57 protein-coding genes, 1 tRNA gene, 4 pseudogenes and 1 riboswitch (1 of these 63 running past the window's edge) are annotated in these 57,671 nt (G+C 35.3%); of the genes and pseudogenes, 40 read left to right on the top strand and 22 right to left on the bottom strand.

Annotation, left to right across the window (positions count from 1 at the left end):
• On the bottom strand, nt 1-31 hold the 5' portion of the coding sequence (locus tag KQI21_RS11690) for a DUF2975 domain-containing protein (RefSeq protein WP_216484380.1). 449 nt of this gene lie to the left of the window's left edge; only the first 31 of its 480 coding nucleotides appear in the window; its start codon is at nt 29-31; the stop codon falls past the left edge of the window.
• Between the two features lie 464 nt (nt 32-495).
• On the opposite strand from KQI21_RS11690, the gene KQI21_RS11685 reads away from it, so the two are divergent.
• The gene (locus KQI21_RS11685; protein WP_216484379.1) at nt 496-753 is read left to right on the top strand and encodes a hypothetical protein; all 258 of its coding nucleotides are present in this window, start codon (nt 496-498) and stop codon (nt 751-753) included.
• 283 nt (nt 754-1,036) lie between these two features.
• Here the strand turns inward: KQI21_RS11685 and KQI21_RS16875 are convergent, their stop codons facing one another.
• The 4 genes and pseudogenes from KQI21_RS16875 to KQI21_RS11670 all read right to left on the bottom strand — a co-directional run bounded on the left by KQI21_RS16875 (nt 1,037) and on the right by KQI21_RS11670 (nt 5,183).
• Nucleotides 1,037-1,123: a putative holin-like toxin gene (locus KQI21_RS16875; RefSeq protein ID WP_373687667.1), complete on the bottom strand. Its 87-nt coding sequence runs from the start codon at nt 1,121-1,123 to the stop codon at nt 1,037-1,039.
• A gap of 1,598 nt (nt 1,124-2,721) precedes the next feature.
• Nucleotides 2,722-2,794 (bottom strand) — tRNA-Val (locus KQI21_RS11680).
• Between the two features lie 479 nt (nt 2,795-3,273).
• Entirely contained in the window at nt 3,274-4,254 is a 981-nt protein-coding gene (locus tag KQI21_RS11675; protein ID WP_216484378.1) for a coiled-coil domain-containing protein, read from the bottom strand.
• Between the two features lie 118 nt (nt 4,255-4,372).
• Nucleotides 4,373-5,183: pseudogene (locus tag KQI21_RS11670) on the bottom strand (L-lactate dehydrogenase).
• Between the two features lie 368 nt (nt 5,184-5,551).
• On the opposite strand from KQI21_RS11670, the gene KQI21_RS11665 reads away from it, so the two are divergent.
• Nucleotides 5,552-6,115 carry a sterol desaturase family protein gene (locus KQI21_RS11665; protein WP_373687666.1) on the top strand — a complete coding sequence of 188 codons (564 nt, stop codon included), beginning with the start codon at nt 5,552-5,554 and terminating at the stop codon, nt 6,113-6,115.
• A 284-nt stretch (nt 6,116-6,399) separates the two neighbouring features.
• Nucleotides 6,400-6,678 carry a response regulator transcription factor gene (locus KQI21_RS16870; RefSeq protein ID WP_216484431.1) on the top strand — a complete coding sequence of 93 codons (279 nt, stop codon included), beginning with the start codon at nt 6,400-6,402 and terminating at the stop codon, nt 6,676-6,678.
• A gap of 96 nt (nt 6,679-6,774) precedes the next feature.
• Here the strand turns inward: KQI21_RS16870 and KQI21_RS11655 are convergent, their stop codons facing one another.
• Nucleotides 6,775-7,650, bottom strand: a complete 876-nt coding sequence (locus tag KQI21_RS11655; protein WP_216484376.1) for a DMT family transporter — start codon at nt 7,648-7,650, stop codon at nt 6,775-6,777.
• A gap of 356 nt (nt 7,651-8,006) precedes the next feature.
• On the opposite strand from KQI21_RS11655, the gene KQI21_RS16865 reads away from it, so the two are divergent.
• The 4 genes and pseudogenes from KQI21_RS16865 to KQI21_RS16200 form a co-directional block, all read left to right on the top strand.
• Nucleotides 8,007-8,198, top strand: coding sequence for an aldehyde dehydrogenase family protein (locus KQI21_RS16865; RefSeq protein ID WP_373687665.1), 192 nt, complete (start codon nt 8,007-8,009; stop codon nt 8,196-8,198).
• Nucleotides 8,199-8,764: 566 nt separating this feature from the next.
• Complete coding sequence (locus tag KQI21_RS11645) at nt 8,765-8,929, top strand: hypothetical protein (RefSeq protein ID WP_216484374.1); 165 nt, start codon at nt 8,765-8,767, stop codon at nt 8,927-8,929.
• Between the two features lie 144 nt (nt 8,930-9,073).
• Nucleotides 9,074-9,367, top strand: coding sequence for a threonine/serine exporter family protein (locus KQI21_RS16440; protein WP_216484373.1), 294 nt, complete (start codon nt 9,074-9,076; stop codon nt 9,365-9,367).
• Nucleotides 9,333-9,862: pseudogene (locus KQI21_RS16200) on the top strand (IS3 family transposase); the annotation flags it as partial. The gene KQI21_RS16440 and the pseudogene KQI21_RS16200, both read left to right, overlap by 35 nt.
• A 243-nt stretch (nt 9,863-10,105) precedes the next feature.
• On the opposite strand, the pseudogene KQI21_RS11625 reads toward KQI21_RS16200, so the two are convergent.
• Nucleotides 10,106-10,943 (bottom strand): annotated as a pseudogene (locus KQI21_RS11625) (EamA family transporter); the annotation flags it as partial.
• Between the two features lie 512 nt (nt 10,944-11,455).
• On the opposite strand from KQI21_RS11625, the gene KQI21_RS16860 reads away from it, so the two are divergent.
• The 9 genes from KQI21_RS16860 (at nt 11,456) to KQI21_RS11580 (ending at nt 22,339) form a co-directional block, all read left to right on the top strand.
• Complete coding sequence (locus KQI21_RS16860; RefSeq protein ID WP_216484430.1) at nt 11,456-11,602, top strand: SpoIIAA family protein; 147 nt, start codon at nt 11,456-11,458, stop codon at nt 11,600-11,602.
• 689 nt (nt 11,603-12,291) lie between these two features.
• Nucleotides 12,292-13,206, top strand: a complete 915-nt coding sequence (locus KQI21_RS11615) for a peptidase U32 family protein (RefSeq protein ID WP_216484370.1) — start codon at nt 12,292-12,294, stop codon at nt 13,204-13,206.
• A 45-nt stretch (nt 13,207-13,251) separates the two neighbouring features.
• The gene (locus KQI21_RS11610; protein ID WP_216484369.1) at nt 13,252-14,484 is read left to right on the top strand and encodes a peptidase U32 family protein; all 1,233 of its coding nucleotides are present in this window, start codon (nt 13,252-13,254) and stop codon (nt 14,482-14,484) included.
• 96 nt (nt 14,485-14,580) lie between these two features.
• Nucleotides 14,581-16,272, top strand: coding sequence for a DUF2207 domain-containing protein (locus KQI21_RS11605; RefSeq protein ID WP_216484368.1), 1,692 nt, complete (start codon nt 14,581-14,583; stop codon nt 16,270-16,272).
• Nucleotides 16,273-17,010: 738 nt separating this feature from the next.
• Entirely contained in the window at nt 17,011-17,328 is a 318-nt protein-coding gene (locus tag KQI21_RS11600) for a hypothetical protein (RefSeq protein ID WP_216484367.1), read from the top strand.
• Nucleotides 17,329-17,829: 501 nt separating this feature from the next.
• Nucleotides 17,830-19,905, top strand: a complete 2,076-nt coding sequence (locus tag KQI21_RS11595) for a BglG family transcription antiterminator (RefSeq protein ID WP_216484366.1) — start codon at nt 17,830-17,832, stop codon at nt 19,903-19,905.
• Nucleotides 19,905-20,174 (top strand): PTS sugar transporter subunit IIB, encoded by a 270-nt coding sequence (locus KQI21_RS11590; protein ID WP_216484365.1) that lies wholly within the window; start codon nt 19,905-19,907, stop codon nt 20,172-20,174. The genes KQI21_RS11595 and KQI21_RS11590 overlap by 1 nt, the downstream gene beginning before the upstream one ends.
• Nucleotides 20,175-20,364: 190 nt before the next feature.
• On the top strand, nt 20,365-21,642 hold the full coding sequence (ulaA, locus tag KQI21_RS11585) for a PTS ascorbate transporter subunit IIC (protein WP_216484364.1): 1,278 nt from the start codon (nt 20,365-20,367) through the stop codon (nt 21,640-21,642).
• Nucleotides 21,643-21,646: 4 nt separating this feature from the next.
• A complete protein-coding gene (locus KQI21_RS11580) occupies nt 21,647-22,339 on the top strand; it encodes a tryptophan synthase subunit alpha (RefSeq protein ID WP_216484363.1) in 693 nt (230 codons plus the stop codon).
• A gap of 144 nt (nt 22,340-22,483) precedes the next feature.
• Here KQI21_RS11580 and KQI21_RS11575 read toward each other — a convergent pair whose 3' ends face one another.
• The 5 genes from KQI21_RS11575 to KQI21_RS11555 form a co-directional block, all read right to left on the bottom strand.
• Nucleotides 22,484-23,389 carry a PfkB family carbohydrate kinase gene (locus KQI21_RS11575; RefSeq protein WP_216484362.1) on the bottom strand — a complete coding sequence of 302 codons (906 nt, stop codon included), beginning with the start codon at nt 23,387-23,389 and terminating at the stop codon, nt 22,484-22,486.
• The gene (locus tag KQI21_RS11570; protein WP_216484361.1) at nt 23,386-24,753 is read right to left on the bottom strand and encodes a purine-cytosine permease family protein; all 1,368 of its coding nucleotides are present in this window, start codon (nt 24,751-24,753) and stop codon (nt 23,386-23,388) included. Before KQI21_RS11570 ends, KQI21_RS11575 begins: the two co-directional genes overlap by 4 nt.
• 18 nt (nt 24,754-24,771) lie before the next feature.
• Nucleotides 24,772-25,761: an ADP-ribosylglycohydrolase family protein gene (locus KQI21_RS11565; RefSeq protein WP_216484360.1), complete on the bottom strand. Its 990-nt coding sequence runs from the start codon at nt 25,759-25,761 to the stop codon at nt 24,772-24,774.
• 38 nt (nt 25,762-25,799) lie between these two features.
• On the bottom strand, nt 25,800-26,504 hold the full coding sequence (locus KQI21_RS11560) for a GntR family transcriptional regulator (RefSeq protein WP_216484359.1): 705 nt from the start codon (nt 26,502-26,504) through the stop codon (nt 25,800-25,802).
• 409 nt (nt 26,505-26,913) lie between these two features.
• On the bottom strand, nt 26,914-27,312 hold the full coding sequence (locus KQI21_RS11555) for a helix-turn-helix domain-containing protein (protein WP_216484358.1): 399 nt from the start codon (nt 27,310-27,312) through the stop codon (nt 26,914-26,916).
• 984 nt (nt 27,313-28,296) lie between these two features.
• On the opposite strand from KQI21_RS11555, the pseudogene KQI21_RS11550 reads away from it, so the two are divergent.
• Nucleotides 28,297-28,601: pseudogene (locus tag KQI21_RS11550) on the top strand (P1 family peptidase); the annotation flags it as partial.
• A 573-nt stretch (nt 28,602-29,174) separates the two neighbouring features.
• Here KQI21_RS11550 and KQI21_RS11545 read toward each other — a convergent pair.
• Nucleotides 29,175-29,696, bottom strand: coding sequence for a DinB family protein (locus KQI21_RS11545; protein ID WP_216484357.1), 522 nt, complete (start codon nt 29,694-29,696; stop codon nt 29,175-29,177).
• 789 nt (nt 29,697-30,485) lie between these two features.
• On the opposite strand from KQI21_RS11545, the gene KQI21_RS11540 reads away from it, so the two are divergent.
• The 11 genes from KQI21_RS11540 (at nt 30,486) to KQI21_RS11490 (ending at nt 41,565) form a co-directional block, all read left to right on the top strand.
• Entirely contained in the window at nt 30,486-31,037 is a 552-nt protein-coding gene (locus tag KQI21_RS11540) for a glutathione peroxidase (RefSeq protein ID WP_216484356.1), read from the top strand.
• 723 nt (nt 31,038-31,760) lie between these two features.
• The gene (locus tag KQI21_RS11535) at nt 31,761-31,913 is read left to right on the top strand and encodes a hypothetical protein (RefSeq protein ID WP_216484355.1); all 153 of its coding nucleotides are present in this window, start codon (nt 31,761-31,763) and stop codon (nt 31,911-31,913) included.
• Between the two features lie 144 nt (nt 31,914-32,057).
• Nucleotides 32,058-32,828, top strand: coding sequence for an SDR family oxidoreductase (locus KQI21_RS11530; protein ID WP_216484354.1), 771 nt, complete (start codon nt 32,058-32,060; stop codon nt 32,826-32,828).
• Nucleotides 32,829-32,900: 72 nt separating this feature from the next.
• Nucleotides 32,901-33,461 carry a TetR/AcrR family transcriptional regulator gene (locus KQI21_RS11525; RefSeq protein WP_216484353.1) on the top strand — a complete coding sequence of 187 codons (561 nt, stop codon included), beginning with the start codon at nt 32,901-32,903 and terminating at the stop codon, nt 33,459-33,461.
• 688 nt (nt 33,462-34,149) lie between these two features.
• Complete coding sequence (locus KQI21_RS11520) at nt 34,150-34,968, top strand: sulfite exporter TauE/SafE family protein (RefSeq protein ID WP_216484352.1); 819 nt, start codon at nt 34,150-34,152, stop codon at nt 34,966-34,968.
• Nucleotides 34,969-34,982: 14 nt separating this feature from the next.
• Entirely contained in the window at nt 34,983-36,386 is a 1,404-nt protein-coding gene (locus KQI21_RS11515; protein ID WP_216484351.1) for a bifunctional metallophosphatase/5'-nucleotidase, read from the top strand.
• Between the two features lie 67 nt (nt 36,387-36,453).
• Nucleotides 36,454-36,756 carry a YunC family protein gene (locus tag KQI21_RS11510; protein WP_216484350.1) on the top strand — a complete coding sequence of 101 codons (303 nt, stop codon included), beginning with the start codon at nt 36,454-36,456 and terminating at the stop codon, nt 36,754-36,756.
• 228 nt (nt 36,757-36,984) lie between these two features.
• Nucleotides 36,985-37,755, top strand: a complete 771-nt coding sequence (gene yunB / locus KQI21_RS11505) for a sporulation protein YunB (RefSeq protein ID WP_216484349.1) — start codon at nt 36,985-36,987, stop codon at nt 37,753-37,755.
• Nucleotides 37,756-37,807: 52 nt separating this feature from the next.
• Nucleotides 37,808-37,986, top strand: a riboswitch (Lysine riboswitch).
• Nucleotides 37,987-38,143: 157 nt separating this feature from the next.
• Complete coding sequence (locus tag KQI21_RS11500) at nt 38,144-39,700, top strand: Na+/H+ antiporter NhaC family protein (RefSeq protein ID WP_216484348.1); 1,557 nt, start codon at nt 38,144-38,146, stop codon at nt 39,698-39,700.
• Between the two features lie 217 nt (nt 39,701-39,917).
• A complete protein-coding gene (locus KQI21_RS11495) occupies nt 39,918-41,453 on the top strand; it encodes a sodium-dependent transporter (protein WP_216484347.1) in 1,536 nt (511 codons plus the stop codon).
• 1 nt (nt 41,454) lies between these two features.
• The gene (locus tag KQI21_RS11490) at nt 41,455-41,565 is read left to right on the top strand and encodes a methionine/alanine import family NSS transporter small subunit (RefSeq protein WP_216484346.1); all 111 of its coding nucleotides are present in this window, start codon (nt 41,455-41,457) and stop codon (nt 41,563-41,565) included.
• Nucleotides 41,566-41,717: 152 nt separating this feature from the next.
• Here KQI21_RS11490 and KQI21_RS11485 read toward each other — a convergent pair whose 3' ends face one another.
• Entirely contained in the window at nt 41,718-42,683 is a 966-nt protein-coding gene (locus KQI21_RS11485) for a M23 family metallopeptidase (RefSeq protein ID WP_373687664.1), read from the bottom strand.
• Between the two features lie 307 nt (nt 42,684-42,990).
• The gene (locus tag KQI21_RS11480) at nt 42,991-43,551 is read right to left on the bottom strand and encodes a YhcN/YlaJ family sporulation lipoprotein (RefSeq protein ID WP_216484345.1); all 561 of its coding nucleotides are present in this window, start codon (nt 43,549-43,551) and stop codon (nt 42,991-42,993) included.
• A gap of 136 nt (nt 43,552-43,687) precedes the next feature.
• On the opposite strand from KQI21_RS11480, the gene KQI21_RS11475 reads away from it, so the two are divergent.
• The gene (locus KQI21_RS11475) at nt 43,688-43,972 is read left to right on the top strand and encodes a YutD family protein (RefSeq protein WP_216484344.1); all 285 of its coding nucleotides are present in this window, start codon (nt 43,688-43,690) and stop codon (nt 43,970-43,972) included.
• Nucleotides 43,973-43,982: 10 nt separating this feature from the next.
• Here KQI21_RS11475 and KQI21_RS11470 read toward each other — a convergent pair whose 3' ends face one another.
• The gene (locus tag KQI21_RS11470) at nt 43,983-44,240 is read right to left on the bottom strand and encodes a hypothetical protein (RefSeq protein WP_216484343.1); all 258 of its coding nucleotides are present in this window, start codon (nt 44,238-44,240) and stop codon (nt 43,983-43,985) included.
• Between the two features lie 89 nt (nt 44,241-44,329).
• Between KQI21_RS11470 and KQI21_RS11465 the strand changes: the two genes are divergently transcribed.
• Nucleotides 44,330-44,569, top strand: coding sequence for a hypothetical protein (locus KQI21_RS11465; protein WP_216484342.1), 240 nt, complete (start codon nt 44,330-44,332; stop codon nt 44,567-44,569).
• A gap of 375 nt (nt 44,570-44,944) precedes the next feature.
• Here the strand turns inward: KQI21_RS11465 and KQI21_RS11460 are convergent, their stop codons facing one another.
• Together KQI21_RS11460 and KQI21_RS16855 are read right to left on the bottom strand one after the other, a co-directional pair.
• Nucleotides 44,945-45,109, bottom strand: a complete 165-nt coding sequence (locus KQI21_RS11460) for an SAV0927 family protein (RefSeq protein WP_216484434.1) — start codon at nt 45,107-45,109, stop codon at nt 44,945-44,947.
• Complete coding sequence (locus KQI21_RS16855; RefSeq protein WP_216484341.1) at nt 45,036-45,215, bottom strand: SAV0927 family protein; 180 nt, start codon at nt 45,213-45,215, stop codon at nt 45,036-45,038. The genes KQI21_RS11460 and KQI21_RS16855 overlap by 74 nt, the downstream gene beginning before the upstream one ends.
• A gap of 110 nt (nt 45,216-45,325) precedes the next feature.
• On the opposite strand from KQI21_RS16855, the gene KQI21_RS11450 reads away from it, so the two are divergent.
• Together KQI21_RS11450 and nucF are read left to right on the top strand one after the other, a co-directional pair.
• Entirely contained in the window at nt 45,326-45,778 is a 453-nt protein-coding gene (locus KQI21_RS11450; RefSeq protein WP_216484340.1) for a DUF86 domain-containing protein, read from the top strand.
• A gap of 40 nt (nt 45,779-45,818) precedes the next feature.
• On the top strand, nt 45,819-46,595 hold the full coding sequence (gene nucF, locus KQI21_RS11445; protein WP_216484339.1) for a 5' nucleotidase NucF: 777 nt from the start codon (nt 45,819-45,821) through the stop codon (nt 46,593-46,595).
• Between the two features lie 66 nt (nt 46,596-46,661).
• Here nucF and KQI21_RS11440 read toward each other — a convergent pair whose 3' ends face one another.
• Nucleotides 46,662-47,174, bottom strand: coding sequence for a phosphatidylglycerophosphatase A family protein (locus tag KQI21_RS11440; RefSeq protein WP_216484338.1), 513 nt, complete (start codon nt 47,172-47,174; stop codon nt 46,662-46,664).
• Between the two features lie 155 nt (nt 47,175-47,329).
• Here KQI21_RS11440 and KQI21_RS11435 point away from each other — a divergent pair, with 155 nt between their 5' ends.
• Nucleotides 47,330-48,301: a YutH/CotS family kinase-like spore coat protein gene (locus tag KQI21_RS11435; protein ID WP_216484337.1), complete on the top strand. Its 972-nt coding sequence runs from the start codon at nt 47,330-47,332 to the stop codon at nt 48,299-48,301.
• 61 nt (nt 48,302-48,362) lie between these two features.
• Nucleotides 48,363-49,328 (top strand): 2-hydroxyacid dehydrogenase, encoded by a 966-nt coding sequence (locus tag KQI21_RS11430; protein ID WP_216484336.1) that lies wholly within the window; start codon nt 48,363-48,365, stop codon nt 49,326-49,328.
• 327 nt (nt 49,329-49,655) lie between these two features.
• Here the strand turns inward: KQI21_RS11430 and KQI21_RS11425 are convergent, their stop codons facing one another.
• Nucleotides 49,656-49,880 carry a NifU family protein gene (locus KQI21_RS11425; protein ID WP_050350380.1) on the bottom strand — a complete coding sequence of 75 codons (225 nt, stop codon included), beginning with the start codon at nt 49,878-49,880 and terminating at the stop codon, nt 49,656-49,658.
• 450 nt (nt 49,881-50,330) lie between these two features.
• Between KQI21_RS11425 and KQI21_RS11420 the strand changes: the two genes are divergently transcribed.
• The 3 genes from KQI21_RS11420 (at nt 50,331) to KQI21_RS11410 (ending at nt 51,968) form a co-directional block, all read left to right on the top strand.
• Complete coding sequence (locus KQI21_RS11420) at nt 50,331-50,663, top strand: YuzD family protein (protein ID WP_216484335.1); 333 nt, start codon at nt 50,331-50,333, stop codon at nt 50,661-50,663.
• 11 nt (nt 50,664-50,674) lie between these two features.
• Entirely contained in the window at nt 50,675-51,532 is an 858-nt protein-coding gene (gene dapF / locus KQI21_RS11415; RefSeq protein WP_216484334.1) for a diaminopimelate epimerase, read from the top strand.
• Nucleotides 51,533-51,611: 79 nt separating this feature from the next.
• On the top strand, nt 51,612-51,968 hold the full coding sequence (locus KQI21_RS11410; RefSeq protein ID WP_216484333.1) for a HesB/IscA family protein: 357 nt from the start codon (nt 51,612-51,614) through the stop codon (nt 51,966-51,968).
• Nucleotides 51,969-52,498: 530 nt separating this feature from the next.
• Here KQI21_RS11410 and KQI21_RS11405 read toward each other — a convergent pair.
• Nucleotides 52,499-53,485: an NAD(P)/FAD-dependent oxidoreductase gene (locus tag KQI21_RS11405; protein WP_309245547.1), complete on the bottom strand. Its 987-nt coding sequence runs from the start codon at nt 53,483-53,485 to the stop codon at nt 52,499-52,501.
• A 326-nt stretch (nt 53,486-53,811) separates the two neighbouring features.
• On the opposite strand from KQI21_RS11405, the gene KQI21_RS11400 reads away from it, so the two are divergent.
• The 3 genes from KQI21_RS11400 to spsC all read left to right on the top strand — a co-directional run bounded on the left by KQI21_RS11400 (nt 53,812) and on the right by spsC (nt 56,957).
• Entirely contained in the window at nt 53,812-55,029 is a 1,218-nt protein-coding gene (locus KQI21_RS11400; protein WP_216484331.1) for an NAD(P)/FAD-dependent oxidoreductase, read from the top strand.
• 864 nt (nt 55,030-55,893) lie between these two features.
• Nucleotides 55,894-56,205: a YuiB family protein gene (locus KQI21_RS11395; RefSeq protein ID WP_216484330.1), complete on the top strand. Its 312-nt coding sequence runs from the start codon at nt 55,894-55,896 to the stop codon at nt 56,203-56,205.
• Between the two features lie 59 nt (nt 56,206-56,264).
• On the top strand, nt 56,265-56,957 hold the full coding sequence (gene spsC / locus KQI21_RS11390; RefSeq protein ID WP_216484329.1) for a stationary phase survival protein SpsC: 693 nt from the start codon (nt 56,265-56,267) through the stop codon (nt 56,955-56,957).
• 221 nt (nt 56,958-57,178) lie between these two features.
• On the opposite strand, the gene KQI21_RS11385 is transcribed toward spsC, so the two are convergent.
• Nucleotides 57,179-57,442, bottom strand: a complete 264-nt coding sequence (locus tag KQI21_RS11385) for a YqfO family protein (RefSeq protein WP_253291440.1) — start codon at nt 57,440-57,442, stop codon at nt 57,179-57,181.
• Between the last annotated feature and the right edge of the window lie 229 nt (nt 57,443-57,671).

Below are 57,671 nucleotides of genomic sequence, written 5' to 3'. Positions count from 1 at the left end.
TTAACCAATTTGATAATTCCTTTTGTTTCATAAAAAATCACTCCTCTTAGCTAGGGTAAATTTATTATAATTTGTTAATTTGCGTAAGTCAATTAATTTTTATCGTTTTACGATAAAAATTAATTGATAAGCATGGTGTTGGTCATAGGTAATATTGTTTGTGATTTATTTTTCTCATAAATAATTCAATAATTTACGCTCTTAGTATAATGCAACTAAGGAAAGATAATTTAATTTATTACTAACTGAGATGGGAGGAGTCAATTAAAAGCGGGGGATGTCGTAGCTTTATCGATAAAACAGAATCGCAGGCTAAACAGATACATATACAAATTAAAAACTTCCAGAAAAGCATAGAAGGTATGATAGTTTTAGAAGAAGCTTTTTAAGGAAAACAGCTAATTCCAATCGAACCTTTTATCAAAAGGTTCATACCAAAGTTAAAAAACAAAAATGCTCATCCTGTAAGGAATGAACCAAGCGGATTCGTAGCTATTGAAAGCAGTCTATTCAGGGCCAGCCTTATCCAATACACCTGTAAAAATTATACGAAGAAAGAAAAAGGAGGTATTACGCATTGCCTTAGCTATGAATAAGCTTAAGGCTGATGCAAGGAGGAGAGAAAAGTTTCAAACGATTGTTGCGGATGTTGAAAATAAAAAGATTTATGACATATTGTCAGATCGAAAAGGGGATACGATTAATAATTATTTGCATCTTGTGATACTGGAAGTGTGGAAATCCCTTTTCTAGTTTAGCCAAGATAGACTTTTATAAACAACAATGATGCAATTAGTTGATCATTGATATACAATACATATAAAAGCCTATTCTTCGGATAGGACTTTTCTCATTTTTAATTTACTTATAAAAGAAGTATTTTAAATTATTTGGTAAATAAGGTATACTATTTAAGTAGATTCATATAATAATAAAAACCGTCTGGTGCTGGCACACCAAACGGTTAGTGCAATAGCCCTCATTGGGGCAGCTACAAAATAAGAGCAATAAAAATAACCACTGTATGCTAGCTAGGCTATGGGTGGTTATTTTTTTCTGACAAAATAGTTGCAATGAGCGCTCCAAAAGAAATCATTAAGACCAATCCTTCGAAAACTGTCACAGCCTCACCCCCTTTCGCTAAAGGGATGAGCTACCACCCATGAAAGCCTTATGCACTTGCGATTATTATAACATAATTAACATATTATTATGTCTTTTCGGAGTTTTATTCTTAATAAAGCTCATTGTATTTAGAAATTTATGTCCCCTTTTTATAGGTGACATAAATTTCTAAAAAAATACACCGCATGAAGTTCTATTTTTACACTGGAATAAGAACGAACATGCTAAGGTGATGTAATCATGTTAGGGCTGTTTAATCGATCTTTGGAGGGTAAACAAAAGATCATTTTTTTATATTGAATAACGATATTAAGATAACAGAGTACTATATACGTGTATTAAAAATTGACAAAAATAGTATTTTAGCTACTGTTTTTAACGAAAACAAGTACGAACATTTAATATGAAAAACATTTTTTCGGCAGGAAAAGGAAGAAGCCGAGTAAGTACGTAATGAAAATCGAACACGTGAAATATTAGACGAAATGTGGGAAGAACAAGAACATTACATAAAGAAAAATCGATTCTTGATGAACAGAAAAAAAGAGGAAATTAACTAGAAAGCTGTTAATAGCATCTGACAGTCCATATATTTTAGATACATAAACAGTTAATGGTAAATTATGCAGGAAAAGATAAATTCTTCTTTTTTATGGATTGTATTCATATATACGTATATTCAAAGCACAACTTTGCTTTTTTATCCCGCATATAAGGTGCCGTAAGACTCCCACTTTAAGAGCCTGAGTTGGTACAAAAGGGTCTAAGTGTGAGAAAACGGCACCTAAATACCCGATTCGTTCAACTAACATTTCTTTGGAAAAAGCATTCCAAGAAATGAAGTTTCACTTTATCCCGCATGTAAGGTGCCGTAAGCCTCCCACTTCAAGACCAGAGTTGATACAACAGGGTCTAAGTGTGAGAAAACGGCACCTAAATGCCCGATTCGTTCAAGGGCCTTTAGGTCATACCCTTGTGGTACTAACATTTCTTTGGAAAAAGCATTCCAAGAAATGAAGTTTCACTTTATCCCGCATGTAAGGTGCCGTAAGCCTCCCACTTCAAGACCAGAGTTGATACAACAGGGTCTAAGTGTAAGAAAACGGCACCTAAATGCCCGATTCGTTCAACTAACATTTCTTTGGAAAAAGCATTCCAAGAAATGAAGTTTCACTTTATCCCGCATATTAAGGTGCCGTAAGCCTCCCACTTTAAGAGCTGAGTTGGTACAAAAGGGTCTAAGTGTAAGAAAACGGCACCTAAATGCCCGATTCGTTCAACTAACATTTCTTTGGAAAAAGCATTCCAAGAAATGAAGTTTCACTTTATCCCGCATATAAGGTGCCGTAAGCCTCCCACTTTAAGAGCTGAGTTGGTACAAAAGGGTCTAAGTGTGAGAAAACGGCACCTAAATGCCCGATTCGTTCAAGGGCCTTTAGGTCATACCCCTCTAGGTACTAACATTCAGTAGGAGATGGAAGAAAACTCCTACTGAATGAAGTTTCACTTTATAATTGGTCACTTTTATAGTGTATATATAAAACTCCAAAACAGAAAAAACGCTCCATCCTATACAGGACAAGCGTTTAAGTGCGATGATTCCGACTGGTCTCGAACCAGCGACCTCCACCCTGTCAAGGTGGCGCTCTCCCAGCTGAGCTACGGAATCAAAAAATAAATATTCATTTATCTATATTAGGAGCCACATACTCTATTATACATACAACCCTATTTGGTTGCAAGCTAAAATTTGACGAACCATAAACTTGTAGAAATGTACCTAATTATCCAATTCTGTACCTTGTAATCTATATTTGAAGAAGGAAAAATCAATAGTTTTTCCAAAGTAGTATATAAAAAAATAATTATATGCCAAAAAAATGAAGTTTCACTTTAGCTTGTCAGAAGTTTTGCTGTTTGTACATAACTAAACTTACGTTAAAATACTATGGTTTTGTTTTAGTCTACTTAGCCTTATTTTTTCTATCCAGTTAAGTGTAGCTCATACAGAAGAAAAAGCAAAAGTTTTAAAAGATATTTGTAGCCCCTAAAAACCATTGTTAGGGGCTACTATTGATTGTAAATAGGTGGATAGAATCAAGGTAGGCTTTTAAATATATGTGGTTAAATAGGGGGAAGATTTTAACATCACTTTTTTAAGGTATTCTTAACCATAAACATATCTTCTTCTAATGAAGACACTTTTTCCTTAAGATAGGTTAATTCATTCTGATGATGCTTAATAACGACATTACTTGTTTGTTTTGTCAAAAGCTCAATTTTTTCATTTAACGATGTAAAACCTTGATTCATGTCAACACGGAGCGATTTGGTTTCTTCACGTAAGTCAATAACCTCTTTCGAAAGCAATTTAGTCTCGTTACGGAGTTCGTCTTGCCCTACCCCAAGCGATTTGGTTTCCTCACGTAAGTCAATAACCTCTTTCGAAAGCAATTTAGTCTCGTTACGGAGTTCATCTTGCCCTACCCCAAGCGATTTGGTTTCCTCACGTAAGTCAATAACCTCTTTCGAAAGCAATTTAGTCTCGTTACGGAGTTCGTCTTGCCCTATCCCAAGCGATTTGGTTTCCTCACGTAAGTCAATAAACTCTTGCGAAAGGAAATTAGTCTTGTTACGGAGTTCATCTTGCCCGGTTTGAAATGATTTAAATTCGTTACGGAGTTCGTCTTGTCCTATCCTAAGCGATTTGGTTTCCTCACGTAAGTCAATGACCTCTTGCGAAAGCAAGTTAGTCTTGTTACGGAGTTCATCTTGCCCGGTTTGAAATGATTTAAATTCGTTACGGAGTTCGTCTTGCCCTATCCCAAGCGATTTGGTTTCCTCACGTAAGTCAATAAACTCTTGCGAAAGGAAATTAGTCTTGTTACGGAGTTCATCTTGCCCGGTTTGAAATGATTTAAATTCGTTACGGAGTTCGTCTTGCCCTATCCTAAGCGATTTGGTTTCCTCACGTAAGTCAATGACCTCTTTCGAAAGCAAGTTAGTCTCGCTACGCAGTTCGCTTTGTCCTACCCGAAGAGATTTAGTTTCCATTTTTAATGTGTTCTGTCCTTCTTCAAGTGAGTCTAATTTACTTAATATAATTTCAAACATTTCTTTATTCTCCAATATCTCACCTCCTTTTCAACTATTATAATTGGAAAAGATATAAAAGAAAAGCAAATAAATTAATAGAAAAATACCACAAAAAATTGTGGTGTTTTTCAAGTATTTGTTATTGGTAGATTTAGTCGCCAATACTAGCCATGTAGCTTCTCAGTACAGAATTAGACGTTTTAAATAATACCTGTTCTTCTGCAGAAAGTTTTATTTCAATAATATCTTTTATTCCACTTCTGCTAATAACTGCTGGTACTCCTGTACAGATATTGTATTCAGCGTATTCTCCGTCAAGGATACAAGATGTTGGAATAATACGATGGTCGTTATTAAATATCGATTTTGTAAGAATGGTTTTCCACCAATGGTGAGATGTGACCATACGGCAAATTGTGAATCACTATGTTCTCCCATTGTATAGCCTTGAATATTATGTATGTTTACATGTAAGATATCCGATAAATACGTTTTTAAGCGAGAAGAATCAATGGAAGTACCTGTTCCGATTACTTGATGGCGTGGCAATCCAGATAGTTTCCACACATGATATGTAATAATATCAACTGGATTTGTGGCAATTAGAAAAATACCGTTAAATCCACTAGCCATTATTTTTGGAATCGTATCATTCATAATATTGGCACTTGTTTCAAGGGTATCTAGTCGAGTTTGATTTTCTTTTGGAGGCGGACTTGCAGTAATAATAATAATCTCCATATTTGCCCATATCAGATGCAGTTCCTGAAAAAATCTCTGTTTTAGAGGGAAGGAAATCCATGCAATGAGCAAGATCGAGCGATTCTCCCATGGACTTTTCTTCTTTAATGTCGACTAATAATAATTCCTCACAGATACCTTGATTAATTATTGAATAAAGCTGTACTTGAACCTACAAAACCTGTTCCTAAGATACCTACCTTTCGCAGTTGTTCTTTCATGTAATCATCTCCTATCATCTGTAAACTTTAAAATAGGTATCTGCTTTGCAGTGGAAATACTGCATGAACGCATGGAACAAGTGTCAATTATTTCATAAACTAAACAAAAGTATACAGACAAAAAATAAATTAGCTCTGATTATAAGTGTAAATTATTTATTAAGCAAGATTGCTAGGAATAAAATTGAGAAAATTTGATATGGATAAAATACCCTAGATGAATAAAAGGTAAAAAGTTATGAATTTTCCGTTTTTTATTGCTAAATCATATAATTTTTTGTATATTGTTAACAAAACATAAATTGAAGGAGGGATGGAGGTTGAAAAAATATTATAAGGAGTTTATTACTTTTCCTGATGTAATTGTTATGCTGATCATTTTTGCAAGTTTAATTGCTTTTACAATACCTCAATTACTTACTTGGCAGGCATGGATTGCATTGTTGATTGGAATGCTGACATATGCATTAAGCGAATATATGATACATCGTTTTTTGTTTCATATTAAAAAGCCGGATAATCTATTTTTACTAAAAATAATTAAGCGCTTACATTATGATCATCATGTAGATCCGAATAACGTGAAGTTGCTTTTTTTACCATTATGGTTTAGTTTACCTAATTTCACAATTTTAGCAGGCGTATTTTACCTTATTACTAGGAATATGGATCTTACAATTGCTTTTGCTACTGGAGTTGTTGGGTATTTTCTATACTATGAATGGAAACACTTTATCGCACATAAGCCAATTCAACCACTTACTAAATTAGGAAAGAAAATTAAAAAAACCCATCTTTGGCATCATTATAAAAATGAAAATTATTGGTTTGGTGTAACGCATACCACTGTAGATAAAACAATGGGAACATACCGTGATCATACAGAAGTTGAAAAAAGCGCTACGGCTAGAAACCTAGAAAAGCGAGCATAGATTGCGTAGTTTAAAAGAAAAGTTAACTTCTAATTAACTTTATAGACTTAGATTTAATTAAAAAGGGGATTACTGAAGGAGCAGAAGGGTTCCGATTAAGTTGTAGCAGTCGAGAAGCGCTTATTTCTTCCATTAGAAATGTATATCATCAACAATTTGAATTTGCCGACGAAATTGTTGAACAACTATTTAAAGATGTTGAAACAGATTGTAATGATAGGAAACAGAAAATTAGAGGGAGTTTGTTGGATAAGGGCATTCATGTAAGTTAGCGGGATAGTGATATCGTTTATCTCATCTATAAAGGTTATAAAAATACAGAAATTGCTAATGAATTACAGTTATCGGAGAAGACGGTAAGAGATTATGTGAGTAAAGTATATAAAAAACTTCATACGAATAATCGAGATAAAATTAGAGAATATGTAACTCCCATTTTAAATGAGGAAGAGCTGAAAATACACCCACAATCTCTCTCAGATGGGGAGCCGACTTTTACTAAATTATCTTTTTGGATGATAAACTTTAAGCTTGAGGTTATTTCAAGCACCAAAGAGTTTTAGGGTTTAATTATAGATCAACTGTGTTATTGCCTGATTTTTACTGGAAAAGAGATGAAAAAATAGTAGAGAAAAACACCAGAATCGTCATAGGAACGCTTACTGGTGTTTTTCGTTTTCTAATTGACTTGTGTGATTGTTTTTCAAAAACATATAAAGGGAAGCCCCGAAGATAATAATATATCCCATTATGCTTAGCACATCAGGAATTTGTTCAAATAAAACGATACTAATTAGAGCTGAATAAATAACTGTAGAATAGAAAAAGATCGAAATTTCTTTAGCTGGCGCGTATTTATAAGCAATGGTAATGCCAAATTGCCCCACTGTGGCAAATATGCCTGCTGTTAAAAGATAAATCCATTGTTGCCAAGACATTGGTTCGTAAAATATGATTACAAAAGGTAATAAAATCATTGTAGTAAAAAATGAAAAATAAAAAACAACTGTATAAAATTGTTCTTTTCTGCCTAATACTCGTAAAACAGTATAGGCACCTGCTGCAAACACAGCCGAGAAAAAACCGGCGATATAAGGGATGATGTCCAAAGAAAAGACTGGTTTAATAATAAATAATGTACCAATAAACGCAATAGTAATGGATATTACTTGAAATGGTCGTGTCCTCTCTTTTAGGAATATAGCAGCAAACATAATTGTTAGAAATGGGCTCATTTTATTGAGCATATCCGCATCTGACAAGACCAGATGATCAATTGCGTAAAAGTTTAGAATTACTCCGATTGCCCCAAGGCTTGACCGTAACAAAAGGTATTTTTGATTTTCTTTCCTTCCGAAAAGTCGTGCTCCATAATATTTAACAAGACCGAACGCAATAATCATGGAAATAACATTACGAAATAATGTTTTCTGTATAGTAGGCACGTCCCCTGAAAGTTTGACAAATGCAGCCATCATTGAAAAACCAAATGCCGATAATAATAATAGAAGAATTCCTTTATTTCGATTACTCATTTTGTCAACTCCAATAACTATTATGTTTGTTGATGTTTGACATTGCTTTGTTTTAATAATGATACTACTGGTAGTTCCAGTTAGGTATTGCAGAATATGAATCTAAACATATTAACTATTTTTTAAAAATACCGCTTTTTCATTGTGGCTTTGCTTTACCTTCTTTTATAATAGAACGTAATATGAGTATACAAAAATACATTTTGTCATAAACAGGTCATGATGTCTACTAAAACGGGTTTGATTTAAGATGTGGAAATATCTATGTACCATGTTAAGAAAATGTGAAATTTTAGCAGAGTAGCGAATATGGTATCGCATAAATCCTACATTTATTGTATTTATACCCGGCACTAGTGGACCCGGGAGAAACGATTAAGCTTGGTAATGGAATGAATTCGGATGCTGAAATAGGACCACTCGTTTCAAAAGAACAATTTGACCGAATACTTAACTATATTCAGATTGGAAAAAGAATGGCAAGCCCACATAGCTGGAGGAGAAAGAACATTTTTGTTCTAAATTTCAGATCACTAAAAGTTCATTGATGAAATGGATGAACAATTTGAAAAATATGGCATTCAAGGACTGGAAACCTCAACATAACATAAATCCTATTCTAAAGAACTAAAAGAAACAGCTGTTAGAGATTATCTATCCAGTAAGTACTCCCTGTATGAAATTGTTCAAAAGTATAAAATCTAGAAGAGGTCCGTGCTCCAACGATAAGAAAAGGTTGGATTGTCATTTACACAAAATTATTGACACTCCCATATTCAGCTGGGACAGATATGGTGTTATAGGTATGTTCATATATCAATTTTCTACTTATTTATTTATCGTAGCTTTTTTTAATCTCGTTTTCTCATGTATTAGGGATACGATGGCGTTAGGGCTATACATTTTGCTTGCGGCAGTCATTTCAGTTAGCATGTCTATTTCTTCTTTAAGGGAAGCTTATTTAAAGGGATTGCTATTCTTTTCTTTAACCCGAATATATTGCCTAGTACGATGTTAACTTTAGCATTGATTGTTTTGTTGTTCATGGCAGGTTGGTTTTTTACAATACGGAGAGAAATTTATAAATAATTATCATGAGTGAAGAGGGGAAATGATGAAATTTATTATTAAAAGTATTTTAAAAAATATGTTTGAAAAGAAATTTCGCATCTTTTTAATTATCCTTTCCATCACAGTCTCTACATCATTGTTTTTTGCCTCCATAGCGATACCTGATACACTGGGAAAAATCTACACGGTAAAGTTGGCAATGCAATAAGTCACAAAATATAATTTACTTTATTGAAAGTACGACATGAAACACCTTCAAACTGAAGCTAGGTATGGCTACTGCTTGAGTAGGGTTTGCAGGTGTTTTCTCGAATATTTTCATTCAATGCTTGATCAGTTGTTTCCATAAAGAATGAGATTTAGTATATTCCAATATATATACTGCAGTGCGTTACATGCCGAAGGGGGTAACATCATAACAGAACAGTTTTACCAAGCATCTGACATTTTAGATATTTGTATATTAGCGGGTGGATTAATGTTAAAGAGCAGAGCAGAGACGTATCGGGTAGAAGATACTGTTACGTGTATTGCTCACAGCTATAGCATTTCACATGTCAATGTATTTGTCACACCTACCGCGATTATTATGACGATGGATGATCCGGAATCCCCAACATGTGGCGGAGAATGTGTTGAATCTTGAATTCACGGCTGAAAAGCCAAATGAAAAATGGGTAACAGATGTTACAGAATTCAAATATGGTTCCTCAAAGAAAGCTTATTTAAGTACGATTCTTGATTTGTATGATAGCTCCATTGTTAGCTATGTTTTAGGACATTCCAATAATAATAACCTTGCGTTTAAGAGCTTGACCAAGCTATAGAGCTTTTAGAAGGAAACCCTCCATTACTTCATAGTGATCGCGGGTTTCAGTACACATCTCATGGGTTTAAACGAAGAATTGATAAAGCGGGAATGACACACAGTATGTCACGAGTTGGTAAATGTATTGATAACGGACCAATGGAATCTTTTTGGGGAACACTCAAAAGCGAAAAGTATTATTTACATAAGTATGAGACATTTGAGGAGCTATCTAAAGCGATGGATGAGTACATATATTTTTATAATCATGATAGATATCAAGAACGATTAAACGGCCTTAGCCCTATGGAATATAAAGCTAAAGCCGCTTAGGCACTTTTTATTATTTCCACTGTCTACTTGACAGGGTGCAGGTCATTTCTGGACAGCCCCTTCTTTTTCTTTTATGGAATGAGCTTCAAGTAGGCTTTTTACTTACAATACCATTTCTCTTTTCAATCGACTTCTGTATGAAAGATTGGAAGTAGTTTTGCATTACCCTTTAGCTGGTGCACAAGTTCTTTTTCCTAACGCTACCATTATAATCATGCCAATGGTACATGCACTGCCCAGTTACTGAAAATAGCCAAAAGGCTCTTTTAACCAATAGACGGTGGTGAGGACAGCTGCTAATGGTTCAAGACTTCCTAATAGACTTGTTTCTTTTGGAGTAAGCGTTTGTAAACTCTCTATATAGAACCAAAATGCGAGCATTGTGCCAAATATGATGACAAATAAGATATATAGATAGGTGTCTACCTTCAACTTGTAAACTCAATATGCCATGGAGGGTGGATAGTACTTAACGAAATACCACCAATAAGCATAGCCCAGCCTACGACAACAAAGGAATCAAATTGTCTTAATAAATGCACTGCATACAACGTATAAAAAGCTAATGCTACACCTGATAAGAAACCCCATCCTATTGCGGAATAGGTACAGATAATTGGTCGATGGAACCGTTGGTCAGTAATAAAAAGCAGCTAGCTAATACAAGTAATACTGTAGTGGCATCTTGCATAGTTAAACTGGCTTGCTTTCTTATCACATAATAAAGAATTATCATTACAGGTGCTAAATATTGTAAAAGTATTGCAACAGATGCATTTCCGTGATTAATAGAAGCCATATAAGTATATTGAACAGCAAGCATACCGAATAAACCAAAAATAATTAAAGAAAGAGCATTTCGTTTACTTTTCCAAATGAACATAATTTGAGACCAATCTTTCAAGAAAAATTGAATGCTCAAAAGAAGTATACCAGCGGAAAGTAGACGAGTAGCTACGAACCAATTTACTTCTATATGATATGGTTGAAATAAATATTGAGAGACAGTACCTCCTACACCCCAAAAAGAGGCCCCAGTTATAACTAAAAGCAAGCCTCTAATTCTTGCTGTCTGATTCATTTTTTATCTTTCCACATTTAACGAAAACGATTATAAATAGTCAAATCTAGCATCTAAATACTATAAGAGAAGTTATGTTTTGGCAAACCCAAACTGGTTCTAATAGTAGAGCTCTCAGTAGAAGCATTTTTAAGTGAAATGAGTAGCATATATGGTCATTTGATAAAGTTTCATTTTAAATCAGATGTTTAAGGAAATAATGTGCTGGAAACAAAAATATAAGTGAGTTTTAAGCTTGGTTTAACAGAAGAATTAACTGTCTGCGCTCATCTCTTTTTTATAACTCTGTTATAGAAGGCGAAAATGGATGATTAAAATGAAACTAACTCCATTTGACAATGTTTTAGAAGTAGAAATTCAAGAAAAGGCTATAGGAAGGAGAAGATATTCACCAATTTAAAGAATTTTTTATGATGAAACGACAACAACATAGTAAGATAAATATTTTACTTGTTATGGATGAAATGTAAGGTATGAATCAAAGGGAATTAAAGAAGATTTAAACTAGGGAAATATGTAAGGATATAAATAAAATTGCTATTGTAAGTGATGAAAAATGGATAAAAAAGATTCTAAAGCTTGAGAGCCTAATACCAGGAAAAAAAATAAAACACTTTCCAATAGAAAAATTCCAAGCCGAGCATTGGTTGGTAATATAAAAAAGTATAAGTCAAGCAGGCAATTCACAGCCAGCTTGACTCCATTTACAAAGAAAATAACGATGGAATGATATATATCTTAGCGCCATTAATATCCCATACAATCCACTTCAAATTTATGTTATGATTATTTTATACTTTTCCATGGGAGAGGTAGCACCTCTGAGCTGGAAGTAGTCAATTAACATAAATGCTCATAAACGTGCTTTAGGATAAAAGTTTTGACTTTGTACTATAGGAAAATATAAAATTTTAGGGTTTATAGTATAAGAAAAACTATAGCTTTCGCCATAAAGACTTGGCGACAAGCCAAGTTTTTCTAATGTGAAGGTTTTAGAGGTAAATATAGAATATTCTTTTTAAGAAAATGTTCAAAAGGCCTTGTAAAATGATGTTTCGAACGTTGACTCGACAGAAAGTGCGAGTAAGTTGCAACAGGATGGATTAGACTTACGACAGCAATAACCATATGAGAAAAAAAGTGATTTTCTTTTTCGGGACTAGGAAAACGCTGGACAGTAAATATCGTTAATTTTCAGGGACAAGGCTTCCGTAAGGATACATCGCGGTCATTTAAGGACGCCCACGATTTAGCCGATCTAAGGTCTATCATCCTCTTTTTGAACACGTATTTAAATAGGAAAAATTGTAAAATCCCTCTATAAATTTATGTATAAGGATGGTTGTGCATGATTGAACTTATAGCTACAGCAGAATCGTTAGAGCAAGCTGAAGCATTAATAAATGTTGGTATTGATACATTGTATGTTGGAGAAGATAGGTTTGGTCTGCGGTTACCGACCTCTTTTTCTCAAGCAGAGCTTAAGGAAATTACCGATCTTGCCCATCGTAATCAGAAAAATGTTTGTGTCGCAATGAATGCAATTATGCATAATGATCGGATCAAATTGGTTCTTCCATATATGGAATTTTTACAGGACATTGGAGTAAATTCAATTACAGTAGGTGACCCTGGTGTTATTCATCTGTTAAAAACAAATCAATTGAATTTGTCGTACATTTATGACCCACATACGATGGTTACTAGTGGGAAGCAGGTTAACTTTTGGGCAAAGCGTGGAGCTGTTGGAGCTGTGTTAGCTAGAGAGTTGACGTATGAAGAATTAACAGCAATTGCAGCTGAAGCAATGGTGCCAGTCGAGGTTTTAGTTTATGGTGCAACATGTATTCATCATTCAAAGCGTCCATTAGTTACCAATTATTTTAATTTCATGAAAGTACAGCAGACGGACAGTAACAATCTATATTTGTCTGAGCCTAAGAAACCCGGTACTCATTATTCCGTATATGAAGATATAAATGGAACGCATATTTTTAATACGGACGATATTAATTTGTTGCCTTATTTAGAAAAAATGTATCTCGCTAATATAAAGCGTTGGAAATTGGATGGCATTTTTACACCTGGAGAACATTTCGTTAATATTGTAAGCCTTTTTGTAAAAGCAAAGAAAGCTTTAATGAAAGATAATTGGTCACAGTCATTAGTAGAACAATGGAATGAACAAATCTGCAAGCTTCACCCGCAGCAGCGAAGCTTAGATGAAGGATTCTTTTTAAAAGATCCAGATGAAGTTAAATAATGGTAGTTAAAATCTGTTTAAAGGAATGAAAGGTTAGGGTAAGAAATGAGAAAAAAGTTAAAAAAACCAGAAGTTTTAGCTCCGGCTGGAACGCTGGAAAAGTTAAGAACAGCCATTCATTATGGTGCAGATGCTGTTTATATTGGCGGTAATGCATATGGTTTACGGAGTAGAGCAGGAAACTTTACTTATGAAGAAATGCAAGACGGGGTAAGATTTGCAAAAGAAAATCAAGCACATGTGTATGTTGCTGCTAACATGGTTGCTCATGAAGGAGATATGGAGGGAGCTGGTGATTTTTTTCGGAAGATCAGAGATATTGGTATTCGAGCGGTAATTGTATCGGATCCTGCTTTAATAGAAATTTGTGTAACGGAAGCTCCTGGGTTGCCAATTCATTTATCCACCCAGTCATCGGCAACTAACTATGAGACTCTTAATTTTTGGAAAAATGAAGGATTAGAACGAGTTGTTCTTGCAAGGGAAGTAAGCATGGACGAAATTAAAGAAATAAGACAACATACGGATATAGAAATAGAGGCATTTATTCATGGGGCGATGTGTATTTCATATTCTGGCCGTTGTACATTATCGAATCATATGTCCGCACGAGATGCAAATCGGGGCGGGTGTTCTCAATCATGCCGTTGGAAATACGATTTGTTTGAAATGGATTTAACTGGGAAACGGCAAACTGTTTTTAGTGATGATGCAGATGAGCCTTTTTCTATGAGTGCGGTGGATATGTCGATGATCAATCATATTCCTGATTTTATTGAAAATGGTGTTGACAGCTTAAAAATAGAAGGCAGAATGAAGTCTATCCATTATGTTTCGACAGTATCGAATGTTTATCGTAGTATTGTAGATGCATATTGCAATGATCCGCATAACTTTGTGTTTCAGCAAGTATGGGAAGACGAGTTGTGGAAAGTAGCTCAACGGGAACTAGCGACTGGATTTTATTATGGAGTTCCGGATGAAAAACAGCAATTATTTGGTAAACGAAGAAAAATTCCTGTTTATAAATTTATCGGACAAGTTCTTAATTATGATGAAGCAACAAAAATTGCAACCGTTCAACAGCGGAACAGTTTTTCGGTAGGGGATGAGGTTGAGTTCTATGGCCCTGAATTCACTCATGTATATCAAAAAATAAATAAGATGTGGGATGAAAGTGGAGAACTAATTGAACGGGCTGCACATCCTATGATGACAGTAAAAATAGAAATGAAACAACCTGTAAAGGCTTTAGATATGATGCGGAAACGAAAATAATCGTTTGTATGAGCTTGTTAACTGTGATTTAAGATAATGCACATGAATCTTTTTCTAGTTATTCATCGTATTACAGTGCTATAAGGAGGCAAAATCATGGTTAAGAAGCTCAGTTTGTTAGTTGCACTATTAATTGGCATATTGATGATCCCTATTCCAGTTTTGGCAGTAGATTATTCTATAGAGCAAAGTAAAATCGATGCTTATTTACAGGAGGATGGAGAGGTACAGGTAACTGAACAGCATACGTATCAGTTTGATGGCAAGTTTAATGGAATTACCCGTACAATAATACCAAAAAAGGGAACTTCTATCTATGACATGAAAGCTTCAGAAAAAGGAAGAACATTAGAAGTAGCACAGGGTGGTAATGAATATAAGATATATCGCGGCGGAAAAGACGAGAGAGTAACTATTCAATTAACATATATTATTAAGGATAGCTTAAAGGTTTATTCAGATGTCGCTGTATTCAACTGGCCTTTTTTTGATAGTAGCAATGAATCTGATTATGAACAGCTAGATGTTTTTATCCATCCTCCACAAAAAACAGAAGCAGTAATTGCCTACGGAGAAGATGAAGCTTTTTCTAAAGAAAAGATGGAAACAGGCGGAGTGGTTCATTTTTCGATGGGATTTGTCAATAGTGGGGAAGATGGTGATATTCTTGTTGCTTATGATAGAGCGCTTTTTCCCGGTGTTTTGCTAACTGAAGACAAGTCCATGCGTGAGAATTTACTGTCTATAAAGCGAGAACTAGTTGCTAAAGAAAGGGCTTTTGTCAAAAGACAATCCGTTTTAAATGATATTTCGCCTTATGTGATAGGTGCATTTACTATTTATTTAGCTGGATTGTTGTTACTTGCATGGCGCAAAAGGCATAGGAAGAAGTTACAATTAGAGCAGCAATATTGTTCTCCATACTTTTTACCAAAACAAGAGATGAGTCTTCCGGCAACCATTGTTTATATGAGTAGGGGGAAAATGGATGCTGAAATAATGACCGCTGCTTTACTTGATTTAGAACATAAAGGATACGTTAAACGAGACAGTCATGATACCTTTACAGTTGTTGATTATGATACAGACCATAGACATGAGGCAGTTCTTATTGATTGGCTGTTTTACACTGTTGGAAAAAATGGTGTATTTCGTACTCAAGATTTAAAAGCATATACGAAGAAAAAATCAAATCTAGATGTTTATCAACGAAAGATGGAAGATTATAAATATGCAGTGAAAGAAGAAATAGATAGTCATCAATTGATTGATAACAAACTGGGTATCCGTATACCTATTGGACTATCAAGTTTGCTTATCCTTCCATTTATTATTATTTTCGCAATCCATGGACTGTATGCGAGTATGACATTATCCATTATCTACTTTAGTTTACTTATTTTATTTGCGATCATATATCGACCCCGTACATTAAAAGGTGCTCGTATTTTTAGGCAGTGGAAAGAATTTCAGGAAAAATATCCTCAGGTTGCATCAACCGACTGGGACACTCTTGTTGATGATGAGCAAAAACGTGCTTTTATTTACGGATTTGGTGTCAATGATAAGCAAATAAAAGAAAAGAATAGAGAGTTATTTCAAAATCACACTCCACAAGCAAATGATACTAACGCAGACTTAATTATGATGGTACTTATTGCATCTGCCATTAACCAACAATTCGATCGTGCTAATTCAACTGTAGCTGCAGCCTCGGAAGCACAAGCAGCCAGTAGTGGAGCAGGAACAGGTATTGGAGGTGGAGGTGGCGGTTCCGGAGCTTTCTAATGGTTTCGTTGAACTGTAGAAAATGACGACAGAACTAGTTTCTTTCGTCATTTTTTCATGTTAAGAAAGATTTAAAATTAGGGTTGTTTTCGCATTGTACAGATAGTTAAGTTTTTAATAAAAGAGCAATTTGTTAATTAGTTAAGGATAGGTCGATGAATGTGCATTGCCTAAACAAATAAAATATGAGTAAACTTGTTTTATTACGTTTACAGTCTTTTTCCAAGTGGTAATGAAAAATATATTTGAAAAACTTGATTAGTGTTTATGTGAGTGGAGAAAGGAAAAATGCATATATAAAAAAAATTGACTATACCATTTTTTTACCTTCTTTACTATTGATTATTAGAATTAGCATTCCTTTATCTAGATATAAAACTGGTTAAACAAAGAGTGTAATTGGCGTGCATGAATAAAATAGATAAGTGATAAATCCCCCTCTGCTTGCAAAGAGGGATTTTGTATGATCTTTTATCCCGCATGTAAGGTGCCGTAAGACTCCTACTTTAAGAACCTGAGTTGATACAACAGGGTCTAAGTGGGAAAAAACGGCACCTAAATGCCCGATTCGTTCAACTAACCATGAGTGGGGAATGAAAGAAAACGCCCATTCATGGAAGTTTCACTTTATTTACGGTTCTTTTATCTCGCATCTAAGGTTCTGTAAGACTTTCAATAGTTATAGAGAATATGGAGAAATCTAAGTAGGAAAAAACGGCATCTAAATATCCGATTCGTTTGGATCGACAGGACAAGAAAGACTACGACAGCAATGCATCGTACGCAGAAAAAGCGTACTTCTTTTTCAAGGACAAGAAAGACTACGTCAGCAATGCATCGCACGCAGAAAAAGTGACCTTCTTTTTCAAGGACAAGAAAGACTACGTCAGCAATGCATCGCACGCAGAAAAAGCGTACTTCTTTTTCAAGGACAAGAAAGACTACGTCAGCAATGCATCGCACGCAGAAAAAGCGTACTTCTTTTTCAAGGACAAGAAAGACTACGACAGCGATACTTCGCGGTTTTTCAAGGACAAGAAAAAGCTTCGGAAGTAAATATATCGCACGCAGGAAAAAGTGTCCTTCTTTTTCTAAGGATAAGTCAGACTTCTTGAATAGGCATCGCATGTAGAAAAAGTGCTTTTCTTTTTTAACGCCAAACGAGCTACAACGACGACACATCGCGGTTTTCATGGTCGCCTGAGATTTTAGCTTTTGTTCCACTATAGGAAAGTATAAAACTTTATGGTTTATAGTATAAGAAAAGCTACAGCTTTCGCTAAAGACTTGGCGACAAGCTAAGTTTTTCTAATACTTTTATCAGTGAGGAATGGAGTTTCGCATTATAGAAATTAAGAATACCTCATTTGGGTAGACTACACAAATAAGTAAAACTTGCTATAAGAGAATAAAGCTAGAAGATAATTTGTTCATTATATAACAAATTGCAATTGGAGTTTGAAACAGATTCATAAATAATTGCAAGTTAACCTGCAATTATTTGGTCTTGGTACCGTTTTACATAGGAACTTATAATGAAGATGAGGTGGAGATAAGATGAATAGTCGAGCTAGAGATCTAATGCTGTTGTTAATGGAAAATGATCAATTTTTTACTATCAACGAACTTTCTGACCATTTTTCAGTTAGTGAGCGTACGATTTACAATGATTTGATGGAAATAGACGATTTTTTTAATAAACATTCCTTTTCGCCATTGCAACGTCAAAAAGGAGTCGGCATCCGGGTAGAGCTTCATAAGCTTGAACAGCAAAAGATAAAGGATCTTCTTGACCTTGAAGAATTCAGCTATCACACTCCGGAAGAACGAAAATATCACGCATTACACTATCTGCTCATTCAACATGAATATGTAACGATAGATCAAATATCGAACTTTTTAAAGGTTTCCAGAAATACAGTCATAAATGATATGAAACTGTGGAAAAAATGGCTCATTTCTCATCAATTATCATTAATGTCCTATCCATATAAAGGTTTAAAGATAGAAGGAACAGAATTAGCCATCCGAAAAGCATTATTAGCGCTTTTTCGAGAGGAAAAAAGAAATCGCATTCAGATCTCTAATACAAAGCAATCCATTCTCAATGAGTTTCTTTCTTCTGAGGACATTGACCATCTTACCCATATTATTGGAATGGCAGAAAGAGAACTTCAAATTATCATTTCTGATCATTCCTATTTTAGAGTCATGCTTCATCTCGGTCTTGCAATTACACGTGTAAAACAGGAAAAAATGTTAGAAAAAGGAGCTGCGGCAGATAGTGTTCGGGAAACAAGGGAATACGAGGTTGCCTGTTTCCTAAAAGAAGAAATAGATCGTCTTTTCCACATTAATTTTCCTGAGAATGAAGTTGTGTACTTTGCTGCTCAATTTGTCAGCAGTAGTTTGCAGGATGTAAAGCAATATGGAAATATAAACGATCAGTGGTTACCTTTACAAATGGTTACCCGAGAGTTTATAAAACAACTGGAAGAGTCATTTCAGATACCATTAATGAAAGATGCACAATTATTTAATGGGTTACTTGCCCATTTGCGACCTGCATTGTATCGAATTAGAAATGGGACAACGATCACTAATCCAGTATTGGATGAGATTAGAGAAAATTATAGTTATATTCACCAGCATGTTTTGAAAGCAATTCATGTTATCGAAATCAAACTAAGTATTGTTTTCAATGAAGATGAAGCTTCATTTATTACTATGTATGTCACTGCTGCTTTGGAGAGACAAAAAAAGAGTATACGCAGAAAACCGGTTGTGATCATTGTTTGTGATACAGGTATGAGTACATCCCAAATGTTAGCAACTCAATTAAAGAACTTATTTCATCTCCGTGTACTCGGTTCTTTTCCGGCAAGACAGGCCAATGAAATTGTACAGACTGAATTAATTGATTTAGTAATTACGACAGTCCCGCTAGAAATGAATGAGACACAGGTTGTAACTGTTAATCCTGTACTATCTAAAGAAGATATACAAAAGTTAACATTGATGCTTGAAAAGTTAGAAGGAGAAGAGTTACTTGTGTTGGATATTCTTCATATTATTTATCCCTATTGTACCATTCATGATCCAGTAGCTCTTCATAATAAATTACAGAATTATTTTCAGCACGATGCAACGAAATTGCCAAAAATAGAGAGGAGTACAAATCCTGTGTTAATAGAAGTATTAAATGAGAAGTTAATTATGACACAAGCAGAACTGAAAGATAGAGATAGTGCTGTTAGGTGTAGTGGGGAAATACTTTTGAAAAATAATCTTATTGAACAAACATATATTCAGGCTATGATTGATAATGTCCACGAAAATGGCACATATATTGTTATTGCACCTGGTATAGCAATGCCTCACGCAAGACCTGAGTATGGAGCAAAGGATATTGGTTTTAGCATCGTTACATTGAAGGAACCAATTGAATTTGGTCATCGAACCAATGATCCGGTTAAAATTGTTATCGGATTTTGTGCTATAGATCATGAAACCCACTTAACTGCATTATCTGAGTTAGTTGGCGTATTAAATCAAGAAGATAAATTAGCTGCAATTTTAAATGCAAAAACGCCAAAGGAAATTATGAAAATATTTCAAGAGGAGGGTAACTAATGTTAAATATTGTTACGGTTTGTGGAGCAGGTGTAGGAAGTAGTATGATGCTTAGAGTTTTTGCACAACAGGTGTTAGCTGAAGAAGGGATTCAAGCAAATGTAGAAGCTTCAGATATTGGCTCTGTTAGCGCAGATAATTACGATGTTGTCATTACTACCTCAGATTTTGCAGATATTTTACGGCACTCCAAAGCAAAAATAGTGAGAATTGACAACATGATGGATAAGGAGTTGTTAAGAACTGAATTATTAAAAGTAATTCAATAAATATATTTAGGCGAATGAAGATTAGATCAACATTTATGTATAAACAGTAATTATTGGAGTAACTCATGCACGCTATAGGTTACTCCAGATATTCCCAAGGTTGGGATATCCAGTTGTTTTAATAACTATCAAACTCTTTTTTAAAAAAATTAATTCATGCACTTGAATACAATCTAAGGAGAGGGCAACTATGGATTTTATTATGTATCTGATTGATAATGTTTTCAGTCAGGCAGTATTTGTAATCGGTATGGTTGTACTTATCGGGCTGTTGGCGCAAAGAAAAAGCTTTGATTCAATAGTTTCAAGTACTGCTAAAACAATGATTGGTTTTTTACTCATTAATACTGGAGCGCAATCATTAGGAATTTCATTGCTTCCATTACAGCCAATGCTAAGTAAAGTTTTTCACCTGAATGCAGAAATTCCAACACTTGCAGAAGCACAAACAGAAAGCTTTGTGGAAATAGGAACAGAAATGGCATTAATATTTGCATTAGGATTTATTATCCATATTTTATTTGCCAGATTAACACCATTTAAATATGTGCATTTGTCTGCTCACGTATCCTTTTTTTATGCAGGGTTAATTGCTGCCCTACTGAAATTTGGTACAAATATGGGATTTATTCCACTAGTTTTAACTGGCTCCTTTATTTTAGGATTTTATTTGACTTTCACCTGTTCTTATGTTGCACCCCTTATGAAGAATGTAAAAGGCGGAGAAGGTTTTACGCTTGGTCATTCCAGTTCTAGTGGGGTTTGGATAGCAGCAAAACTTGGTGGGTTATTTGGAAATAAAGAGCGTGATTTGGAAGACATTAAAATCCCAAAGAGTTTAAATTTTCTTCGCGAAATGACGATTGCGCTTACAATTATCATGTTTTTGTTATTCCTTATTGTATCTTTTATAGCTGGTCCGAGCTGGGTTGCCAATAATATTAGTGAAGGAAGAGATGTCTTTACATTTTCTCTATTGAACGGTTTACAATTTGGTCTGTGGATTACAGTAATATTGTCCGGCGTACGAATGCTCTTAGCAGAAATTATTCCTGCATTTCATGGTATCGCTGATAAAGTTATACCAAATGCAAAGCCAGGATTAGACGTACCTCTATTATTTCCTAATTATCCAACGTCAGTAATTGTAGGGTTTTTAACAAGTTTAGTTGCAGGCTTTGTTGGTATGGTCTTGTTAGCAATGATTGATTATCCAATTGCAGTTTTTCCTGCTCTCATTCCTACTTTCTTTACAGGAGCTGTAACAGCTATTTTTGGTAACTCTACCGGAGGTGTACGTGGGGCATTAATCGGCTCTTTCACCAATGGTTTAATTCTGATTATTGGACAAGCACTTTTACTACCATATATTGGATCCTATGCTTCGATTATGCGGATTCTTAGTGAAACAGACTACGCCTTATATGGCCCGTTATTAGGATTATTGCTTAAAATGATTGGAGGATAGGGATGTGAAACAGCTTGCACTTTACTTGCCTTGTTGTTACCCAAATGAACATCAATTTTTTTCCATCCTTGATATAATGGAAAAATATCATGTCGATGTACTTGAATTAGGTATACCAGTAGCCAATGCTCATATGGATGGAAAAATTATTCAAAACAGCCATAAACAAGTATTGGAACAGGGTTTTAATAAAGTATATTTAAACAAAATATTACAGCAAATACGAGAAAAATATTCATTTAAGGTAGTTTTAATGACATATAAGGACGGCTTGGACAAATACCATTTACTGGATGAGAAAATGGATTATGATGGGCTGCTTTGTGTTGATAGAATGATTACGTTAAATGACTTTCCATCTCCAATTCAGCTGTACAATGAGAACATTTCCAACATTACTTTACAGGAGAAGTTGAGAAATAATCGTCTGTTTGCTTATTGTATGAGTGGGGTTGGAAAAACAGGGAGCTTTGATCATGTCCCTATTAATTATATAGAGACAATGCAACGGATTAGAAAGCATAGTGATCTACCTATTTATGTTGGTTTTGGGATTAAAGAAAGAAAAGACGTAGTTGAGGTTTTTAAAAATGGTGCTGATGGAGCTATAATTGGCTCATACTTTGTTAATAAAGTTACAACATCCACCCTAGAAGAAGTTGCAGCTTATATAAAGGATTTAAAAAGTATAGATTGAGGATAGATTTGTGTGATTTACTTGAATATGTTTCTTTTTACAGAGCGAAAAGCTAGAGTAATAATGTGAATGCATTGCAGATTTTATTTACAAACAAACACCCTACTGATTTATTGATTGACAGTAGGATGTTTGTTTTAGTTTTTAAAGTATCTTTGTCAAGTTACAGCCGGATTGCTGAACGACTTTTTCGGAGGTACGGTTACCTAATCGACATGCTTCTTCAAGGGTTAACCCTTGAGCTAAACCACTGATAAAAGCACCAGTATGTGAATCACCTGCACCAATGGTATCAACTACTTTCACTGGTTTAGCCGGAATGATTCCAGAACGGTTCTTGTCTAGGTAGAAACAGCCTTCTGCTCCCATTGTTACGACAATTGCTTCTTTGGTTTTTTGATATAGGAAAGTTGCGCCTTCTGTCACCGTCTTAACAGACATAAGCTCCTTTAATTCGCTTAAGTTACAGTGTACAATTGTATTTGCAGTTAAAATGGTTTCCAATACAGTTTTATCTAAATAAGCGATGCGCGGACCAGGATCAAAAATGATTTTGGCGTGTTTTGCTCTATTTTGCATGATTTCCTGAACTAATACTTCACCAGAGGTTCCTTCCAGTTCATACCCTGACAAATAAATATAATCATAATCCGCTAGATGAATACGTTGAAACCATTCATGTCGCCATTCTGTTTCCAAGCCAGGGATAGTCAGAAAGGTACGTTCTCCATCCGGTTCCACAAATGAAATATTCCATCCATTGTCCTTAGACGTATCCTCTAAAATAATCGGTATTTGCTGCTTTTCTAAATGTGTACGGATAATATGAGCATGTGGACCAATACCAACTGGAACAAATAAATCATGATTTATACCAAAGTGGTTTATTACTTGTTGCACATTATAAGCACAGCCGCCAACCATCGTTTCTACATGCTTCCCGTAAATGTCTTCGCCTGTTTTTGGTAATTGGTTCACATGAACGATCATATCGATTACAGCAGCTCCAATAATTAAGACATTTTTATTTGCTGTTTGCTCTTGTTTCATTCATTTTCCCTCCGATCACTCATAAATAGATGGATAAGAACATAGGCGATATAGCTACAAATAAAGGCGAGTAATAATCCTAAACTATTGTCCCGAAAAATACCCACAGCAAATGGACCGCTAAAAAAGTCGGTGTTAGTAAATAGAAAACCGATAATGACGCCAATGGACCAGCTTATAATTCCGGTTTTGTTAAAAGAATGTGATCCTTTGGGTTCTAACAGCTTTAGGTCATACCCGGATTTTCGATTAAAGTAGTAATCAGCTATAAATACTGCTGCCCAGGAAGCGATTCCAATGCCGAGTAACCCAAGAAATAATTGAAAATTATATAGAAAGTCTTGTGAAATAAAGAGCACATAAACAGGAATTAGAATCATGATTGCACCATGAATCATTAAGGATACCTGATTTGATACTTGTATATTTAACGTTTCTAAATTTACTCTTGCTGATTTTAAGCTAATAATACATTGTGGGATTAATCCACCTACTGCAGTTATAAAATAAATTACTGAAATCCATGATGGAAGAGCATGAGCAATTACGTCAATTGGATTTGCTGATGTTGCAATATTTGGTAGAGAAGTGCTTAATAATATACCAACAAACATGATTACAAATAAAGGTATAATTGCTCCAAATAATACACTAAACATAATGGCATTATTTTTATTAGTTGGTGACTGATAAGCACTGTAATCTGCTCCGGCAATCGACCAGCTAATTCCGGTCCCTGCCATAATGATAGACACAGCTGGGAGGAATCCTTTTAACCAACTTCCATTTGGCATAGAAAATAGTTGTTGAAAGTCAGTCTGAGGAATCAGAATAACTAAGATAATCAATGTCAGACCGCCAAAAACATACGTGAAAAATGTTTGTAATTTAGCTAATTGCTGTTGATTCAATAAGCCAGAAAGTAAAACTAATGTTGCAAAAATAAGCAAGCAAATCAATGTGATGGTACTATTTTGATCGATATGAAAAATAGTGGCTAAGGAAAGTAAAATCAGGGTGCCAGTAACGACATTAACAGATAGCCATCCAACTAAATTCAACCATCCTAGAAAATTAGGAATCCAGTTTCCTTTTGTTCCAAAGGCTGCTCTTGATAACATGAACGTAGTGATACCATTTTTCTTTCCAATCACACTAATATAGCCAACAAGAATGAAGGAAAGTGCGGCAATCAGGGCAGCTAAGGTCGATTGAATAAAGCTTAATTGAAAACCAACAATCATTGCGCCATATACAACACCTAAAATACCGATGTTTGCAGCAAACCAAATGAAAAACAAATCGTTCGGTTTGCCAATTCTTTCTTCTGAAGGAACGGTAATCATGTTCTTGTTTTCAGTCATTTTTAATATCCTCCTTGGTCAATTTTTCCGGTAGTGCAGTAAAGCTTGTGCATAGTGATTAAAATCAACCTTATTATTATCATTAATGGTTTGGAGATAGCTTGGGTCCATTTCATCGGCGCCTTGTTTTGCTCCACAAATGGCAGTTGCCATTGCTCCAATTGTATCTGTGTCTCCTCCTAAATTGGCAGCTAAGATTGCACAACGCTCTACAGTTTTTGCATAATAAGCAATACTTAATGCAGCAGGTACAGATTCACTTGTTGATACGCCAGCACCTATAACCCGATAAATATAATTGGAAAACGCTTCTTCATCATTTGAGAATTTATGAGCATATTCGAGTCCAAGCTCTAAACGTGCCTTTAGGGACGGACTGAAGGTTTCAGCACCATAAGCAAGTGCCTTGTCATGAATATTCATCGTATCTGTTACGATTTCTTCCCATGTTTTTTTCTCCATGGCTGAACTGATGGCTCCTGCAATCATTGCAGCTCCAGTAATAGCAACATCGGATGCATGGGTTACTTTGCTAACTCGCCATACATAATTAATTAATGCATCGGATTGATTGGAGTTAAATAAGCAACCAATTGGTGCAATTCGCATTGCAGCACCATTTGTTACAGCGGTTGCTGTGATTTTGGATGCATCCTTACCGTTTTTAACCGCTAGGAGAGCGGCTTTTGAGCTTGGTCCGAGAATTTCATTATCAAATGCGTGGATTTCTTCTGCCCATTCAATCAGCTTTTCAGCAATTACTTGATCATTTGGCTCAAACTCAGTTTCCATTAAAGCATTTAAAATGATGAGTGCTTGAGTTGTATCGTCGGTATACTGGCCTTTTGAAAAGTGTTTGGCAACTTCATTTGATTTTGGGCCGTCTAAAAAGGTTTCAATTTTCCCGAAATATTCTTTTACTTTTCTTCGGCTCCAAAGTTCAGATGGCATTCCCATAGCATCTCCAATTGCTAGTCCGTAAAGTGTTCCTAAGATTTGATTTTTCATGGTTGTCCTCCTTGATATCTATTATTCTTTAAACAGCCTTAAATATTTATAACTACATTAAAATCAGCATGATCACTATAGATAACATTTACTTTTTCAATTGCTCTCCCATGTTGATCGAAAACAGTTCCTTGAACATTTAGTAAAGGGGAGGAGGAAGTAATTTTGAAGTAATTCATCAGTTTTTCATTTGCGTGAATCGCTTTCACATGAAGACGTGCATAATTTGGTTTTGTATCAAAGTTCTTTTCTAATGTGTCATACAATGATAATTTAGAAAAATCATATTTATCTAGCGCAGGAAACATTTCTAAATTTAAAATGGACGTATCTAACGTCATCCATTCTTGCTTGTCTTGCTTTTGAAAACCACGTAGGCGAATTAACTTTAAGTAATTCTTTTGCTTTTTAGTGATGATTTCATGCTTCATAACTTTTGTAATTGGCCGTTGATTTGTTTTCTTTGCATAAGCTGAAAAACCACTGAAATTCCAAATGTTTTCACGAACCTTTCTTAAGCGGACATATGTCCCTTTGCCATGAATTCTTTCGATAATTCCTTCATTGCTTAGCTCAGATAGAGATCGCTGGATCGTAGTACGAGTAACTTCATATTGTTCAACTAATTCATTTTCAGATGGAAGACGATCTCCGTTTTGATATTTTCCTGACAATATTTGTGACTTTAAGTCTTCACTAATTTGTAAATAAATAGGAACAAAGCTTGTCTTATCAATAGCCAAAGTAATCAACCTCCAACTGTATTTTCTTTTTCTATTTAGCTCAAGTGTTCATTGAAATAACTTGTTTACTTGAGTAGACAAGTTGAGTTAAGTGAAATCGATTTCAAATTCATCATAGTCCTTCTTACTTAATATGTCAATGAATTATTTATTTCTATGTTATTGCTTTAAATTAACCATATAGCCAGTATATCTTTATGATATTTTGTTAAGTGATTAATCCAGATTTACGGATCGTTAAATATGGGGGATTATATATAAGGCATTAAATCTGTCTGGAGTGACTATTTTTATTTGAATCTAAAAATAGTATAGAAATTACGGTAACTAGTCGCTTAGATAATTTTTTATCATTAAAGCTGGCTCGACTAAGGAGGAAAAGCCAGCTTTCTACAGCAGAAGTGCATTTTCATGTATGCTCTTGGTTCTTCTTTTCGATAAAAAGTTCATTTTTAATAAATTTCCAACACCTTTGAAGCCTTTTAACATTTTTTGGATCTTCCCCAAGCTCCTGTAAAAGCTTTAAATCCTTCATGTTTTTCACAACATTCATTTCTTCATTTGTAAGTGTTAGTTGATCGTCGAATTCATAGTCCGTACTAGCTGTGTTTGTTAAGCCTAGTAAATAATCAGTTGACACGCCAAATGTTTCAGCTACTTTCTTTAACGTTTCTAATGAGGGTTCATTTCTACCTTGTTCATAGTAACCATAAGCACTTGTACTTATATTTAGAATGCTTGCTAATTCTTGTTGCAGATATCCGTGTTCAATTCTTAAGTCCTTCAAACGTTCTTGAAAAGTATGCATTCCATTCGATCCTCTCACATGATTTAAGGAAAGTATAAAATATCATCTTCATTATTTTTGTATATCCAACAAAAAATATTATATCTATTTATAAACAACAAAATATTGTTTTTAATGACGATAATTAGAAAAAGGTAGGAGGAGAAACTTATACTTTTAATTATGAAGACGATTTCTTGATGAGTAATACTTAAAGGGTAAATAGGATAATTACTTCAATTGGACATAATGCCAATTAAATAGAAGATGGAATTGTTGGCGTATAGTTTAGAGCAAGCAGTATGAGGGCTAGAGATTCAACAATAACTGAAGTAGATATTAGGAACAGTGTAAAAGTAGTAGCTTGGAATCCGGAAAAATTGAAAACTGTTGAGGCTGTCGGAGAAGGAATAGGGAATAGATTACTTTTCAGTAAGGGTTTTCTCAAGTTAACCTGAAGATTCAATAGGATCTTGAAAATGTATTATTTGTTATGCTGATCTGAATGAAGAATTTCTCTATAATATGGTGAGATCTTTCTGGAGAATTTGAGTGTAATAGAGGAACAGATTCCAGAAAGGACAAAAGGCTTTTCTCTTGATACAGTATTTGACAATATTGATCTTAGTTATCTTCACCCAGGTACGGAAAAGTATTAGTTCTTTCTTAATGATGGTATATAGAAAGAAATATAAAGGGGAAACTTTGTTTAGTAGGGCTTTTCCTTGATCTTTACTAATAGCAGTAGAACAAAGGATGAAATCTCCGATGTCCTTGAAAAACCGCGATGTGTCGAGGAGTAGCTTTCCATGTCCTTGAAAAAGAAGGTCACTTTTTCTGCGTGCGATGCCTATTCAAGAAGCTTTCCTTGTCCTGTCGACCTGAACGAATCGGGCATTTAGTTGTAGTTATCTCTCGCCTTAGATTTCTTTATATTCTCTATAACTTTTGAAGCGGGAGTCTTGCTCTATCTTAGATGCGAGATAAAGAGAAAGGGGGCTATTCATGCTTTACGGAAATATTACGGATGTTCCCAAAAATAAAGTAGGAAACATCAAAAACATGCCAGCAATAACGGGATGTTCGGTTGTAGTTGTTGAAGATGGAGCCGTTTGTGGTGTGGATGTAAGGGGGCGGGTGCACCGGGTACGCGTGAAACAGACTTGTTAAATCCAATTCACATGGTTGATAAAGTTCATGCGATCACATTGTCGGGTGGAAGTGCTTTCGGTTTAACAGCTGCTGACGGGGTCCTGCAATATTTAGAAGAGCGAGGGATTGGCTTGGATGGTAAAGGACATGTTCCTCTGAATAAGTTATTTTTTACCTAATCATAGAACCGAATAAGTTTCCTTAGTTTAGACCTTGTTCCATAAAAAGATTCATTTAACAAATCTAGGTGTTTAATTATGAATTCCCTTAAATAATCTTTATCTATATTTTCTGTCTTTAGTAAAGGTATTAATTCAAATAACCGATGAATTCTATCTCCAAACTTTTCTTCTAACTATTGAACACTAATGAACTTATTCTTTACATAATCCCTCATATGTTCTTGCTGTTTACTTAATAAACGAAAGTAGCGAAGATCCAAATTAGCTTGGATTTTAGAGGGCAAGTTCCTCATACGCTATCTGTTTGTCCATGCCTTACTATGTACAATGTAGTTTTTTGTACTATAGGAAAGTATAAAATTTTAGGGTTTATAGTATAAGAAAAACTACAGCTTTCGCTAAAGACTTGGCGACAAGCCAAGTTTTTCTAATATCTTTTAATTCCTCGCTGGCTGTTCTAATTCATCTAAGTACATATATAAATAGGGGTATCCCCAAAACAGCATCCCTGTTAAAGAACAGCGCCCTATTCTGGAATAAATAATGAAATTAATTTTTTTCCTTATACCACTTTCTAAGCTGATTGATATGAGCTTGATGATAGCGATTATGGTCAGCCATATGCCAAAGGCCCCATCGAATGGTTGCTTGCTTTTCATTCTCATGACCAAAAGTGACAACTTTATCTAAATCAGCATCTGTTAGTTGTGTACATGTATCTTTCAACATTCTTAATACACCTTCATATTTATCCATAAGTGTGTTCAAAGACTTGCCTTTAACCATCGAAAGCCTATTATTTTCATCTATCATGGGGCCATATTGCTCTTTTAAAGAAACAGGAAGTGGTTGCCCTTTTATTCTATAAACCCAATTAAGGTCAACATACATGATATGTTTTATTAATTGAGCTGTACTATTAAATTTGTTATTTGGACCCTTATAATCTACTTCTTCTTGCGACATACCATCGGTGATAAATTGTAGTCGTTGGCTATTTTCTTTCACAGCTGAATATAATATTCCCACAATTGGTGACATATATGCTTCACCTTGTAAATCGTAAAACATCCCATTTTTTCTCCCTAGCCTTTTTAACATAAACAATATCTTAATTAGTCATTCTTTGTTCAGCATAAATATCTTTGTTTTGAAAATGAGTTACTAACAATCTGGCCCTTTAATGGAATAAATTTATTGGTTGATTAACCTAATTTCGGTTACCTATACACCTAATTTTTAATGAAACTTCTTACTTCATGCTTTTACGCTCTGAGTGTATTTGTTCCTCAATAAGATAATCCTCTAACTTCCCATATGAATTTTATTTGACACATCTAAAAATTCATTTAAGCATTTTGCTCCAAGAGCTATGGTATGTTCTGTATATCTTAGACACGCTGTTGCTGTTCCCATCAGACCAATTAATCTTGCTTGGTATTCTCTCGATTCTCATATGTAGGATAGTATAATTCTTGTTAATTGCTGATTACTGATAGAAAAGGTTGTTTCCCCATTTAATAACCTCACCCTTTAGGTATCACCTACTATTTTTAGTTAATACCTAATATATCAGAGAATTAATAAAAAAGAAACATATCCTTTCTCCTGTGTTGAAGTTACTAAGGTTCCGATTGTTCCGAGTGCAGTTTTGTTTGATTTGGCAGCTGGCATTACTTCAGCTGAAAAAATTGGGGATATTCCTTTATATAAGTCCTATAATATTTGAAAGTTTTTAAAGGATGTTATATAAGTTAGGTAGCGGGACATTTAACTGGGTTTCATGTTAAAGTTTATAATATTCGACGTACTAATTAAATTTAATAAAAAAATAATACTTATGAAGAGAAGGAGATAATAATGACCGTCCATCAATTTACTGTTAAGAAACGAAATGGAGAAACACTCCCTTTATCTTATTTCCAAGGAAAGGTCCTTTTAATTGTTAATACGGCCAGTAAATGTCAGTTCACCTATCAATTTGAACAGTTACAAGAGTTTTATAATAAGTATTATCAACAAGGATTTGAAATAATTGGTTTTCCGTGTAATCAATTTGCAGAGCAAGAACCAAATTCCAATGAAGGAGCGGCAGAGTTTTGCCGGGCAAATTATGGTGTGACCTTTCCTATGATGGGAAAGATTGATGTCAATGGTGCAGATGAGCATTCACTATTTAACTATTTAAAACAAAAGGCACCATTTCGTGGCTTTGATGAAACAAATATGGCAGAAAAATTATTAAAAATGAAGATTTCTTCAGAATATCCACAATGGTTAGTAGGAGATTCAATTAAATGGAACTTTACTAAATTTTTAATTGATAAAGAAGGTAAGGTTGAAAAACGATTTGAACCGTCAGAAGAGCCTAAGACGTTTGAAAAAGAAATAGAGAAGTTACTGAAAGCATAATTCTAATATAAGTATTAACTCAAGAGATTAAAGTAAATCTGTCTCTTGAGTTTTTTAATAGTTCATTTTAAAGTAAAATCAAATCAATTTTTAGCAAAAATGTACTATGTCTCAACCTAAAAATAAGGTTGTGAACAGCAAATATGTATTTACTCATTGTAAAACGTAATCTTTTTATAAAGATTTAAGAGGTAAGTTTCTTTTATCCCGTATGTAAGGTGCCGTAAGACTCCCACTTCAAGAGCCTCGAGTTGATACAAAAGGGTCTAAGTGGGAGAAAACGGCACCTAAATGCCCGATTCGTTCAAGGGCCTTCAGGTCATACCCTTCTAGGTACTAGCATTCAGTAGGAGATGGAAGAAACTCCTACTGAATGAAGTTTCACTTTATTGTTTAAGATTTAAAAGATTATAAAAAACATTGTTTATTAACATAATTATCTGTATACTAAACATACTAACCGGTTAGTATGTTGGTGTACTTGTCTGCTTTTAAAAAATAAAAACGTAAAAATTATGCTCATCGGAGTCATGAAGTTAGATTTTTCATATTCCGAAAAAGTCATTAAGCTAAAAGAGCAATTAATGGGCTTATTGGTGTTGTTGAACGGGTTTTACAATTAATGATATAACGCTCTTTGCAACGAAAATCATATGAAAAATCGTTTGCTAAACTAGGAGTAAATTGGGAATGGATTGCTGAATTTAGGATGGAGCTTGGATATTGACATTAATAGCAGCTTATATGATGGATGCGATTAGAAATAAGCAAGCAAGTGCGGAAATTACAATGACTAAAATAGTTGCAGTTGCACCAAATATTGCTCAACGCGTTATTGATTGTACGATTAAACTATTTGGCGAGAGCAGGTGTTAATGAGGATTTTCCGTTAGCACATTTTTATGCAAATACGCGTACGTTGAGAATCGCGGATAGTTCGAATGAAGTTCGTAGCCGTCAAATTGTAAAATTAGAAATTAAGAAGTATCAAAGTTGAGTTTACACAAAGGAGATCTGTTAATGAGTGTTTTGGACTTGTTTCATTTAACAAGAAAAACTGCAATTGTTACTGGCGGATCTAGAGGAGTAGGGGCTCAAATTGCGGAAGCATTGGCTGAGGCAGGTGCAAATATTGTGATCTGTTCCAGAGATCAATCTGCCTGTAGACAGATGGCTAATAAGTTAAAGACATATAAAGTTGAAACACTTGGATTAGCTTGTGATGTAACAAATCCAGAAAATGTGGAAGAAGTAGTCAAAAAGACGGTAGCTTATTTTAAAACAATAGATATATTAGTTAATAATAGTGGCGCTACCTGGGCAGCTCCGGTAGAAGAAATGCCAGTTTCGGCATGGGAGAAAGTGATGAATGTAAATGTGAAAGGAACTTTCCTGATGAGTCAAGCTGTTGGCAAAGTAATGATTTCCCAGAGGTGTGGAAAAATAATTAATATTGCTTCCATTGCTGGATTCGGAGGAACACCGTCTTTTATGCAAACCATTAGTTACAATACAAGTAAAGGAGCAGTTATTACGTTTACGAAAGATTTAGCTGTTAAATGGGGACAATATAATATTCATGTAAATGCTATTGCGCCAGGTTTCTTTCCGACCAAGATGTCTCAAACTCTTATTGAAAAACAAGAAAATATGATACTAAATCGAACACCATTAAATCGGTTAGGGAATGAAACAGATTTAAAAGGTGCTGCAGTTTTTTTAGCATCCCATGCTTCTGATTATGTCACAGGAGATATTTTAACAGTTGATGGTGGCGCTCATGCACTGTAAACAAAGATAGATTCTGATCAACCAATTATGATACATTAGTTGATAAATTATATATAGAGCGGAGCGTAAAATATGAGGCATAAAATCATTGAGACAAGCGTCCAACTATTTGAAAGCAGAGGATTTAGCCAAACGTCTATCCAAGATATTGTTGATCAGTTACGTGTAACGAAAGGAACATTTTATTACTATTTTAATAGTAAAGAGCAATTGTTAATGGAAATTCATTCTTCTTACATTGAAGATTTAATAAAAAGGCAACAGCAAATCATGCAACAGCCGATGACAAATCAAGAAAAGCTTAAAGCCATCATCGTACTGTTAATTTACGATATTAAAGATAAAGGTGCCAGTGGACGAGTTTTCTTTCGAGAAATGCGGCATTTAATTAATGAAAATATGGATATTATTAAACAGAAACGTAAACAATTTCGCTGGAATATTGAAACGATTGTGCGACATGGCGTTAAAAGCGGGGAGTTTAGAAACGATTTACGTGCTGATATGGTTACTTTTGGAATTTTGGGTTTAATTAACTATAGTTATAAATGGTACGATCCAGATGGGGAAGTAACAGCAGACGAGCTTGTTGGACTATATAGTAAAATTCTCTTACAAGGGATTTTGAAATAAATGAGCTACATTGCTTTTGATAATGTGAAATTTAAATTACGCCTAAAAGGTACTAACTGGTCAGTATGTAATCGTTACATTTATCCCGTATGTAAGGTGCCGTAAGACTCCCACTTCAAGAGCCTGAGTTGATACAAAAGGGTCTAAGTGGGAGAAAACGGCACCTAAATGCCCGATTCGTTCAGGGGGCCTTTAGGTCATACCCTTCTAGGTACTAACATTCAGTAGGAGATGGAAGAAAACTCTTACTGAATGAAGTTTCACTTTATTCCGTGTGTAATTGGCTGTAAGACCTGCCCTTCGATGCCGCGAGGTGAAACCTAGGAGGATAAGTGAAGGAACCCAACAGCAAGTTAAATGCCCAATTGTGTTCATTCTATCAATCAGTGGGGAAAAAGAACCCCTCCACTGATTGATTCACTTTATAAAAGTATATCTTAAATTGACATATGGTATACGATTTGAAATGACAAGTTAACATAATACAAATATTCCTTTGGAAGTAAATACACTTGGAGTCATGACACGTCATTAACCGGATTTTTTACTAAAAATGTTTTTTACAGTTTTTAACTTTTGTTAGATTGTAAATGTTATGTTAAAGAATAACTTTCTATATCCATAGGTGAAAAACAATGCTACTATTATAGGTGAGAAAGTATCACTGTTTGGACGGTAGGGATATATTTTGGTTGTTGTAGTTTGCTCTTTAATTGGAATTATAACTGCTTTTGTTGGTTCTCTAATGGGATTGGGCGGAGGGATTGTACTTATCCCTTGCTTGCTATTTTTATCTCAGATTACTGATGGGTTTGGTTGGGCAACCCCGCAAGCAATTGTTGGCATCTCTTTAGTGTCAATGGTTTTTACTGCGTTATCTTCAAGCTTTACTTATTGGAAAAATAACCGGATTGATTATAAGACTGGACTAATATTATTGTCTGGTAGCATACCAGGCGGAATAATAGGTTCCTGGTTAAATCAATTTATTGCGACGGAACAATTTTTGCTTTACTTCGGCTTTGTCATGATAGGTATTTCCTTGGTTTTATTAATAAAACGGAAAGAGTCAACACGGGTATTCAATAAAGATACAAAAGGTGTACGTAGTTTTTCATTACATGGAACCACTTATTATTATAAAGTTTCCGTTACAATAGGCTTTTTTCTTTCCTTGGGGGTTGGCATGCTGTCAGGCTTATTTGGCATTGGCGGAGGATCCATTATGGTACCAGCTATGATACTGCTATTTGGGATACCTGCCCATATTGCTACTGCAACGTCTATGTTTATGATTTTTTTCATCAGCCTGATTGGAGCCGGGACACATATAGTTCTGGGGCATATTGTGTGGAAGTATGTTTTCTTTTTTATCCCTGGAGCGTGGATTGGTGGCAAGCTTGGAGCAATCGTGAACCAGCGTTTGACTAGCAAAGCACTTGAATGGATTTTGCGGATTTTATTAATTATAATTGGTATTCGAATGATTTTTCAAGGGTTGTCATAAGGAGCATAATTAAAATGAAAGAGCATATATATTTCTATTACACAAACGATTTACATAGTAATTTTGATAATTGGTCTCAAGTTTCCTATTATTTAAAAGAAGCAAAAAAGAATTGTCAATCGATGGGAAAATCTTGTTGGAATGTAGATATTGGTGATCATATTGATCGAATGCATCCAATCGCTGAAGCCTTTAAGGGGAAAGCAAATGTGCAGTTAATGAACGAAGCCGGCTATGATGTAGTAACATTAGGAAATAATGAAGGTATTACAATCTCACATGATGATTTGGCCTATTTATATGATGAGGCTTCCTTTGAGGTAGTGTGTGCAAACTTGCACAGTATGAACAGTAAGAAACCAGATTGGTTAAATCCGAGTGTCATATTAACATCTGCGTATGGAGTTGAAATTGCAGTAATTGGGCTTACTGCTCCATTTAATGATTATTATCAATTACTTGATTGGTATGTATCACCTCCTTATGAACAATTGGAACAAATGATTGGAAAAATAAAGCAGCAAGCAGATATTATTGTGTTGTTATCTCACCTTGGCTATAGCGAAGATCAGGAAATAGCAAAGCGGTTTCCGGATATTGATGTTATTATTGGTGGACATACCCACCATCTCTTACGCAATGGTGAGATAGTAAATAATACATTGCTTACTGCTGCAGGAAAGCACTGTCATTTTGTTGGTGAGGTTATCTTAACTTGGGATCATGAGCAAGGTAGATTGGTACATAAAGAGGCGTATACGACGAATATTACCCACTTGCCAAAAGACCCCCAAACAGAGGAAATCCTTACAACCTATCAACAAAAAGCAGAACGTATATTAGCTAAACCTGTTGTGCGATTACCTGAAACACTCGAGGTCGATTGGCGAAAAGAAACACCTATTTTGCAAGCTTTAACTGATTCAATTAAACAACAAACAAATGCAGACTGTTCCATGCTTAATGCGGGGCTGTTGCTGGAAAGTTTGCCATCTGGTGTAGTAACTTATGGCGATATTCACAGAATATGTCCACATCCTATCAATACTTGTGTGGTTGAATTGACAGGGAGAGAATTGCTGGAAACTATTCGTTCTTCATTCTCAAAAGAGTTTATTGAATTAAAATTAAAAGGTTTTGGTTTTCGGGGGAAAATAATAGGTAAAATGGCTTTTTCTGGCTTGAGCTTATGCATGGAACGATTAAAGAACGGTGAAGCTTTTGTTAAACAAGCCTATCTGGAAGAAAAATATCCATTAAAGGCTGATCAAACGTATACCATAGCTACAGCTGATACGTTTACATTTGGACGACTATTACCGGAAGTTGCAAGATCACAAGTGAAAAACTATTATTTGCCAGAATTTTTAAGGGATATTTTAGCTGAAACATTGATACGAGCATATTCAAATAAATAGATTAGTGACGATAAGGTCTCCGTTTGCATATAGATAAGGCAGAAGCGATGAAGGAGGCCTTTTACGAATGATAACAGTGAATCCTTTAGAAGTAGAAGGAATGTTTTTTACTGCGGTTTGTGTAGAATTGCCAAAGACAAATTTATTAATCATTGCCAATGAAGTCGGATATATTATGTGTGCAGCCTTAGACGTTGACTTGTTAAATGAAAAACTGGCTGACAGAAAGATTGTAGCTGGTAGAGCGGTTGGAGTTCGTACGATCGATGAATTATTGCATGCACCATTAGAAAAAATTACCGAATCCGCAAAGGAACATGGATGGAAAGTAGGGATGACCGGAAAGGATGCGTTAATGTTGATTGCTTAGGCAGTAAGCTTATTAACAGACATATAAGCCTTATCCCGTATCTAAGGCACCCTAAGTTAAGGAGAAAATAGAAGGGGTAATGGCAATTAGTTATGAAAACTTCTAAGAAATTAAAGTGAGTTCTAAAACCGCTATTCATTTGTAAAGTATGGCAAATAAGATATGAGTAAAATTCAATTCTAACCTTCTGAAAACAAGCATAGATTTGTTTTGAGGAGGTATTTTTTCATGAAAAGACGGCCAAGATTGCATTTGCAAACCAGTTCTCCTGTTAAAGTAATATTGTTCATGACGACAATAGCTTTTGTTATTTTGACCTCCCTTAGCATTATCATTGTTGATAAAGGAATTACTCCATCTTTAATGGATATAGCGAATCAAAAGACAAAGGAGTTTGCAACGAGAACAATTAATGAAGCAGTCAAATCAACGGAAAATATTAGCTTTGATGATTTGATGGAAATAAATACGGAAAACAATGTCTCCATTGTTGGTTGGAAATCGGCTGCAGTGAATCGGGCATTGAGAGCTGCTACTAAAAGAGCAGAGTACTTTTTATATGGGATGAATAAAGGAAAAACGCTAGATACCGATGACCCGGAAATGCCACCACAAGATTACGGAGATACAGCAAATGAGTTAGCGGATAAAGATCCGACTGTTGTCGAGATCCCAATTGGGCAAGCAACGGGAAGTACAATTTTGGCAAATCTGGGTCCCAAGATTCCTGTACATTTTGAAATTGTAGGAAGTATTCAATCAGATGTAGAGTATATTATGAGGGATTTTGGCATTAATGCAGCATTAATAGAAATATATATCCCTGTTACAGTTAATGTGCAGATTGTTGTGCCATTTACAACAGAAACCGCTGAAATAAGTACAAAAGTTTATGTGGATTCACGTGTGATTATGGGGGATGTACCAGAATTTTTTGGTGGTGATGGAGAAGGAGGACCAAACATTGCTGTGCCAAAAGACAGCTTGAATAATGATTAATGGTTTGTTATAATATACTTTGGTAAATAAAATAAATAACACCTTATCAGATCGGTGAGGTAGAGGCGCAATGGATATTAGTAGTCTGACTGAGGATGATAACGATGAAGTCAGATGAAAGGATTTATTGCCGAAGCGTAATAAGTGTCGAACTTATTATAGCTGGTATACTTTTGAATAAGGAGTATACTGTCATGCGAACAGCAATATGCATGGAGAACTACTGATCGAAATGGAGGATAACGTATATTGTAAAGACAATGATAGGTTATTTTCTGTCATTGTCTTTTTTATGTAAAAGCAAATCCTTTCTCATTTCCTTCACCCATTTCCCCTAACAGTATGTTTCCCTGTCTTATTGCCAACAACTATAGTGGAGGTAACATTAATGGAAGGTACGATTTATTCACTTATTCCAGCAGTTCTAATGCTGGTGCTCGTTTTATTAACGAGAAATGTATTATTATCGTTAGGAACAGGAATTGTAGTTGGAGCAATACTCATTCACGATTTTGCAATATGGGAAGCAATAAAAGAAATTGTTGTTCAATTTTATTCGCTTTTTATTTCTGATAACACACTTAATATTGGCAATATCTTGTTATTATCATTTTTACTATTGCTTGGTATTATGACAGCCTTCTTACAAGCGTCTGGTGGAAGTCGCGCATTTGGTGATTGGATGATCAAACGAGTGAAAAGCCGAAGTGGTGCACAAGCAATGAGCGCATTATTAGGAGTTATCATTTTTATTGATGATTATTTTAATAGTTTAGCAGTTGGTCAAATAGCTCGGCCATTAACTGATCGACATAAAATTTCACGAGCAAAACTTGCATATATTATTGATTCCACATCAGCACCAGTAACTGTCGTATCTCCCATTTCCAGTTGGGGTGCCTACATTATTGGTATTATGGGCGGGATATTTGCTGCAAATGGAGTAACTTCACTTGAACCTTTAGAAGCTTTTATTAAAATGATTCCTTTTAATTTTTATGCATTAGGTGCAATTATTAGTGTATTTTTAGTTGCTTACTTAAAAATGGATTTAGGCCCGATGCAAAAGCATGAAACAAGGGCAATGGAAACCGGTGATTTGATTGGTCCGAATAAAGACAATGTATCTGGAGATTTAAGTGATGTTTTTACGCCAAATAAAAACGGGAGAATTTATCATTTGTTAGTCCCGATTGCAGTACTAGTGATTGCAACTGTTTCTTCCATGATGATTACTGGGGCAATGGCTGCAGAAGGTGATATCAGCATCTTGACCATATTTGCTAATACGAACGTCAATCTTTCGCTATTTATTGGTGGAGCAGTTGCCGTTATTACTTCTTATTTGTTTCATATTAGACAGGCCGGGCAAAGCAATTCAACAGTGAAGATTATACTCGAAGGTATGAAAACCATGCTCCCTGCTATTTATATTTTGTTGTTAGCTTGGGTTATCGGCTCGATAATTGGAGAATTAAAAACAGGCGAGTATTTAGCTGGTATTGTAAATAACTCATCCTTAAACCCAGCCTTTTTACCCTTTTTATTTTTTATCATTGCTGGCTTTATGGCGCTTGCTACAGGTACATCATGGGGAACGTTTGGTATTATGCTGCCGATAGCAGTTGAAGTAACGGCAATTACAGATATGGAGATGCTGTTGCCATCCATGGCAGCTGTACTTGCTGGTGCAGTATTTGGTGATCATTGTACTCCAATCTCTGATACGACTATTTTATCTTCAACGGGGGCAGGAGCAAACCATATTGATCACGTGATGACCCAGCTTCCATATGCCATTCTCTCAGCTTTAGCTGCAGCTGTAGGTTATTTAATTATAGGATTTACTGGTCAAATTGTTTTACCGTTGCTTGTGACGATGGCTATTATTATTGGTTTTGCAATCTTAACGCATTTTTTAAAAACTACAAAAGCAAAGCATTAAAACAATCATCCTCTCTATGTAAGAGGATGATTTTTTAATGTGTAGGCATTTGTTTCTACCTTGTGGATAACTATAGTTCATTTATTTATTAATTTTGATATGAAAATATTTTGACATAAGATAAAAGTGCCGTTATAATACAACCATAAATATCTGAAAAGGGTAAACCTTTTAAAATTTTAATTAATTAACAATAAAAGTAAAAGGAGGTTAAAGAATGGAAACTCGTTCTCAATGGGGAACAAGAGCAGGATTTATTTTGGCGGCAATAGGATCTGCTGTTGGATTAGGAAATATTTGGCGTTTTCCAGCTGTGGCGTATGAAAATGGTGGAGGAGCTTTTTTTATCCCTTACTTGTTTGCATTATTAACTGCAGGTATTCCAATATTAATTATGGAATTCACCATGGGTCATAAGTACCGTGGTTCTGGTCCGCTGACGTACAAAAAAATGAACAAGAAAACAGAATTTATTGGTTGGTGGGCAGTATTCGTTGCGTTTATAATTTCCACTTACTATTCTGTTATTATTGCCTGGGCAATATCGTATGCGTTTTTTTCTGTCAATTTAAGTTGGGGTTCGGATACAGAGGGTTTTTTATTTAAAGATTATTTAAATAATACAGTTGATCCGGGGCAGGCGGGGAGTATGGTTCCTGGAGTTCTGTTACCATTAATAGTGGTTTGGGGAATCGTCTTATTTACTTTATATAGGGGTGTGAAAAAAGGAATTGAAATTGCTAATCGTATTTTCATTCCATTATTAGCATTTATTTTTTTAATTATTGTTGTTCGTGCTATTACACTTCCTGGTGCGTTGGAAGGTCTTCAAGCGTTCTTCCAGCCTGATTTTAGCAGTATTTTATCAGGAGAAGTATGGGTAGCCGCTTATGGACAAATCTTTTTTAGTTTATCGATTGCGTTTGCGATTATGATCACTTATTCTAGTTATTTACCTGAAAAATCAGATATTACTAACAATGCATTTATTACCGGATTTGGAAATTCAAGTTTTGAATTGCTTGCGGGTATTGGAGTTTTTTCCGTACTTGGTTTTATGGCTACACAATCAGGGGTAGCGGTAGATGAGGTTGTGTCTGACGGTGTAGGGCTTGCATTTGTCGTATTTCCGGCTATTATAAATGAATTCCCTGGCTTGAATGGACTATTTGGTTTTTTATTTTTTGCCTCACTCGTTTTAGCCGGAGTAACTTCATTATTGTCGCTAACCGAAACTTATGTTGCAGGCTTATCTGATAAATTTAAAATTTCTCGAGGAAGGTCTGTCTTATTTGGTGGAGGATTAGCTGCTATTATTTCTTTACTTTATGCAACACAAGGCGGATTATATTTCCTGGATACAGTAGATTATTTTATTAATCAATTCGGTGTTGCGTTACTTGGTTTAGTTGAAGTAATATTAGTCGCATGGATTTTACGATTAGTTAAAAATTTGCGGGATCATGCAGATGCAATATCGGATATTAAGCTTGGCTGGTGGTTCCCGTTAAGTATAAATGTGATTACACCAGTGGTACTCGGTTATATGCTGTACGATTTGTTCCGACTAAATATTATGAAACTTTTTGATACACCAACAGGGAATTATTCAGGCTACCCGGATGCGTTTATTTTATACTCAGGATGGTTTGTGGCTGCTGGAGCACTTGTATTTGGAATTTTGATGTCTATTCCTAAATGGCGCTCAGTAAGTGAAACAAGTTATTCGTCTGCTAAAAAGGAGGCAAAATGACATGAGTACTAGTGCGATTATCGTAATGGTTTTAGGAATGCTTGTTATTTGGGGAGGATTGGCAACGAGTATAACATATGCTATAAAAAAATCGAGAGAAAAAACGGAATAATTCAATAATAAAAATGAATCTTGCCGTATAACAGGTGAAGCATAGTTAATTTTAATTCTACTACATTCGGAATTATCATAAGAAAGGACATTTCATTTCACTTATAAACTGAAATGTCCTTTCATTGTGTGACAGTAGCTTGGTTTAAGTTTTTACTCTTTTTGTTTTGCCATTCGTTCCCATTTTTTCAAATATGGATAGGGGTCGAATGACCATTCACTATGTCCGTTATCTTTATACATTCCATAATGAAGATGGGGAGGAAATTTACCCGATGTTCCCGGCGGGCCATATCCTGTCGAACCAACACTTCCTAGTACATCCCCTGGCTTTACTACTTTCCCTACTTGGATATCGTCTTCGTACCCACTCATATGAGCATAATAATGATAAATATTGTAAATGTCACGAATGCCAATTCGCCAACCTCCATATAAATTCCACCCCATCATTTCCACGACTCCATAGGTTGTTGATTTGACAGGGGTGCCATAATCAGCAAATATATCTGTTCCCTCATGTATTCGTAAGCCGCCAAACCCTCTACGATCACCCCAAGTACTTCGATAACTATAATTATAGGAAGTGGCTACTGGAAAATCTCGATCCGTTAGATTTATTTCTTGATAGGTTTGAAATACTTTTGCTGTATTCATGATCGTTTGAACCGATAGATCCCGATTATAAAAATTCCATAAGGCAATTTTTATATCTTCTTTCGTTTGCCCATATTGGAGAATATAATTACCAATAGTATAGAGAACATCTTCCGGATTGTTTGGATCAGCTTTTTGATCACCATTTCCATCTCGACCTTGTCCATGAAAAAAGTCAATAAGGCGCTCATCATTAATCATTGAAGCATTTCCTAATCCATACCATAATTCAGGGGAGAATTCGATGGAAATAATTTTTTCATCATTTGCATGTTGTTTTTTGTTTCGTTCATAGTTATCCATTGCAGCAAAATAATACCACGGAATTTGCGTCAATGCTTCGGTTTTCTTAAATAAAGCCATTCGCTGTTCATAAATAGTTTTCTCTGCATAAATTGGGTTTTGAATTAGCAAAGAAAACAATAATATAAAACTCCCTGTGAAAAAACGTTTTGCATACACATTTGTCACCCTTAATACGTTAAAGTTTTTCGTTATTATTAAATACTGTCTTTACTTTTCCCAATAGACATAGTAAATATACAAGTTTAAGGGTCAGGTATAAATTAACGGGAAGCTAAGTCTAATGTTAAACTCTTTTTATTAAAAAGTAGGTTCATCCCTTAAATAAAGTTCAGCATGTCAGGAGCCGTAAACTTTCTCAAAAAAGATTGTGCTGCGGAAAGATCTAATGGAGAATTAACGGCTCCTAAATAGCCGACTGGTTTAACGAATATTTTGCGGGATAAATCCCACAAATGAAGTTTCATCATTCATTGGTATTTTTCGCGGGTTGATTCATTTCTTTAATTATATTATCGATTGTATTATCATAATCTCCATCGGTTGTTCTGGAATTATGCAAACTTTGAATATCATCGATTAAATTGGTATTGTCGGTTACATGAACATCAAAGTATCCTGGCATGATTGATGTAGCTGTTTTTTTCGCTATTTCTGCTGCTTTCTCAGAATTAATGTCAACCGATTTTTCATACGCAATTAACACTTCCTCGTCTGTAACAAGTGTTGCCACCTCTTCAAATGAATTACCTCGAAGCATAATTCGAGTTATCATATTAGCCATTTCGGTTCGGTCAATACTTATAGAACGATTATTTTCATTATCATTGTCAATTTCATCTTTTGTATAACGTACATACCCTAATTTATTTTCTGCGCTTTCATCCGTAGGTGCCTGTAGTTGACCATTTGGATCAAGCTGGTTTTTAATATCTTCTCTTTCATTGGTAGCTGTATCATTATCCATACAGCCTGTCATGAGAAACAGTGTAGTAAGTCCTATTGGGATTACTTTTTTTAGTTCCATTTGTATTACCTCCTTCTCAAGTTGATTTTGGGGTTCGTTTTTAGTTTGCTGGTTCAGCCTGAAATCATACTGTTTTTTTCTGGAGGGTTTGGAGGAAAGGTGATAAACTGAAAAGACAAAGTATGGGGGGATACAGATGATAGAAATTTATGGAAAGATGTACGAGCTAGTAGAAAACCATAAAGGAGGATTCAACGAAGAAGTTGTCAAAGAACGTTACTCGGATATATTATCAAAGTATGACTATATTGTAGGGGATTGGGGTTATGAGCAACTTCGATTAAAGGGTTTTTATGGGGTTCAACATACGAAGGTTCCAATGGATGCAAAGATAACAGCATTGGACGATTATCTGTATGAGTATTGTAACTTTGGCTGTGCCTACTTTGTATTGAAAAAAATAACTGCAAAAGAGCAGTAGCTAATTAAATCTACTGCTCTTTATCGTCATAAATAATATGCGATCCTGGTATTCTGCGGGGAACATCTTCATGTTGTTCTCGATCTGGATAAACGAAGGCGCTGTCTCTACGCTGACCCTTTTCCCATGGGGTTGATTTTCCTTCTACAGGGGCATCCGCGTTTATTGGTAATCCAAAAGCCCCTTCTGGAAACTCTTCAGGAATTAATTTGTTATGCATATCTTTAACATTAGAAAAATCGGAGTAATCCTTTTTTTTCTTATCCATTCTTTCACCCTTCCAATTCATTCATGTCATGGTGACGTTGTCCCTCATCTAAGGTGCAGTAAATACCTACTTCAAGCGTTATAGAGTATATGAGGAATTCTAAGCGTGAGATCAAGATACCAAAAAGCCTGATTTTTTTGCATCGGCAGGACAAGGAAAGCTACGACAGCGATACACCGCACGCAGAAAAAGTGTTCTTCTTTTTCAAGGACAAGGAAAGCTACGACAGCGATACACCGCACGCAGAAAAAGTGTTCTTCTTTTTCAAGGACAAGGAAAGCTACGACAGCGATACACCGCACGTTAGAAAAAGTGTTCTTCTTTTTTAAGGACAAGGATGGAAGGCTTCGACAGTGGTACATTGCAGTTTTTCAAGGACAAGAAAAACCCCACTGAATGAAGTTTTCCTTTATTAGTAATGTTCCCTCTGATTACTTGCTTTTATTATTAGTAAATAAAGGTAAAATCATTTTAGTAACACGAATGGAAAGCCTTTACTTAGAAATAGGATAGATTGGAAGATTAAATAAGAAAGATTGGTATAAATGAACAAATAAGTGGAGGATGGAAAGGCCCTACTTATTTGTTCTACTATAGGAAAGTATAAAATTTTTAGGGTTTATAGTATAAGAAAAACTATAGCTTTCGCCATAAAGACTTGGCGGCAAGCCAAGTTTTTCTAAATTTTTAGTTATGAAAGACAGTTAAAGTACATCTTTTAAAAAATGACGAATTTCATCTGCTTCCATGTTTGGTTCATTAAACGTATGTTCGATTTTTCCTTTATCATGTAAGTCATCTTTTTCCAATAGTAGTCCAACGATTTTTCCGTAAATTAATAATGAGCTTTTTGCTCGGTTCCTGTTCATGCTCTACAATTGCCAAATCATAACGCTGAAGTTTCCCCATATTACTGATATAGCGAACTTCCTTCATTTTCGTTTCATCTTTGATTATATCGTATTTTTCAACCATATTATCCTTTTTTTGAATATTGCTATTTGATCAACTATATCATGTTTTTCTTCATATTCCTATAGAATATGATATGATAAACATGTAATTTCATAATGGAGGTTTGACATATGTACTTTGTTGACCGTAAGAAATTAGAGGAGACACTTCAGTATATGGATGAATTAATTAACATATTGAAGATAAGCCCTCCAAAAACATTATCAGATAAACTCAGTTTAGAAAGAGCAATACATGTCTTTATTGAGTCAACGCTCGATGTAGGTAATATGATGATTGACGGATTTATTATGCGTGATCCTGGCAGTTATAATGACATTATCAATATTTTATTAGATGAAAAGGTTATTCCAAAAGAGGAAGAAAGAGCATACAAAGAGTTGATTAGTTTGAGACGAATGTTAATTTCGGCCTATACATCAGTGGATCATAACGTATTAATTAAAACGATCCAAACAAACTTGACTATTTATAAGCAATTCTCTACCCATGTTCGAAATTATTTAAATGAAGAGCATCAACAGGTAACACATGCTTTTACAAATGAACCCAAATCGCAATAAAAGCACAGTCTATTCGTAGTGTATTGGAGTGAATGAATGAATGACCAAAAAATATCGAGGCTATTTAATCGACTTAGATGGAACAATGTATCAAGGAAATGAACCTATTTCATTTGCTTCGGAGTTTGTTCACGCGTTGAAAAATAAACATATTCCGTATGTGTTTGTAACGAACAATTCAACTAAAACACAAGAAGTAGTGGCCGATAAACTAAGAAATATGGATATTCCGGCAACTGCAAATCAAATTGTCACGACGAGTTTAGCAACGGTTTCGTATATTAAAGCGAATTATGAAAATCCACGCTGTTATGTAATTGGAGAAGAAGGTCTCATTCAAGCTTTTGAACAAGCAGGACTTACGATGGCAGAGGACGAAAATTGTGATGTTGTTGTGATCGGTCTTGATCGTGAAATTACCTATGAAAAATTAGCTACAGCGAGTATCGCTGTTCGTAATGGGGCAAAATTCATCTCAACAAATGGTGATAAGTCCATCCCGAATGAACGAGGTTTGTTACCTGGAAACGGTTCGCTAACCGCTGTCATCACATTATGTACGGGTATAGATCCAATCTTTATTGGTAAACCGGAAGCGGTAATTATGAAAGAAGCACTTGATGTACTTGGTCTAGATAAAGCCGAAGCTTTAATGATCGGAGATAATTATGACACTGATATTCAAGCGGGTATTCGAGCTGAAATTGATACATTAATGGTGTTTACCGGAGTTACTCCATTTTCAGAATACAATTATTTAAAGGTAAAACCAACGCATTATGTTCAAAATCTGTCTGAATGGATCGATAAGCTGTAAAATATAAGGATCGTGTGTATAATGCGTGTTCTATAATAAAAAAGCAGGAGGATATTTCCTGCTTTTTTAATCGTCTAATATCACATCTTCCCCATTATCATGTGCTAATCGGCTTGAAGCTGCTGCAGCAATTGCGCCGACGATATCATCTAAAAATGTATGACACTCTCCGGTAGATTTGTCATCTAATCTTTTTAAGATACCTGGTTTTTGTTTATCAATATACCCATAATTGGTTAAACCAATAGAACCATAGACATTCACAATCGATAAAGCAATAACTTCATCGACACCGTATAAGCTTTCATCGGAGTCAATCGTTTTTTGTAATGGTTGCTCCAGTTGTCTTTTTTCAGCAAGCACATCTAATTGAATACCTGTTAAAATTGCATTTTGTACTTCTCGTTTAGCGAGAACTCGATTGACATTATGTCTGCATTCATCAAGTGTTAAATGCTCAATGTATTGTGATTGTAAGAAATAAACAAGTTCGGCAATATCATCTATTAATACTCCTCTTTCTGTTAACCATTGTCTGGCTTTCACTTCTAATTCACTTCGTTTTGTATTTTCACTCATTCTTTTTATCATCCTTTCATTCTTTAGTAAAAAAACTGACTTTACATCATAAACTATTACGGAAGCAACTTATATAAAGCTTCACATCTATTAAAATTATTCAGCACTCATCGTGGAAGCTTTTAATGAGATAAAATGATAAGGAGGTAAGTTTATTGTCATTCAGCACGTGGCTTTATGAAAACTATAATATTCGTCCCGAAACAAAGCGTTGGGTTGATGGGAAGGAATGTTATCAAGCAGAACGATATATTTATTTTATCACTTCTGTGGAAAACAATGAAATTATACATATGGAGCAATCTGTTTTAGCTTATTATTTAAAAGAGAGCTCCTATAGTAATATGGCTATTCCTATCCGTAATCAACAAGGAGAGTGGCTTACCTCTCATCAAAACACTAAATACATGGTTATTCAAGGAAGTGATCACCCGTATTCCCCAAGTATATCCAGTGGAACGATATTAGCGCAATTTCATCAAGTTGGCAGTGCCTATACTTATGAGCCCAAAACAATTTCCAGTTATGGACAATGGAAGCAGCTATGGATAGAAAAGGTTACAGCATTAGAGGAAAGTCTGGAAAAAGCAGCTCAAGAAAATCCAAACGCTTATTATCGATTGATTATGGATACCTTACCTTATCTTATTGGTGTAAGTGAAAATGCAATTCAATATATTCGAGAAAGTGAAGAAGAGTTACGCTTTCACGAGACTGACCAAGGTACCATCGCTTTCCGCCGATATTCAGATCAGCTGTACCAATCAGTCATGTGGCCATTGGAATTAGTTTATGACCATCCTGCCAGAGATATTGCTGAATTTTTACGTCAACAGTTTTTGCAGGATGACCCCAAACATGGAACAATTCAGTTTTTGCAAGATTATCAAACCGTACGACCGCTTTCTATATTTACCTGGCGTTTAGTGTATGCTAGATTACTCTTTCCTATCCATCTATTTGATTGTTTGGAACGGAATTTAACGGAACAACAAATAGACGCTTATGATCAGTTACACCATTTATTACAACTTCAGGCGAAATATGAAAAGCATGTTAGCCAATTCTTTGATTGGGCAAATATAGATTGTAAACATCTTCAGATTCCTGTGTTACACTGGCTTTAAAACAATATCTTCCAAAACACGAAAAAAGTTATTAGAATTTGCGATGATGGAGGGGAAGAAGATGAATAAGCCGACAATCTATATTACAAGAAGCATCCCGACAAAATTATTAAAACCTTATCAGGATCAGTTTACGTTCACCTGCTGGGAAAAAGAGGAAACTCCAGTACCAAGAGAAGTATTAATAAAAGAAGCAAAACATGCGGATGGTCTAATTTGTATGTTAACCGAAGAAATAGATAATGCTTTTTTAGACAATGTACAACGTTTACAAGTGATTGCCAATTTAGCTGTAGGCTATGATAACATTGATATTCATGCTGCGAAAGCGAGGAATATCATTATAACAAATACACCCGATGTGTTAACAGAAACGACGGCTGATTTAGGGTTTGGATTATTGATGACTACAGCAAGGCGATTACTAGAGGCTAATGATTTCATTAAACAGGGAAGATGGCAGCACTGGGCTCCTTATTTATTAGCAGGAACGGACGTCTATAATAAAACGATTGGTATTGTCGGTATGGGAAGAATAGGCAAAGCAATTGCAAAGCGAGCTAAAGGATTTTCGATGAATATTTTATATCACAATCGATCTAGAGACGAAAGAGCGGAAGACAAACTGGGGGTGACATATTTAGGACTTAATGAATTATTAAGTGAGGCAGATTTTGTTGTGTCTATTGTTCCCCTAACCGATGAAACAAAGAATATGTTCGATGCTGATGCTTTTGGCATGATGAAACATTCAGCTATCTTTATTAACATATCTCGGGGAGGGGTAGTTGATGAAGCAGCTTTAATACAAGCCCTAAAAGAAAAACAAATTGCAGCAGCTGGGTTAGATGTTTTTTCTAAAGAGCCGCTACCGAAGGATCATCCTTTGCTTCAATTGAGAAATGTTGTTGCACTTCCGCATATTGGATCAGCAAGTGTAGAAACAAGGACGAATATGTGGAATCTTTGTTTAGAAAATGTTACGCGCGTATTAAGCGGTAAGCGACCACGAACTCCAGTTGAGTAAAATATCTTTTAATACTATAGGAAAGTATAAAAATTTTATGGTTTATAGTATAAGAAAAACTACAGCTTTCGCTAAAGACTTGGCGATAAGCCAAGTTTTTCTAATAAACAAAAAAGAAGGTGTTCCTAATTATCGGAAGCCTTCTTTTTATTGTGGATAATTTTTGTATAAGATTTACCTATATCCAGCTTCAGCGCTAGCCCACAAAGTCCTTCAATTTTCCTGTTAAGTGGGTAGTATCTTCGTAGAAACTCTAGTGCTTGTCGGGCTGGGCTGACCAACCAAGGCGCATAAGCTTTGGTTCTCTATGAATATTCATGAGTACATTTAGAATACTTGTTCAATCTCAGTTACACCAGGTACTTCGGCCATAAGGGCACGTTCAATTCCTGCTTTTAAGGTAATGGTTGAGCTAGGGCAATTTCCGCAAGCACCCATGAGACGAAGAAGCACAATGCCATTTTCATCAACATCAATTAATTCCACATCGCCACCATCTCGCAGCAAGAATGGACGTAATTTGTTTAATACTTCCTGTACTTGTTCACGCATTATCCATCTTCTCCTTTCTTATTATCTATTATAAAACGGATTATCTAAAAAATCCATGACCACAATCACGTGTAAGAGGAGGTTCAAAAGGTCAGGTAAAATTGACGCATGGAATTCCTTTGTTGTCTGGGAAATTATATCCGTTCCTACATGGTGGATAACTTTTTTTAAAAAGTAGTCTCTTCTAGGTTATCCTGCGCAACTCGAAATTAAGCCACCTCGACTTCGACGTATAGGACTGTCAGTATCAGCGTTGCAATAGGACAGAGTATCTTCGACAGCAATACATCGCACGGAGAAAAAGTACACTGCTTTTTCAAGGATGCCTAAGATCTTAGCCGACCTTGGACTTTTTTATACCCCTCCTGAACAGGTACTATAATCATTTTTATTTTAACTTTGATCTAACTTTTTGTAAAATAAAAGATATCAGAGGACGGGGGGAAGGGCATGAGTCAGATTACAATTACTGTTTATGGAGCAGAGCAAGTATGTGCTAGTTGCGTGGGAGCACCAAACGCAAAAGATACGTATGAGTGGTTGCAAGCAGCAGTAGGAAGAAAATACTGTACAGATTGGGTTACATTTGAATACATTGATATAGAACATCCTCCAAATATAGAGAAACATCATTCATTTGTAAAACGCATCATACAGGAAGATCTATTCTATCCACTTGTTCTTGTAAATGATGAGGTAGTAGCTGAGGGTATTCCAAGGTTAAAATCCATTTATAAGATGTTAGATAAAAATAATTTACCATTACGAGCAGAAGAGAAATGAGGACGAGACAGATGCAATTACCATTTACCAAAATGCATGGACTAGGAAATAACTATATTTATATCGATTTTTTTACAGATCAAGTGGAAGAAAGTAAATTATCTGGATTGGCAAAGCGCGTTGCCAATGTAAATACAGGCATTGGCTCAGATGGACTGATTATCATCCATCCGAGCAAAAAAGCAGATGTCGGTATGCGGATATTTAATAAGGATGGTTCGGAAGGTCAAAGTTGTGGAAATGGATTAAGATGTACAGCGAAGTATGTCTATGATCGGGGAATCGTAAGTAAAAAGCAATTTAAAATCGAAACTAAAGCGAATATAGTCGAAGCGGAAGTAAATGTTACAGAAGGAAACGTAGATTTGGTGACCATTAATATGGGAGAACCTTTACTCAACCGACAAGATGTTCCTATGCAAGGTGAAATAGACCAGCAGGTTATTTCGGAACCTTTTATCATTAATGATAAAGAACTGAAATTAACAGCTGTTTCTATGGGGAATCCACATGCCGTGTTTTTTGTCGAAAACATAGATAATACACAAGTAGAAAAACTCGGACCATTAATTGAAAAGGACCCCCGTTTTCCTCAAGGAGTTAATGTGGAATTTATTGAAGTAATTTCTCCAACAGAAGTTAATTTCAGTGTGTGGGAGAGAGGTTCTGGTATTACTCAAGCATGTGGTACAGGTGCATGTGCTTCTGTAGTTGCTGGTGTATTAAATAATTATCTAACTAGAGATAAAGAAATCACAGTACATTTGCCAGGAGGGGATTTGTTAATAAAATGGGATAAAGATGGGAATGTTTGGATGACTGGCGGGGCTGAAATCATTGCTTCCGGTGTTTATTATGAAAGGAAATAAATAGAACTGTTAAGTTGAACAGGTGGTAATAAGGGTATATACTGAAAGGTAACCACTTATGAAAGGAGAAATCCAAGCTATGACAATCACTATTACTGACTATGCAAGACAGCAAATTCAAGATATGATGAAGGAAGAGTCAGATGGCGTATATCTTCGCTTTGGTGTAAAAGGCGGTGGATGTAGTGGATTATCCTATTCACTTGGTTTTGAATATGAAATCAACGAGGAATTGGATACAGTCGAAGAAATAAATGGAATTCCTGTAGTTTTAAACAATCAAGATATTCCAATTATTAAAGGAACAACGATAGATTTTAAGCAGAATATGATGGGTGGAGGATTTAGTATTGATAACCCAAACGCTATTATATCCTGTGGATGTGGTTCTTCATTTAGAACGAAGGATAAAGTCGGAACCCCGGGCGATTGCTAATTTGTATAAGATTTTAAAAAACTAGGCTAGTGAGCCTAGTTTTTTAGTGATAGGAAATATATCCGTTCCTTTTTTGTACTATAGGAAAGTATAAAATTTTAGGGTTTATAGTATAAGAAAAACTACAGCTTTCGCCATAAAGACTTGGCGACAAGCCAAGTTTTTCTAACACTATAGGAAAGTATAAAATTTTTATGGTTTATAGTATAAGAAAAACTATGGCTTTCGCTAAAGACTTGGCGATAAGCCAAGTTTTTCTAAAAAAGTAGCATCGTCCAGTTTAAGTGCTCGTGCTGCTAGCAAACTTCGCTCTTCTTCCTACGATAAGTCAACATCGGTTTGAATCTAAAGGAAGGCCGACTAAAAGCGGGCTTGTCGCTAAGGCGTCGGCATACCCTTGTTTTAAGGGCATGTTTCCTTCATCGCTTTAGAAGATCTCCAGTTTGTACGTTGCTAACCAAGCGCTTGAAGCTTTTGTCGTTATAAATCTAAAAGAATACTACGATATACGTTTAGAAACCAGTTCAGGCTTAAAACATACTAGTTGAATGTTTCGGCTGTATTCTTGCTTTTGGATCAATATAATGTTTTGCATTGTTGATCGCAGTAGGACCTTCGCCAAATCCGGTTGCTATTAATTTTACTTTTCCTTCATACGTACAAATATCGCCTGCAGCATAGATGCCTGGGATATTTGTCTCCATTTTGGAATTTACTACAATACTATTACGCTCAATTTCTAAGCCCCAATCTTTAATTGGACCAAGTGTAGAGACAAATCCATAGTTACACAAGACCGAATCGACTTCCAGCTCTAGTTTGCGTTCTCCTTTAACTTCTTCAAGAATAACTCTTTCAATTCGCTCATCACCTATAATGTCTGTAGGAACAAAAGGGGTAAGGACGTCTACCTTGGATGCATATAATTTTTCCACACTATGCTCATGAGCTCGAAATTTATCACGACGATGGACAAGTGTTACTTTTTTAGCGATGGGTTCTAGCATTAGCGCCCAATCAACAGCCGAATCACCGCCGCCAAGTAAGAGAACATGCTGGTCCTTATAGCTGCTCATGTCTTTTACATGGTAATGCAAATTAACTCCTTCAAATTGATCGCAATTGCTTACGTTTAATTTTCGTGGTTGAAAAGCACCGTTTCCAGCGGTAATAATCATTGTTTTTGTGTAATGAACATCATTTTTATCAGTAGTTAATTTTAATGTACCGTCCTTTAGACGTCCTACCTTTTCTACTGCTTGTTCTAAAACAATAGTTGGATGGAACATGCTGACTTGTTCTTCCAGGTTATCAATTAACTCCTGGGCTCTTATTTTGGGAAAACCTGCAATATCATATATATATTTTTCTGGATATAGAGCAGTTAACTGCCCACCAGTATGTGGTAAGCTCTCTATGATTTTAACACTTGCTTGACGCAAACCGCCATAGAATGCAGTAAACAAACCAACTGGACCTGCGCCAATAATGGTGACATCATAAACCTCATTTGTCACGACGATTACCTCCATTCGAACGATATAATCCTTGTACCACTTTTTATAGTATCATATATCGACTGTAATAGAATATTAATGTACTCAGCTTATCGTTGACTTTTAATTAAGAAAAATCTAATAATAATTAAAAAGCAGATAGGGTTGAAAAGTAAAGCGAAAAGAGCTACTATAACAAGGGAACCATATTACAATTGTGTGACATATGAAATAACTCTATTATTCTATAAAGATTAATTGCTTGGCAGCGAGCCAGGTTTTTCTTAGTGGTATCAAGTGAAAAAGATCACAATTTACAAAAAAAGGAATAAATGGAAGTGATAAGCGTGGGAAAACCAAACATAGTCATCTTGGGTGCTGGTTATGGTGGGATGATGACTACGGTTCAATTACAAAAGTCATTACGTGCTGATGAAGCGAATATAACCTTAGTGAATATGAATGATTACCATTATCAAACAACTTGGCTACATGAAAACGCAGCCGGTACATTACCTCATGAGCGCACTAAAATTCAAATTAAAGATATTATTAATCCTAAAAAAGTTAACTTTATTCAAGATAAAGTAATCTTAATCAATCCGAAAAAAAAGCAGGTCCAACTAGAAAATGGTGTATTACATTATGATGTACTTGTTATTGCACTAGGTTTTGAAGTTACTACCTTTGGTATTCCTGGTTTAGAAGAGTATGCTTTTACTATTGATAATATTAATAGTGCTTGCTCTATTCGTGACCATATTGAGCATAATTTTGCAAGTTATCACAATGATGCGAAAAAAGATCTGGCCCGGTTAACAATTGTCGTTGGCGGTGGCGGATTTACTGGTGTTGAGTTTTTAGGAGAATTAGCTAATCGAGTAGATGAACTTTGTAAAGAATACGATATTGATAAACAGTTAGTACAAATGATTAATATTGAGGGTGCTCCAACTATTTTGCCTGGATTTGATGAACAATTAGCAGAGTATGCAATGAATTCTTTGGAATCACGTGGTGTTGAATTTATTACCGGAGCATTTTTAAAGGAATGCACATCATCTAGTGTCTTATTTGAAAAGAATGGAATACCAGCAAAAATACATACCAATACCATCGTTTGGGCGGCAGGAGTAAAAGCTAATTCTATCGTAGAGAAGTCTGGATTTAAAACAACTCGTGGAAAGATTGAAGTGAATAATGATATGCGTTGTCCTGAATATGAAGATGTCTTTGTTATTGGTGATTGCGCTTTAATTATGGATTTAGAGCATGGTAACCCCTATCCTCCTACGGCACAAATGGCGATTCAAGAATCCGAAGTAGTTTCGTATAATGTTCGAGCATATATTCGGAATGAGGAAATGGAAGTATTTAAGCCAAATATTCTTGGAACCGTTGCCTCATTAGGACACAATGATGCAATGGGGATAATTTTCAATGACAAAATAATTCTTGGTCGGAAAGCTACCGTAATGAAAAAAATTATTGATAATCGTTACTTATTTAAGTTGGGCGGAATTCGCTTATTAATGAAAAAAGGGAAATTTAATATTTTTCATTAACAGATAGAAAAAGCAAAAGTAGGGTTGAATTTTTGCTTTTTTAGTACTTGAAATTGGTTTGAAACATATCATGTCTTGCTAAATGATCATGGTTAACACCGAGGTTTAGTAAGAGAGCAAGTATTTTAGCAATCAGAGAACTTGCTCTTTTGTTCTTCAAATAATATCCGTTTCTACCTTGTGGCTACCTTTTTGAAAATTAATATCGTCTAGCATAGCGCTCAAGCTGTGATCTTCTTTCTTTAATAAGTCAAAATCGGATCGAATCTAAAGGAAGCCCGACTAAAAGCGGGCTTGTCGCTGAGGCGTCAACATACCCCTGTTTCTGCTAAAGAGGCAGGTTTCCTTTATCCGATAAGGAGACTTATTCCCCTTTTTTGCAAACTTTTCCTATTATTTTGCAAACTTTATCTAACTTCCCGATTCGTTTGGGCCGACAGGACAAGGAAAGCTTCTTGAATAGGCATCGCACGCAGAAAAAGCGTTCTTCTTTTTCAAGGACAAGGAAAGCTTCTTGAATAGGCATTCGCACGCAGAAAAAGTGCTTTTCTTTTTCAAGGACAGAGTTGCTACGGCAGCAATACATCGCACACAGAAAAAGTGTACTTCTTTTTCAAGGACAAGGAAAGCTTCTTGAATAGGTATCGCACGCAGAAAAAGCGTTCTTCTTTTTCAAGGAGAAAAGCACTCTTTGAATGAAGTTCCCTTTATCTCATCAGAAGTGTTCCAGTTTGTACGTCGCTAAACGGAGCGCTTGCACTTTTATTCAAACTTCATTTAAAATGAAAAGGGGTAATTGGACAAATAGAAAGTAATCTTGCATCATAGTACAGTAAGGGTACTTATTTGAAGGGAGAAAATGAATTGATTCAGCTAATTGTATCTATCTTATTGTATTTTGTTATCTTTTTTGGTATTGCTTTTATTTTAAATATGCTATTACGTACGACATGGCTCATGACAATTTTATATCCTTTTGTCGTTGCCACTATTATAGACAATATTCCAACTTGGGATTATTTTTCAGCACCGGGAGAAGCGTTTTCGAAGTTGGCGAATCGTTTAACTGAAATTACGATTATAGATATTTCAATCTTAGCTGCAGGTTTTGTTGGAACGATCGTGTCTGGTATAGTTATTAGACTACTAAGGAAAAGCGGATATCAAATGTTTTAATAGAATGATGAATAAAATCTTCTCGATTGGAAATGATGACATCCAAAGAGGTGTTAATCATGAAAATCCAAAATTTAAGTTTATTTCTATTGATAATTGTTATGTTTATTGCGGTTGGAGCTTTTATGCCGGACAATACTCATGCAGAAAAGCTTTGGCCTTACGGAAAAACAGAGATTCTACAAACATTGGAAATAACGGAGCACAAAGTAAGAGATGATGTCACTTCTAGAGAAACAGAATTATCAGAAAAAGAGTTCAATCATGCAGAGCAGAAGCAGTTAAATATTTCGAGTGAACAAATAGATGGTGCAGAGACTTTGGAAGAAGTTGTTAATTATCAACAATACCCTAGTCAAACTGTGTTGGCAACCGGCTATACTGCAGGTGCAGAGTCAACAGGAAAAACACCAGATCATCCTGAATATGGAATTACGTATTCTGGAGTTAAAGTGAAAAGAGACTTATATTCTACCATCGCAGCAGATTTAACGGTCTTTCCTCTCGGGACAATTCTTTTCATCCCTGGGTATGGTTTTGGGGTGGTTGCAGATAAAGGAAGCGCTATAACTGGTAATAAGATTGATCTATATTATGAGACCATTGATGATGTTTATAATCAATGGGGGAAAAAGCAAGTAGATGTTTATATGATTAAAAAGGGTGATGGTAAATTAACGGAAAGAGAGCTTCAACATTTAAATGAAAACCAAGCGTTACAAGTATTCAGACAAGGTATAACTGGAAGATAGCTTTTGAACGTTGAAGCTACTGATTAGTTTTAAAGGGTTTTGATCGATGAAAAAGTCTCGCTAACAATTTAAATGAATCCACGGTAAATGTTTTTTTAAAATTAGTGAGACTTTTTTTATCGTCAAGAAAACATGAAATTTTAGAATACATAATTGGTAGCTTTAAAATAAGGGATTCTAGGTCGTCATGGCACAATTGTAGAATATAAAAATAGCGCTTCTTATATTAACAAAGGATGGATATAAATTACCGGTTCTTCATATGGATGGTATTTCTTAATGATCTTATTTACTTTTGTAATATATTCATATGGGCATCTGAATTCCATTTTACACTCCACACCAAAGTTAATTTTATGCTTCGTTCCATGAACTGGTTGGGCTGTTTCTAAAGGACGCCAATATCCGTTAACATGAGAAAAGGATATAACGTGGTCATAGTTACCGATGGTTAAAACACCTAATTCATTTAGTTTATTTCTCACTATAGGAAAGCATTCCTGTAATAAAGCAAAATGAGGATTGAATAAAAAAAGCCCCCTTGGTATGATACGAGGTGTCCTGATCACTGTAATGTGGTGTAAAAAGGACCCTTAAATTAGAACCAAGGAGGACTATTATGCATTATAAACAAAATGAAAAGATTTTACAACTTACCGAGCAAATTTTAATTGTTGGGGTTGATATTGCCAAAGAGAAGCACGTTGCCCGCGC

The organism is Virgibacillus proomii, from assembly GCF_018916875.1.
Classification (GTDB): Bacteria; Bacillota; Bacilli; order Bacillales; family Amphibacillaceae; genus Virgibacillus; species Virgibacillus proomii_B.
This window is presented reverse-complemented; position numbering and strand designations above follow the sequence as displayed.

Bases quoted from the DNA above. Each gene is read 5' to 3' on its own strand.
- KQI21_RS11475 (WP_216484344.1), top strand. From the start codon at position 43,688: ATGATAGAAATTTATGGAAAGATGTACGAGCTAGTAGAAAACCATAAA.
- KQI21_RS11500 (WP_216484348.1), top strand. From the start codon at position 38,144: ATGGAAGGTACGATTTATTCACTTATTCCAGCAGTTCTAATGCTGGTG.
- KQI21_RS11440 (WP_216484338.1), bottom strand. From the start codon at position 47,174: ATGAGTGAAAATACAAAACGAAGTGAATTAGAAGTGAAAGCCAGACAA.
- KQI21_RS11590 (WP_216484365.1), top strand. From the start codon at position 19,905: ATGTTAAATATTGTTACGGTTTGTGGAGCAGGTGTAGGAAGTAGTATG.
- KQI21_RS11410 (WP_216484333.1), top strand. From the start codon at position 51,612: ATGACAATCACTATTACTGACTATGCAAGACAGCAAATTCAAGATATG.
- KQI21_RS11510 (WP_216484350.1), top strand. From the start codon at position 36,454: ATGATAACAGTGAATCCTTTAGAAGTAGAAGGAATGTTTTTTACTGCG.
- KQI21_RS11525 (WP_216484353.1), top strand. From the start codon at position 32,901: ATGAGGCATAAAATCATTGAGACAAGCGTCCAACTATTTGAAAGCAGA.
- KQI21_RS16440 (WP_216484373.1), top strand. From the start codon at position 9,074: ATGAGATTTAGTATATTCCAATATATATACTGCAGTGCGTTACATGCC.
- KQI21_RS11495 (WP_216484347.1), top strand. From the start codon at position 39,918: ATGGAAACTCGTTCTCAATGGGGAACAAGAGCAGGATTTATTTTGGCG.
- KQI21_RS16855 (WP_216484341.1), bottom strand. From the start codon at position 45,215: ATGGTTGAAAAATACGATATAATCAAAGATGAAACGAAAATGAAGGAA.
- nucF (WP_216484339.1), top strand. From the start codon at position 45,819: ATGACCAAAAAATATCGAGGCTATTTAATCGACTTAGATGGAACAATG.
- KQI21_RS11460 (WP_216484434.1), bottom strand. From the start codon at position 45,109: ATGAACAGGAACCGAGCAAAAAGCTCATTATTAATTTACGGAAAAATC.
- KQI21_RS11490 (WP_216484346.1), top strand. From the start codon at position 41,455: ATGAGTACTAGTGCGATTATCGTAATGGTTTTAGGAATGCTTGTTATT.
- ulaA (WP_216484364.1), top strand. From the start codon at position 20,365: ATGGATTTTATTATGTATCTGATTGATAATGTTTTCAGTCAGGCAGTA.
- KQI21_RS11555 (WP_216484358.1), bottom strand. From the start codon at position 27,312: ATGCATACTTTTCAAGAACGTTTGAAGGACTTAAGAATTGAACACGGA.
- KQI21_RS11450 (WP_216484340.1), top strand. From the start codon at position 45,326: ATGTACTTTGTTGACCGTAAGAAATTAGAGGAGACACTTCAGTATATG.
- KQI21_RS11575 (WP_216484362.1), bottom strand. From the start codon at position 23,389: ATGAAACAAGAGCAAACAGCAAATAAAAATGTCTTAATTATTGGAGCT.
- KQI21_RS11425 (WP_050350380.1), bottom strand. From the start codon at position 49,880: ATGCGTGAACAAGTACAGGAAGTATTAAACAAATTACGTCCATTCTTG.
- yunB (WP_216484349.1), top strand. From the start codon at position 36,985: ATGAAAAGACGGCCAAGATTGCATTTGCAAACCAGTTCTCCTGTTAAA.
- spsC (WP_216484329.1), top strand. From the start codon at position 56,265: ATGAAAATCCAAAATTTAAGTTTATTTCTATTGATAATTGTTATGTTT.
- KQI21_RS11430 (WP_216484336.1), top strand. From the start codon at position 48,363: ATGAATAAGCCGACAATCTATATTACAAGAAGCATCCCGACAAAATTA.
- KQI21_RS11570 (WP_216484361.1), bottom strand. From the start codon at position 24,753: ATGACTGAAAACAAGAACATGATTACCGTTCCTTCAGAAGAAAGAATT.
- KQI21_RS11540 (WP_216484356.1), top strand. From the start codon at position 30,486: ATGACCGTCCATCAATTTACTGTTAAGAAACGAAATGGAGAAACACTC.
- KQI21_RS11420 (WP_216484335.1), top strand. From the start codon at position 50,331: ATGAGTCAGATTACAATTACTGTTTATGGAGCAGAGCAAGTATGTGCT.
- KQI21_RS11665 (WP_373687666.1), top strand. From the start codon at position 5,552: ATGCTGATCATTTTTGCAAGTTTAATTGCTTTTACAATACCTCAATTA.
- KQI21_RS11610 (WP_216484369.1), top strand. From the start codon at position 13,252: ATGAGAAAAAAGTTAAAAAAACCAGAAGTTTTAGCTCCGGCTGGAACG.
- KQI21_RS11645 (WP_216484374.1), top strand. From the start codon at position 8,765: ATGAAATTTATTATTAAAAGTATTTTAAAAAATATGTTTGAAAAGAAA.
- KQI21_RS11605 (WP_216484368.1), top strand. From the start codon at position 14,581: ATGGTTAAGAAGCTCAGTTTGTTAGTTGCACTATTAATTGGCATATTG.
- dapF (WP_216484334.1), top strand. From the start codon at position 50,675: ATGCAATTACCATTTACCAAAATGCATGGACTAGGAAATAACTATATT.
- KQI21_RS11615 (WP_216484370.1), top strand. From the start codon at position 12,292: ATGATTGAACTTATAGCTACAGCAGAATCGTTAGAGCAAGCTGAAGCA.
- KQI21_RS11515 (WP_216484351.1), top strand. From the start codon at position 34,983: ATGAAAGAGCATATATATTTCTATTACACAAACGATTTACATAGTAAT.
- KQI21_RS11480 (WP_216484345.1), bottom strand. From the start codon at position 43,551: ATGGAACTAAAAAAAGTAATCCCAATAGGACTTACTACACTGTTTCTC.
- KQI21_RS11545 (WP_216484357.1), bottom strand. From the start codon at position 29,696: ATGTTTTACGATTTACAAGGTGAAGCATATATGTCACCAATTGTGGGA.
- KQI21_RS11470 (WP_216484343.1), bottom strand. From the start codon at position 44,240: ATGGATAAGAAAAAAAAGGATTACTCCGATTTTTCTAATGTTAAAGAT.
- KQI21_RS11595 (WP_216484366.1), top strand. From the start codon at position 17,830: ATGAATAGTCGAGCTAGAGATCTAATGCTGTTGTTAATGGAAAATGAT.
- KQI21_RS11530 (WP_216484354.1), top strand. From the start codon at position 32,058: ATGAGTGTTTTGGACTTGTTTCATTTAACAAGAAAAACTGCAATTGTT.
- KQI21_RS11465 (WP_216484342.1), top strand. From the start codon at position 44,330: ATGAGGAATTCTAAGCGTGAGATCAAGATACCAAAAAGCCTGATTTTT.
- KQI21_RS11565 (WP_216484360.1), bottom strand. From the start codon at position 25,761: ATGAAAAATCAAATCTTAGGAACACTTTACGGACTAGCAATTGGAGAT.
- KQI21_RS11655 (WP_216484376.1), bottom strand. From the start codon at position 7,650: ATGAGTAATCGAAATAAAGGAATTCTTCTATTATTATTATCGGCATTT.